Raw genomic sequence first — 54,934 nt, 5'->3', positions numbered from 1 at the left:
CAAAATAGCGCTCTCACTTTTCGCTAAAGATCATAACGATGAAAAAATCCCTGCTCTGTATGCTCCTCGTTTGCCTGTCTGGTTCCGCTCTCGCCGCCACCCCGGAGGAGGCGCTGATCGCGGAGGCGGTGAACCCCACCATGACCGCGTTGATGCACGACCAGTCGATCCCAGGCATGGCCGTTGCGGTCATCTATAAGGGACAGACCTATTTCTTCACGCAAGGGCTGGCGGATGTCGCCGGGAAAAAGCCCGTCACCCGGCAAACCCTGTTTGAGCTGGGCTCGGTGAGCAAAACCTTTACCGGGGTGCTCGGCGGCGATGCGGTGGCGCGCGGGGAGATTGCCCTCAACGATCCGGCCAGCAACTACTGGCCCGCGCTGTCAGGCAAGCAGTGGCAGGGCATCAGCCTCCTCCATCTGGCGACCTACACCGCAGGGGGACTCCCGCTCCAGGTGCCGGAGAACGTGACCGATGCCGCAGCGCTGCAAACGTACTATCAGACCTGGCAGCCAGCATGGACGCCGGGTTCTAAACGCCTCTACGCCAACGCCAGCATCGGCCTGTTCGGCGCCCTTGCGGTCAAGCCCTCAAAGATGAGTTTCGAGCAGGCGCTCACCCGCCGGGTGCTGGAACCGTTGAAGCTGAGCCACACCTGGGTAACCGTACCGGCAAGCGAACAGGCGAACTATGCCTGGGGCTACCGGGACGGTAAGGCGGTGCACGTCTCGCCTGGGATGCTTGATGCTGAAGCCTACGGGGTAAAAACCTCCATCGTGGATATGGCAGGCTGGCTACAGGCCAACCTGCAACCGGACAGCATTAAAGACGCCTCATTGAAGAAAGGGGTGGAGATTGCCCAGTCACGCTACTGGCAGGTAGGCGAGATGTATCAGGGGCTGGGCTGGGAGATGCTCAACTGGCCGGTCTCCTCCCGGACGCTGGAGCAGGAGGCGGATAATAAATATGCCCTGGCTGCCCACGATACCACGGCTATCGCGCCTCCACAGCCGCCGGTGCAAGCCTCATGGGTACATAAAACCGGCTCGACCGGCGGATTTGGCAGCTACATCGCCTTTATCCCGGAGAAGAACCTCGGCATTGTGATGCTGGCGAATAAAAGTTACCCCAACAGCGAGCGGGTCAAGGCTGCGTACCGCATTCTTGCAGCATTGCAGTAAGGTTTATGCCCTGAAAGGCCCGGCAAGCGTAGCGCTGCCGGGCCTGTAAAGTGGCAGAAACAAACTTCAACAGGTAAACGCCATCTCCTTTGCCAGCAGGAACGGACGCAGATAACCCACGGTATTCGACAGCGGGATCACCTCATCCGCCAGATTAATGTTTAACACCTCGCGAATGTATGCCCGGCGGCTGGCAATCCGCGCCCACAGTTCCGGGTACGCCGCCTGAATTTTCTCCTGCAAGGCCTGGTCCACCAGAGCGACGCTCTCCTCAGCGCTCACGCCGGTATAGCCGGGAACAGAGGGGATGATATCGAGTTGCAGGATCATGCCGCTTTTTAGCGTCTCGGCAGAGCCCGGGTAGATGGGGGAGGACATCCACTCCTCGTCGGCGCTAAGGTGCCCGGGATTAAGATGCCAGCCATACTGCGCTTTATTAAGCACCTGTTCGATATGGGCATACAGCTCGCCGCCCGGCATGCCGATTTTAATCTGCTCAAGCCAGCTGGCGATGGCGGCAAAATAGGGTTTCGCCACCCGATCCAGATAATCTTTCTGGCCGTCCGGCAGCTCGCTCTCGTCAGCAATCACAAACCCGGTCCGGCTGGACAGCCCACCCTTAAACCCGGTGGTCAGCGACAGCGGCTGCCCGCGCACCAGCTTTTTATAGGTGGGGTAGAAGTTTGCCTTCTCAAAGCGCTGCCCGGCGGCGGCAATGGTCACCACCGTCTGATACTGCCCCTCTGCCGCCAGCCGCGCCCCCAGCTCGGTTTCGCGGATCCCCGGCTCCACTGCGTTCATGGCGTTCAGGATGCAGGTCGAGGCCAGGTTCGCGCCATATTCATAATGCGCGATTTCATTCTCGTTGTTGGTGATGCGGGCGCCGTTTTCGCCGCCGATAAACAGGTGTGTGGCGTTCTCAAGCGTCGCATCGGTGCTGTTTTTCAGCGCCTCGACGATAAAATAAGGGAGATCGAAAAGCTGCCTGTTATCCGCCCCGGCTGCGGTAAACATCTTCCAGCCCACCACCCCGATTCGGTCATGCGCATGCAGACCCGCTTCGCGAAACAGCGACTCCAGCGAGGTTTCATTATCCATCGGCTGATTGGGCAGCGAGAAAAACGGGCAGTGTCTGAGGGTAACCGGAATGCGGGAATGGCGGGCCATCTTGAGATTTTCATTGCCGAGGATCGCCGTCGCCGCGCCGCTCTTTTCCAGAATCAGCAGACCCTCCTCAAAGCGCGGCACAAACCCGGTCAGATACTCAAAGTTGCTGCCGTGTTCTTTGTCGGCATAGATCACCAGGGCATCATAGCCCGCCTCGTTGATGCGGGCCAGCACCCTGTTTTTGCGCTCAAGCAGGGTGGCATCGGTAAGCAATACCGGAGCCACATCGGTGAAAGTACGCGGAGCAGGAATAGTCTGCAGCTGGATCATGATTTCTCTCGTCATCAGAAGGCGGGTCAGGCGCTTTTTTGCGCATGAACCCGCACGGTGGAGGCAGGCGCGTTCATCAGCTTATTTGCCGGACGCACCGGGCGACGCACCAGCTCCCCCTGGCAGTTAGGGCAGCGATGATTAAGGTGGGTGTCGGCGCAGGTCGCGCAGAAGGTGCACTCAAAGGAGCAGATCCGCGCGTCCAGATCATCAGGAGGCAGGTCACGATCGCACCATTCGCAGTTCGGGCGGAGTTCAAGCATGGTTCTTATCCTGTTGGGTTAGTGGCCTTTTTTTACTATGCCAGAGAGTAAAAAAAGCCGCGACAGCATAATAGTAACGTGACGCGGGGAGCGTTAACTCCCCTGTTGCACGCTTCTGAAATCGTCAGGGGTATCGATATCAACAATAATTTCCGGGCGATCGAGGGCCACGCACTGGTGTTTACCCTCCATCAGGGCCTGGCGCATGCTGCGGATAGCCGGACGGGAGATCGCCTGTTGCAGGCTGCCGCGATCAATCAAAACAGGGTGGCCGGGCGTACCGTGATAGTACGGCAGGATCGCCCCCCCGGTGCGTAATGCCCAAAGTTGGCGGTAAATCTCCCCGTCCAGGCAGGGCAGATCGCCGGGGGTAATAAAACAGTAATCCGTGCTCACCGCCCGGGCACCGGTTATCACCGAACTGACCAGTCCGTTTTCATAATCGGGATTATGAACCAGGGTGACATTTTCCCGGTGCTGATATCGCGCCTGTAGCTCCTGGGCGCGAAAACCGGTGACGAGAATAATGCGCGAGCAAAACTGCAGGGCGTTGTTGATACTGGCATCCAGAAGGGTTCCCTCGCGCCAGGGTAACATCATTTTCCACGTCCCCATGCGGGAGGAGAGTCCTGCGGCAGTAATAATACAGTCGACCGGCATTGTCTTATCCCTTTATCAACGTGAGAGAAGGTAAAGAGAAAATATACCGCAAATTTCGGGATTTAACGCGCTGACCGTCGCCTGCTAAAACGCCCCTCTGAGCCAGAGGGGCGATCCGCGCAATCCTCAGCGCGTCAGGTAGCGGGGGGCGGGTACGCCGGTGCGGGCGCTGGCAAACAGCGCCAGGCGCGCCTCTTCGTAGCGCGTCCACAGGGCTTCATCGTGCATCGGCGGGATAGTGATCAGCTCACCCTGGTCGAGCCCCGCCAGCGCCGCATCCACCATATTGTCGGTGGTCATCACCGACCCGGCGGGCAGATCGTCGGCGCTGATGCCGGACAGCTCCCAAATCTCCGTGGCCGTGGCTGCGGGCAATACCGCCTGGATACGCACCTGGCTGTCGGCAAACTCCTGCTGTAATCCGCGCGTAAAATTCAGCACCCAGGCTTTGGTGGCGCTGTAGAGCGCGCTGCCCGCCCGGGCATGGATCGACAGTACCGAGGCGATATTAATCAGGGTACCGCGGTTGTTTTGCGCCAGACGCGGCAGCAGGGCATAAGTGAGACGCATCAGCGCCGTGGTGTTGAGCATATTGATCGCCTGATGCTGCGCCACATCTCCCGCGAGGAACGGCGCCATCTGCGCAGTACCGGCATTGTTGATCAGGGTGTCGATAGCGGCGTTGTTGCGCAACATCTCTTCCACGGCGCGGATCCCGCTTTCATCGGTAAGATCCGCCGTCAGGGGGGTGACCTTTACCCCATAGCGCTGCCTGAGCTGTTCCGCCAGCGCCAGCAGACGCGCCTCCCGGCGGGCCACCAGCACCAGATCGTAACCGCGAGCGGCGAGACGGTCGGCGTAGACCGCGCCAATGCCGGAAGATGCGCCTGTAATTAAAGCTGTTGAACGTTGCGTAGTCATTGTCGTACCTCGTAATGGGAGATAGTGGTTTTAATATGAAACTAAATAAACTGTGCGCCATTTGGTTTTATTATGCAACCAAGTCAGCGAATTTTTTTGATCCCTGCGTTGGGCGGTGGAGATGCGCGTCCGCAAAAGTGCGGTTTTACAGTAAAGTAAATAGACAAACTCACGATCCCACCGTCGGTCCGGAACGGTCTCTCTCAGGAAGGGTATGAAAAAGCTGTTGCTGGTTCTCTTTGTCTTAACTGCATTTGCAGCGAACTCCATTCTTTGCCGCGTAGCCCTGAAGAACGGCCATGCCGATCCTGAAACCTTCAGCATGCTGAGATTACTGGGGGGAGCGGCAGTGCTGTTTGTCTGGCATCTGGCGCGGGGAAGGCTGCAAGAGATACGCTGGAAAATTATCGACGCCCTGCTGTTGTGCGCCTATGTCCTGTTTTTCTCGCTGGCGTATGTTCAGCTCAATACGGCGACAGGCGCATTGCTGCTGTTTGGCGCAGTCCAGGTCTGTATGATCGGCTGGAGCGTGGTAAAAGGCGAGAGACTGAGCGGCTATAAGGCCTGCGGGATACTCATTGCCGTAGGGGGCATTATTACATTACTGCTTCCTGGGGCGACCGCGCCTCCGCTTGCGGCGGCCATTACGATGGTAGCCTCTGGCTTCGCGTGGGGCGCCTATTCGCTGCGCGGCAAAAATATCCAGGCTGCGGCGGGAACAACGAGCGGTAATTTCATCCTCAGCCTGCCGGTTATTCTCCTCCTGAGCCTGGTACGACAGACGCCAGTCCATATTGACGCCAGCGGCATTATCCTGGCCCTGCTTTCCGGCGGGCTGGCATCTGGCGTTGCCTACGTGCTCTGGTATGCCCTGGTCACCACGCTCTCTTCAGCAACCGCCAGCACCCTGCAGCTGAGCGTTCCGTGTATCGCGGCGGCAGGCGGCGTGTTATTTCTTGGTGAGGTACCGGATCTGCGGATGTTGCTTTGCACGCTGGCGGTGCTGGCCGGAATAGCACTGGTTATCGCCGCTGATAACAAGAAGCGGCAGCAGCCGGAAAAAAACGGTTTCTGAACGGGAAGGAGGTCATCATTCTCCCGCTGTCATCTCGCTTCTACTGAGCAGGGATAAAAAATAAAACCTTTATATTCTTGTGTGTTTAATTGCATTATATAAGTGGGTAGATTGTTTTTTGTACAGATTCAATAAAATTTGCTCTAAATGAAATAAATGTACAGACTTTAGTTAATCATTTTTATAAGAAGGAAAATTTAACTTATTGATTTTAATGATTTATTGTATAAACGGTTTTGTTGCTGCAATAATAGGCAAGGAGCATATATTAATAGCACGTTAACTAAATTATAATTCTTTCATATCCGGCAGATAGGTGAGGTTAGTATGCGGTTTATTGTCATGTTCTTAAGCGTTGTGGTTGCCACCCATGCCTGGGCAGGTGAACTGCCCAAACCCGCCGGTAAAGCCCTTTTAACCCTGTCCGGTAATATACAAAATACAAACGAAGACGGGAAAGCCGTTTTCGATGTCGCCAGCCTTGAGAAACTCGGGATGGTCAGTTTCCAGACTACTTCACCCTGGTATAATGGGCGCACAACCTTTACGGGCGTGCCGCTGCAAAAGCTTATGGATTACGTTGGGGCAAAAGGCACCGTTGCTAAGGTCATTGCGCTCAATGACTACACCACCGTTATCCCGCTCAGTGATTTTAAAAAATACAACGTTATCCTTGCCTTGAAAGTCAACGGTGAATACATGCGTATCCGTGACAAAGGCCCGTTATTCATTGTGTATCCCTATGACAGTCTGCACGAACTGAATAATCAAATTTATTATTCACGATCGGCATGGCAGGTCAGCAAAATGAATATTGAGTAGGAGTTCAGAAGCGCAACATGAACAGGATACTGGCGGGCATCATTTTTTTCCTTTTTATCTCTACGGGATATATCTCTTTCCTTGTGCACGAGAGGCAACAAGAGTTACAAAAACTGACGCACTATACGGACTCATGGTCCGCAGCTCAGCTGGTATCAGAATTTTATCGATTCGAATCAACGCTCGGTCTTTACGCCAACGGTATTGACGCTTTGACGATTGACGACGTGCGCCTGCGTCTTGACATTATGCTCAGCCAGAGCGGTTTAATGAAAGAAGGTGATTTGGGGCGCTATATTGCCAGCAATAAAGCGCACCATGAACTGGCGGTAAATATAGAAAATATTCTCAAAGATCTGGACGCTAACCTTGAGAAAATGGACCGTCCAGCGCTCCAGACCTACCTGATTAAAATGCACCTGCTTGATGCCCCCTTAAGCCGCCTGTCATCCAGTGCGTTAGACAATGATATTAACTCGATCAATAAAGCTAATCTCAAAATACAAACGTTATATTATATTTATTCAGCGGCTTCTCTACTGTTAATCATTTTGAGTGCCATTCTTGGCGTGCTGATATTCTTCCAGAACAGAAATATTCTGACGGCGCATCTTCAGGTCAAAAGCCTTGCTGAAGAGCTGCAAAAATCTAAGGAGAAACTGCAAATCCAGAATACACAGCTGGAATATGACGTTTACCATGACTCGTTGACAGGCATGAATAACCGCCAGTTTTTCTGGGAAAATATAAAGAAAATCATTCAGGTGGCGGAAAAAAATAATGAATCTGTGACCGTCATGCTGTTTGATCTGGACCGCTTCAAGGAGATCAATGATACCTACGGTCATGATGTTGGCGATATGCTGCTGCGCCAGATCTCCGAACGCCTGATTGCCATGAGCCTGACGACCGATACCCTTTATCGCTTAGGCGGGGATGAGTTTGCCTTTCTCTCGAGCGGTTTGACAGAGAGTAGCGCCGTTTCGCGCGCGCAAAAAATATGTGCTTCTATCAACCAGCCGTACACCATTTATAACACCATCATTAATATCGCCACCTGTGTCGGCATTGTTATCTCGGACACGGAGCGCCGCTCCGACTTTCTCTATAAATTTGCCGATCTGGCCCTGTATGAAGCCAAAAAAGAGGGCCCCGGACAGATAAAAGTCTTCCGGCCGATCATGTTACAAAAGCTGCAGGAGAGCAGAACCCTTGAGCACGATCTGGCGATGGCCTTAGCGAATAAAGAATTCGTGGTTTATTATCAGCCCATTGTCGATTCGTTCAGCCGGGAAATTTACAGCTATGAAGCCCTTGTTCGCTGGGTGCATCCATTAAAGGGGCTTCTGTCGCCGGACAGCTTTATTCCCGTTGCGGAAAAGACAGGCATGATTAATGAGCTGGGAAGGTCGGTGCTTGAACTCGCCTGCCGGGAAGCGGCGACCTGGGCGGTTCCGGCAAAAATCTCGGTAAATGTTTCGCCTATCCAGCTCAGCAGCAAAGCCTTTGCCGGCATCGTGCTCTCCATTCTCGAAGAGACAGGGCTTGCGGCCGATCGTCTGGAGCTGGAGGTGACGGAATCCTCTCTCTTTACCGATAACGATACTCCGCTCAATACCCTCAACACGCTCAGAGCCCGTGGCGTGCAAATCTCCATTGATGATTTTGGTACGGGGTATTCTTCCCTTTCGCGGCTGAGCAAGCTCGCCTTCGATAAAATTAAAATCGATAAATCCTTTGTCCATTCGATCTCTGACCAGGACGATGCCCTGACCATCATCAAACTGATTACCGGGATGGCGAAGTCCCTTAATATGAAGGCGGTTGCCGAAGGGGTCGAAACGCAGGAACAGCTGGAAAGTCTCCAGGCGCTGGGTTGCGATCTCGCGCAGGGTTATCTGTTTGGTAAACCGCAGCCGGGAATCGATGGCAGGATCCGCAACGGATAAATCGCGTGGCCGGATGAAGGTGTGGTGAAAAAAGAAAAAAACATAAATGCCCGTCAGGGCATTTATGTTTTAAAAAGCGATTAATGGAAGAACAGTGCAATCAGGATAATGATTGGAATAGGTACGCCTAAAAAGAAGAGTAATAGTGAGCGCATTTTAAACCTCCTGCTTAATTAAGAATTATAAATCACGTTGACGACCACCGAAGGTCGCACACAGGCTGGCAACGAAAGCACCGGCCAGCAGCGCAATAAATGTCCAGAGCATCAGATAGCTTGTGGTTTTACGTGCGGCATCAGCAGCTTGCTGCGCTTTCTCCTTCGTTTCTTTTAATTTAGCCTGGGCTTTGTCATAGGTGGTTTGTACACGCTGCTCAGCTTCTTGCTGACTGATACCGGTCTTTTGTGCAATCAGCTGGGCGACATACTGACGATCTTCCGGCGGTAAGGTACCGGTGGAAATGCTGTTGGCAAAAATACCGGTCACTTCACTTACCTGCGCAGGCGTTAATGGCTCAGCAGGTGCGGCTGGCGTGGCGGGAGCAGGTGCAGCGGTTGGATCAACAGGATCGGTAGCACCGTTTGCCGGTGTGGCAGGGTTACTGGCCCTGAACATCGAATTTACAAAATAGTCCATGGATGAACCCGGCGCCTCAGACGAACTGTTCGCCATACCCGCCGCGCCAGCTGCTGTGGCCGTCGCAGCCCCGCCGGCAACGGTACCCACGACTTTAGCGCCGCCACCAATCAGGGCGCCCACGGTGCTTGTAAACAGCGCCGCAGAAACCAGTGCAGCGACAGCCCAGGTTAAAAACCCGTGGGCAGTATCGCGGAAGTAGACTTCATCGGTACGGGTATCGACCCATTTGGTACGCAGTCGCCCGGCTAAATAGCCGCCCATGCCAGACGCCACGATTTGCGTGAACGTCAGCCAGGCGATGGCGGCAATGCCCACCGTGCCGGCGTCGAGCCCGCGGTTTTCCCAGGGTGAAATCGTTGTCAGGCCCAGCCCGGTGCCCAGCATTAGCAAAATTAACGACAGGGATGCCGCTGCCGCTGCGCCGGCAAAGATGGCGCCCCATGATACGGCACTGCTGTTCGTCGTGGGCAGGGGCAGCCGCGAATCGGGATAGGTTGTGTTAACCGTGGCGTGTTCATGAATGTGAGTCATAGCTGTTGTCCTTTAATTAATCTTTGCGTTCGGAACCAGGAACTGATTGAAAAACAGGAAACATTATCAACGTGAACGTTTAAGCCCTTCAGGGACCGGATGATGTCATTTATAACGAGGAAGGCTGTAAAACTGACCGAAATAAAAAACAAAAATCAACGATCTAAGAATAGTTGATAATTTTGCGCCGGACGGCTTTTCAGCTTTAAAAATCCGTTACCGCTTCGGATAACGGATTTTATAATAAGTCTTGTCGTCGTCAGGCGCGTCAAAATAAAGGCAACAGAATTAGGCTACGCCGGTACCGCCGTCAGAGCACCAGACCTGACCGGAAGCATAGGAACACTCTTCAGATGCCAGCAGAACATACAGCGGTGCAATCTCCACGGGCTGACCCGGTCTGCCCAGCGGCGTATCTGCCCCGAACTGCTGCACCTTCTCCTGCGGCTGACCACCGCTTGACTGCAACGGCGTCCAGTAAGGGCCCGGCGCCACGGCATTCACGCGGATCCCTTTCGGCCCAAGCTGTTTTGCCAGTGATTTGGTAAACGCCACGTTACAGGCTTTGGTCTGGGCGTAATCGAGCAGGATTTCGCTGGGCTTAAAGGCCTGAACCGAAGAGGTATTGATAATCACCGCGCCTTCCGTCAGGTGACGCAGGGCGGCGCGGGTGATCCAGAAGGGGGCATAAACGTTGGTTTTGAAGGTCGCGTCGAAAGCGGCGGTGGTCAGATCTTCAATGGATTCGCAGAACTGCTGTCTACCCGCATTGTTGACTAGAATATCGAGCCCGCCGAGCTCCGTCACGGCGCGCTCAACCAGTGTCTCACAGAACGACTCCACCCGAATATCACCCGGGATCGCGACAGCTTTGCGTCCTTCCGCCTGAATCAGGGCAATAACGGCTGCCGCATCGGACTCCTCTTCCGGCAGATAGCCTATGGCCACGTCTGCCCCTTCACGGGCGTAGGCAATCGCCACCGCGCGACCAATCCCGGAATCGCCGCCGGTAATCAGCGCTTTTTTACCAGAAAGTCTGCCCGAGCCGGTATAACTCGTCTCGCCATGATCGGGGATTGGCTTCATCTCTGACGCCAGTCCGGGCATTTGCTGCGGCTGTTCCACAAACGGGGGTTGTGGGTAGTTTTTTGAAGTGGTGTTTCCTGATGTCATCCCGACCTCCTTTATCAATGAATTTAAAGCGTAGCCACTGTGACGGAACGCACCTTTCTGGAAGGGATAATTCAGATTATTCTTCTTCTGGATATATTTTTGATTTTATCTTCACTTTGTAAGGCTATTAAACACGCGCCCCCTTTTTTGGCTGCAAGCATGAGGGCGGATGAGATTATTTCTGCTGTCGTTTACGGGTAATACCGGAAATGAAGCGTCTGAGATGTTTTTTAGGTGAGCGCCTGCGTGTGGCGTTGATTTTTGCCGGATCGACGACGACCTTATTCGCTTCCGGGAGGATCGGCTTTTGGCTGCCCGAGCGATATTGCCAGAGGGCGCCTGAATCGCCATGAATAAACAACGCGCCTGAAAGGAGGAGGGGAAATAAGATCTTCTTCATCCTCTTTAGCCTCTCTCCTGAACGAGCATGTAAGCAGGGCAGAGTTTCCGGCGATCCTCTGCCCGCTGTGCTACGTTATTTCTCTATCATCTGGATAATCTGATCCCGGTTGATCGCATGTTCATTTCCCGCGATATCTTCATAAGTAATGAGGCCATTATCATCATCAACTTCGGGTTTGCCGTGAGTAATAATCATCTCACCATTTTTCTTCTGTAAAACATAATCGCTTGAACATCCGGCGACGGTGAGGCTCAATAGCACCAGGCTAATGACAGCCACAACTTTCTTCATTACAACTCCTTATTTACTCAAGCCTGTCACAGGCACAATGATGCCGCACGCTAGTTAAATTGCGTCAGAAGCAGTGCAGCATAAATCACGAACATGAAAAAGAGCGTACCGATAACGACGCGGCGTTCGAGAACCAAACTATTTTTTTCAGAACTCTTCTCTGGTTTATTTAACATGATTACCTCTTTTCGTTAGCCCACCATTACCCCTGAAACCCTTACCGGTAGGTTATATTTGTGGGTATGTTGTAAGAAGTTTTCTACTTGTGCAGCAGAGTCGTTCCATTCGTAGGCCTTATTAAGTAAGGCATATCTCCCGGTGCCAAAACGATGGTAGGGAAGTAATTCGATAAATTTGAACGCAGGGCGGTGCCAGGTCAGGGAATGTATCAGCATGAACAATTTTTCAGCCTGTTCGGGGCTATCGTTAAAGTCTGGAATAACGGGGATACGGATAACGATCTGTCGATCTCCCTGCAATAATCTTTCAAGGTTACGCAGGATGATCGTATTACTCACCCCGGTATAGCGTTTATGCTGCTCGTCATCGGCGCTTTTCAGGTCAAAGAGAATCAGATCGCAAACCGATGCGATCTGTTTAACGGCGCGCCACGGGGCGTATCCGGCGGTTTCAATTGCCGTGTGAATATCCTCTGCGCTAATTTTTTGCATGAGTTGTCTGGCAAACTCGGGCTGAGTGCACACTTCACCCCCGCTGAGGGTGATGCCGCCCCCGGATTGACGAAACCAGGTTTCATCCGCCATGACGCGGTTAAAAACGGCCTCTGAGGTCAGTTTTTCCCCTGTCACATTAAGTGCACCAGCCGGGCAGCACTCTTCGCATCGCCTGCAACCCTGACACTGACGCGAGCGATCAAGCGTGTGCACACCGTCCACCCAACGATGTACGCCGGCCGGGCAGTGCAGGGCACATTTTCCACAGTGAAGGCAGCGCTCAGCATGCCAGAAGATCTCGCAGCCAGGGTTGAGCCCTTCCGGGTTGGCGCACCAGCGGCAGCGCATCTGGCAGCCTTTCAGAAACACAACGCTGCGAATACCCGGTCCGTCATGCAGCGAAAACCGCTGAATATGTGTTATCCAGCCGGATGCCGGCTCAGAAGCGACGTTGAGTGGTTCGGCTGATGATCTCATCCTGCACCTCTTTACTTAATTCAACGAAAAAGGCGCTGTATCCTGCGACACGGATCATCAGGTTGCGGTACTCCGCCGGGTTTTGCTGCGCCTTCAGCAGCGTTTCATCATCCAGGTAGCTGAACTGCAACTGCGCGTTTCCCAGGATACTGGCTGTCCGCAGCAGATGGATAAGGCTGTTTTGCCCTTCCGGCGTTTCCAGCATGCCGTACATAAGCTTGATGTTATGGACCATGCCGATATCCATCTCTTCAACATTGATTCGGCTGACCGAGTTGATGATCGCGGTGGGGCCCAGATAATCCGTCTGCTGGGCAGGGCTTATTCCATCCGCCAGCGGCTTGCCCGCAAGGCGACCGGATGGAAGGGCGCCGGTTATTAGCCCGAACGGCGTATTGTTCGAGATGGAGAGCGTGCCGAATGCAAAAGGTGCATACAGCATCCGATACTGATGATGCTCCTTTTCCAGAAAGTGAACGCTTTCACGGGCCATCTCATCCACGTCGGCAATGTCGTTACCGTATTTCGGCACCCGCAGGCATGCAGTAAGGAGCGCCTCATAATCGACAAAATTATGGTCGAGCGCGTCAACAATCTGTTGCAGCGTGAAGCGGGAGGTTTCAAATACCAGCCTCCTGATGACCATCAGAGAGTTCACGAAGTCGGCAAGCCCCGTCCAGATAAGACCCGGCCCCGCATTCAGAAACGCGCCGCCCTGGGTGACATCCTTCGCGGTGGCCATACAACCCTCGATGAGGCTCGACATCAGCGGTTTTCTGGCATGATCCGCATGCAGTTTTTGTACGATGAGCGTGACCTGCGCGGCCTTTCTGACCATAGCGGATAACTGGGCCATAACCGCACGTTTGACATCTTCATAGCAGTGGAACTGCGACACCTCGCCGGTGCGGGGGCCTGTCTGCTTCCCGGCGCGCGAGCGGCCGTTATGCAGCGCCATCTCGATCGCTGCGGTGAAGGTGGTATAACCCACGGAGGTCCACTGGTACATTTTCCCCGCTTTCTGTGGCTCGACGCAGCCCATCAGACAGTAGTCCCGGCCATCTTCATAGCTGAACCCTTTATGCAGCATCATGCGAATATGCGCATCATCGAAATGGCACGCCGGAAACCCCATTCCGCCGCGCACCACATCCACCACCTTGCGCATAAAGGACTGCGGCGACTGATTGTGAATTCGCACGGCCAGGCCCGGTTGATAAATTTTTAATCGCGCGGAGCAGTCCATAATGAGCAGCGTGAGCGGATTGGTGGCATCGCCGCCTTCACGCTTCTGTCCGCCGACCACGAGGTTGATAAAGGGCTGATACCCGGCGAAGTACATTGCCGTCGATTCGCTGCAAATCCACAGGGTTTCCGCCATCTTAATCAGCCAGCAGCAAAGCAGCTCTTCAGCCTGGGCATGCGTTAAGGTCCCGTCCCTGAGATCGCGCTCCAGCAACGGCCAGAGATATTGATCGACGCGGCCAAGGGAGATACCGGTCTGATTCTCTTCCAGCATAAACAGCGAATGCACGAACCAGATAGCCTGCAGGGCATCGTAAAAATGTTGCGGAGGATGTTCAGGGACACGCTCGCAAATCGTGGCAATCTGCAGCAGTTCTTCCCGGCGAAGGGGGCGGGTCTCGGCCCCGGCCAGCTGGCGCAGATAACGCGCATAGCGCCGGGTGTAAGCCATCACGCCGTCACAGGCGTGCTGCACGGCGGTATAAAAATTAAACGCCTCGATGCCGTCGGAGGTGGCGGGATCGAGGGCGGCCAGGTGCGCGGCCGCCTCATCCCGTATTCCCTTTATCCCTTTGGTCAGCAGAATATTGTCGTAGCCCGGGCAAGCGTCACCGCCGCCGTTTTGGGTTTTAATCGTGACGTCGCATATCGCATCGTCATGACACCACTCCCACAGCCCGACGGTTTTTAGCTGCGTCTCCGCCATCTCATCCAGAGAGCGGCCTTGCCAGTAAGGAAATACCTCTTCCCGCAGGAGACGTTTCGTCTCGTCGTCAATCTGGTAAGGATCCTGGGCCCGGAAAGGGAGGTTATCCAGCTCGTCGGCCACCCAGCGCCAGTTTATTTCCGGCGAAACTTCACCCCCGCGCGCGCCGCCCGCAGGGTGGCTGACGATAAGCTCGTTTTCGGCGACATATAAAGGCGCGTTCTCGCAGGCATGACGAAACGCTAACGCCCTGAGCAGAATATTATCCATTCCCGGATTGGCCTGATAAACCCGGGTGACGCTGACAGCCCGATGGGCAGAAATAAAGGGCTTCGCCTGTAAAAAGGCGTCGCGCAGCCGTTCCACACGCGATGGAAGGGGTTTGCTATTCATACTGTCGATCCTTTAAAACGCAATCACGATGAGTCCGGCGACGATGCAGCCGATCCCCACCTTTTCCAGGGCGCTGCTGCGCAGTTGATAAAAGATGCTGCTCAGGAGTGAAATCATCACAATGCCGGTTCCTGACCAGGCCGCATAGGCGACAACCGGTGAAATCCAGCCCATCAGCATCGACAGGGCAAAAAAGGCTGTCGCGTAACAGATCAGGCAGAGAACCGTTATCAGCGTATTTTTGAATGTATTGGTTTGCGGCAGCATTAAGGTGGCAATCACTTCTATTGAGACGGAAATAAAAAGCCAGAAAAAGCCAAATAATATATTAACCATTTAAAACCACACTGTTATCTTTTTTGTTTGATAGCAAGATTGAGAATTAATGTGCCAATAATAACCATGCACACACCTATCCACGAATCCTGTGTCAGGGTGAAATCAAAGTAACGGGTTTGTATAAAGGTAATACTAATGATCCCGACCGCAGACCAGATAGCATAGGCCACACCTATATGAATCCTCCTCAGGGCGAGAGATAAAAAATAGTAGCTAACGCCATAACAGATAATGGCCAGTACGCCAGCGGAGATAATTTTAAAACTGTCAGAAAGCGATAATAATGTTGTCGCGACGATTTCAATGGATACGGCAGCAATAAGCGCAGTAACGCACCTGGTTAAAGTCATTGGATTATCCTTGGTTATAAGTCACCAATAGTGTTTGGTTCAGGTAACAGGATGCCGGGCAGAATTTAATCCGCTTATTCTATTCTCGGTGAATTAAATGAATACTTTTAAATAGCTCTGTTTAAATAATAAATATCCCCTCAAGGACCAGACAGGCCTCGCCCGTCAGCGTCACGCGGCCCGTATCGTTAATATGGCAGATCAACTCTCCTTTACGGCTGCCGCCCTGTTGTGCATGGAGCGTTTTTTTCGCCAGCTTATCGCTCCACAGCGGGGCCAGAAAGGTATGCGCCGAGCCGGTAACGGGATCTTCATTGACGCCCACCTGGGGCCCAAACCAGCGGGAGCGAAAATCAAACTGACGAGAAGGCGCCGTCACGACCACGCCGCGGGTGTTGAATTTCGCCAGGGCGGTGAAATCTGGCGTTAAGCCGTCGAGTTGCGCTTCGTCATCCATGACCACGATCAGATCGGAGGCCTGCCAGATTTCAGTCGCCCCGGCAACGATGCCAAGTGCTGACAAAAGCCCGTCCGGGGCCGCAATCCTGCGGGGGGTGACGAGGGGAAAATCCATCGTGAATTTTCCATTATCCGAGGTAACGGTCAGCTCACCGCTGCGGGTGGAAAAACGAACCGTCTTGCCCGACTCTTCATGGCGCAGAAGCACACTGGCTGCGGCAAGCGTCGCATGACCGCAAAGGTCGACTTCAACGGCAGGGGTAAACCAGCGAAGGGCGTAATCGTGGCCCTGCTTAACAACAAACGCCGTTTCGGAGAGATTATTCTCGCTGGCTATACGCTGTAACAGCGCATCCTCCGGCCACGCTTCCAGCAGACAAACCGCTGCGGGATTACCCGTAAACGGCCCCTGAGAGAAAGCATCCACCTGGTAAAAAGGAATGCGTTGCGGATAACTATTTTTCATTCATCACCTCAAGATCGTTATAAACCGTATAACGTGTCACACCCAGCGCCTGGGCCGCATGTTGCACGCCCCCCCTCATTTTAAAAATGCCTTTATCGCGCATCTCCGCAACGATTTTAAGGCGTTGCGTTTTCTGAATTTTCTTTCCGGTAACGGTATGTTTTTCAATAATTTCCTGAATTGATTGCTCAACAAGGCCACCCAGGTTGAGAGCGGCTGCATCCGTTTCGGCAGGCGCGGTGGCCATGATGATGTCGAGACTTTTGCGAATGTGTTCATACGGCGAGGTGTCGACATTAATGCAGAAAGCCATCAGCGGATGGCCGTCATCGCTGTAGTAGATGGTGGAGGCGCTGTTGAGGATCTTCTCCGAGGCGGTCACGGTTTTATAATCTTTAACCGTCAAGGACTTACGTCCCTCGTTTTTACCGAGCAACAGGGCAAATCCCTTATCTTTCTCGGGGCCAGATAACAGGTGGTCGCCTTTACGTCTGCCGCTGACATGCCCGTTAATGATTTTGACAATCGAGCATTCGGGCGTGGTGAGATTGTGTAAAACGGCTTCCTGATTGGCGGAGAGCGTACCCGCCAGCGCCTCCATGGCGGCTTCCAGTGGCCCGGAAATTAGCTCAATCTGTTCTGCATATTCTGACTTCATCATTTTTCCTTCGTCTGGGTCATTGTCAGGGCCACGAGTTTACCATTTGCCACCCGAACCTTCGCCTCTGTAGGGGAGAATGGGCTGGCAGTCTTAAATTATAGTCATAATGTTTAATTATCAACAAAAAGTTGATTTATGGTTTTTGCAGGGGTAAATTCACCGCCACTGATGGCGGGCTTCCTTCCCGGGAGCCTCTGAAAAGTGGGAACTAGTATGAAAATCATTGGACTGATAGCGTTAGCGGGTATCCTGACGGCGTGCAGTGTTATCCATCCCTTTGGTGATGCGACGGTGTATCAGGTCTATTCGGTCTCTTCTCACCCGGGGCTGGTGGGGCGCTACCACTGTATGCGGGATGCCTTGTCGGCAGAGGGCTATGGCGTTGAGGTGATTTATCCTGAGGCGGATAACCCTAACTTTTTTGATATCAGCAAAGCGCAGCAGCGGATCGCTCAGGTAGATATGTACCATGTGCGCGGGTCAGAAGAGATCAATATCACGCTCATTGCCGGGGCAAAAACAGATCTCCGTACCCTGGATGACATCATGCAACCCTGTGTAAGAGGGTAATAAGCTGAGGGAAACGCTAATAATGATGGGGCAATATGTTAGGATAAATAATCAGGCGCGAATAAGAGAGAGGGAGAGGCATGATAAGAAAAAACAGGATCGTTGTGGAATATTCATTATCAGCACTGGAACGTACTAAAGCGGGCAAGCTCATCAACGATCATAAAAAAGAACACCTCAAACCTTACGGTTCTCTTTTTCTCATTCATAAGGCTGCGGTCTCTGTTTTAGCGGTGGCGGCCTTATTTAATTTTATCACCCTGTTGCAGTTAAGCCTGCAAACTGCCCCCGACGGTGATTTTCTCGCCAGAGCAAAAATGTTCAGTATCGCGCTGCTCGTGCTGTTTGGCGTCGGGTTGGCGCTGTTCAAACTCTATGATGTAGTTATGAATAAGGTCATGCAAAAGCAGCAGCAGGCTGAGCAGGAAGACGAGGAGACTTTACAGAAAGTGAAGCTCAACCGCTTCTTTATTGAAAATATCACTAACACCGCCAGCGTTAAAATCTATTGGGAAAAAGTGAAGGAAAGCTACAGAAAAGGGGGTTTTATTTTTATCCATATGCGGAGTGATAATTGTGTGGTGATACCCGAGAGAGTATTTGCCTCAGCAAACGAAGCCGCGGACGTGTTTGACTTTATCAACGCGCAGATAGCGCAAAATAGATAATCGATGACAACCCAACAGCAGTTCAGCTTTGCCACCCGCCCGCTGGTGCCTTTTGCCCATGATTACACCCATGGTGAAACGGAGCCCTGGCACAGCCATACCTGCGCCCAGCTTCTGCATACCCTCAGCGGAGTGGTGCGGGTAGAGACCGGGCAGGGGATCTGGATTGTACCGCCGGGGCGAGGCGTCTGGCTGCCTGCCGGGACGCAGCACCGGCTGCTGATCACCGGTGACGTGGCGGCCCGGACGCTCTTTATCGATCCCTTCGCCCGGGCGGATTTACCCTCAGTCTGCCAGGTTGTGCAAATCTCCACCCTGCTGCGCGAGCTGATCGTCGCCTCGCTGCAACTGCCGGAAAGCTACGCCGCGGGCAGCCGGGCGGAGCGCATTTACGAGCTGATCCTCGATGAAATCAGGGGGATCGGCGTGCTGCCGTTTAACCTGCCGGAACCCCAGGCCCCCGCGCTGCTGGCCCTGTGCCGCCAGATCCAGGCCGAGCCGGGAACAAAATGGACGACGGCGCTGGCAGCAAAAACGCTCAATATTAGTGAACGCACCCTGCTGCGGCACTTTCGCCAGCAGACCGGGCTGGCCTTCAGCGAATGGTTGCGCCGGGCGCGGCTGATGGAGGCGCTGAACCGCCTCGCGCAGGGGCAATCGGTGCTACGGGTGGCGCTGGACCTCGGTTATGAGAGTCACAGCGCCTTTAGCGCCATGTTCCGCCGCACGCTCGGCGTGGCGCCGAGCGACTACTTCCCGCCCGAGGCGCTCTCCGGCAACGCATTCAGCAAAGCCTGAAGCGACGCCCGGGAAACATCGTTGTCGATGCCCGTTCCCCAGCGGCTGGCTCCCTGCTTAAAGCTGCAGCGGATATAGGCCGCCGAGCGGCTTTCGCTGCACCTGCCGAGGGTATGCTCGTGATAATCCTCAATGGCGAAGGCCAGATGAAAACTGGCTTTTATCGCGCTGGCGGCGGCAGAGAGCAGGCCGTTGCCGTTCCCCTCCAGGATCACAATCCCGTCGACGGTCTGGACGCGGGCCCACAGCAGCAGCCCGCCGTCGGCCTGGCTTTCGGTTCGGTAATCCAGCAGCTGCCGTGGGGCGTGCTGATGCGGCCCATACAGCTCGCGATAAAGCTGCCACAACGCACTTAGCGTCATCTCGGTACCTTCCCGATCGGTGTGCGCCTGAACGTGGCGGCTAAAGTCCTGTTGCAGGGCCCGGGGCAGCGCCAGGCCATGATTTTGCTCCAGCATCCACGCCGCGCCGCTTTTGCCGGACTGACTGTTAACGCGGATCACCGCCTCATAGCTACAGCCGATATCTTCCGGATCCACCGGGAGATAGGGCATCTCCCAGCGCGGGGAAAGGGACTGTTCCCGGGCGTGAAACCCTTTTTTAATGGCATCCTGATGCGAGCCAGAGAAGGCGGTAAAGGCCAGCTTACCGGCGTAAGGATGGCGGGGATGCACCGGCAGCTGGTTGCACTGTTCCACAAGTTCCACCACCTGCTTCATATCGCTGAAATCGAGCTGCGGCGAAATCCCCTGGCTGTAGAGATTCATCGCCAGGGTCACCAGACAGACGTTCCCGGTGCGCTCCCCGTTACCGAACAGGCAACCTTCCACCCGGTCGGCACCCGCCAGCAGGGCGAGCTCGGCGCTGGCAACGCCGCTGCCGCGATCGTTATGGGGATGGACGCTGATGCAGACCTCGCTCCGACGGGAGAAGTGGCGGCAGAAATACTCGATCTGATCGGCATAGACGTTGGGGGTGTTGACCTCCACCGTGGCAGGCAGGTTGACGATCATGGGCCGTTCGGCAGAGGGTTCCCAGACATCCGCCACCGCCTCGCAGATGTGCAGGGCAAACTCCGGTTCGGTAAAGCAGAAGGTTTCCGGCGAATACTCATAGGTCCAGCGCGTCTGCGGGTTGGTCTCGCACAGCGCACGTATCTGCCGCGTGGCGCTGACCGCCAGCTGGACAATCTCCTCCTGGCTCTGGCGAAAGACCAGCTGGCGGAACAGCGGCGCAGTGGCGTTATAGAGATGCACCGTGGCGCGTTTTGCCCCGTCGAGGGAAGCGAAGGTGCGCTCAATCAGATCGCTGCGGGCCTGGGTAAGCACCTGAATGGTGACATCATCCGGGATGCGCTGCTCCTCAATCAGCTGGCGGACAAACTGGAAGTCCGTTTCGGAGGCGGAGGGGAACGCCACCTCAATCTCCTTGAAGCCGCATTTGATCAACTGCTCCCAGAAGCGCAGCTTGCGGGGGATATCCATCGGTTCGGCCAGCGCCTGGTTGCCGTCGCGCAGGTCGGTTGAGAGCCAGCGCGGGGCGTGGGTCAGCCTCTTATCAGGCCACTGACGGTCGGGTAACGAAATGGGGGCATAGGCCACGTACTTTTGCGAAGGGTTGCGCAACATAGGGGTTCTCCAGGTGATGTTCTGTTTTTATCCTGGCGAAGAACGGAGCAGGGTACTGGCGCAAAACTGACAACCTGTGGCGAGGATCCGCCATTTATTTCACTCCGAGCAGAGCCTGCTCCATCAGTTGCGCCAGCAGGGCCTGCGCCCGTGGTTCTGCCTCGCTGCCGTGCTGTTCGAGGGTGATCCCCAGCCTGCCCGGCGTGGGCAGCACGCTTCCCGCCGCCCGCAGGCTGGCAGGCATCCCGATCCGGGTCCGCAGCGTCACGCCGAGCCCGGCCTGCACCGCCGCCCAGATCCCGCTCAGGCTGTGGCTGACAAAGACCACCCGCCAGGGGATGCCCGCCCGGTTCAGGCAGTCGATGGCGTGGGTGCGCATCAGGCAGGGGGTGTCGAACATCACCAGCGGCAGGGGCTCGCCCCGGGCAAGCAGGGAACGGATCTCCATCTCCGGAGGCTGGATCCACACCATCTGGCTCTGGCCGATCGACCGTCCCTTGCGTGGCTCGCTCTCGTTCTGCCACAGCAGCACCATATCCAGGGCGTGATCGTCAAAGGCATTGAGCAGCGCCCGGTTGCGATCCACTCTGGCAACGATCCGCACTCCCGGATGGTGGCGTCTGAATTCGCCCAGAATGCCCGGCATCAGCGACTCACCAAAATCCTCCTGCATGCCGATGCGGATCTCCGCCTGCAGCAGCTCGCCTTTCAGCGCAAACTGCACCTCGTCATTCAGCGCCAGCATGCGGCGGGCGTAGCTCATGACGATCTCTCCGTTGCGGGTCAGCGTCAGGCCACGGCCCTTTTTCATCACCAGCTCTGCACCGCACTGCTGCTCCAGCTTTTTGAGCTGGGCGCTCACCGCCGAGGTGGAGCGGCAGAGATGGGTGGCGGCCAGGGCAAAGCTGCCGCACTCAATGCCGGTGACAAAACTGCGCAGCGCATCGAGGTCGAGCGTCGGAGGGAGCTTGTTCATAAATGTCCTGAAATACGGGATGATGGTGCAAATATAATTTGATTTTCAGGATGAAACTATGGGGCCAGAATCGCCTTACTGTCAATGCGGAGAGAACATCATGGCCACATCCCTTACTTCTGAAACCCTGAGCCGCGTCGCGCCGAAACTGGCCGAGCTGAGCAAGGAGGTGCTGTTCAATGACATCTGGAAACGCGACGCGCTCTCCCCGCGGGATCGCAGCCTCATCACCCTGGGCGCGCTGACGGCGCTGGGGCGGGTACAGCAACTGCCCTGGCATATCGACTTTGCCCAGCAAAACGGCCTGACCCGGGAGGAAATTACCGAAGTGTTCACCCACTTGGCGTTCTACGCCGGCTGGCCTGCGGCGGTCTCCGCCCTCGGCTGCCTGGAAGAGGAGTAACCCGATGCCCTTTACACGTGTCTCCCTGCGGCCGGGGTACAGCGACGCGCAGATAGCGCAGATCTCCAACCTCCTCCAGCAGAGCCTGGAGGCAGAATTCGCGGTTCCGCCGGGGGACCGCTTCCAGATTTTTGAGGAGCTCCCGGCCACGCGGCACCTGTTCGATCGCCACTATAAAAGCGGCGGGCGCAGCGACAAATTTATTCAGTTTCATATTCTGGCGGGCAAGCCCCGCACCGCTGCGCAAAAGCAAAATCTCTGCCGCCGGCTGTGTGAAGAGCTGCACAGGACGCTGGCTATTCACCCGGATGACGTCATGGTGATGATCCAGTTCAATACCGCCGAAGAGTGGAGCTTTAGTCGGGGAAGGATGCTGTCTGAGGAGGGGTTATGATCGTTATGCAATATCGCTTCACGCTGCCAGCCGACTACGATATGACCATTATTGAACGGCGTATTGCGGAGCATGGCGCGAAGCTGAACGGCTTTCCCGGCCTGCTGTTTAAGGCATTCCTTGTTGCCAGACGCGATGCCGCTTTTAGCGTGGAAAACCGCTATGCGCCGCTCTACGTCTGGGAGAGTGCCGCCGGGATGACGCAGTTTTTACAGAGCCCCGGTTTTCGCAGGCTGACGCGGGATTTTGGCTGGCCGCAGATCGACACCTGGCTGGCGCTGCGCCTGCCGGCTGTGGCAGAGGTGAAAAGTGCCGCCTGGCTATCGATTGCCCGCGAGACGATCCCCGCGCACAGCGACCTGTCGGCACTGCAACTGCATGCCCCGCTTTGCGGGTGGGATGTCAGCCGCTGGCAACTGTTGCAGGTAAATTTTGGCGAGACGCCGCAGGAGGGGAAGGAGAATTATCGGGTTGCGTATGTGGCGAATAAAGTGATGCTTTGATGACTCGCGCATTCTGGTTCTTTAATTTATCTTATTACCTGCCCGGTTAACCGGGCACATCTTTATACATTGTAATAAGTCTTGAATATATAATAGCAGTGATGATTCATATTAAAAATATATTTATGAATATTTTCTGAGTTTGAAGGTAACGCCTGGGTTATCCCGAAATTAAAAGTCCACGTGATATACATTTTTGGCCTGGATATCATCTTTGGGGCATAAAATGTATTATCCGAATTCTGTCGACTGGCCAAAAACTGAAGAGGGCGGGCTAAGAAGGTTGAGACTGGGTGAGATCAATTTAGCCAGTACGCTTTACGGTTTCAGTATTCATTATCATAAAGTATGGATCCATCGTGAGAGTTACCTTCCGTTCAATCTGCAAAATCCCGGCCAGGCTATGGCTCCGAATGGGGAAATGTGGTTTCGTTCCGAAAAATATGAGGATGATTTTTCTATGCCAGTCAAGGAAGAAACGCCAGTCGCCCAACATCTTTTCCTGCACGAAATGATGCACGTCTGGCAGCATCAACGCGGTATGTGGGTACGGATGCGCGGCGCGTTTTCATGGATAGCGGATTATAGCTACAGTTTCGATAAGACAAATCTGCTTGATTATGGGCTTGAACAGCAAGCTTCTATTGTCAGCGATTACTGGTTATTGAAGCACTATGGATTTCAGAACAACGAACATTTGCATGACTACAAAGATTATGACCCCTCTGAACCCTTCCTGGCGTTGATGAGAAAATATGAAAAGGTGTTAGAGAGTTTCCCGGGATGAAAAATTTACTGTTGATTGCTTTGATTCTTATACTTACAGGTTGTCCCGGTAAAGGAAAAGAGGGCGCACAATATGGTGAAAGAAGAGCTATTCATATTGAGAGCAATCGCGTCTGCTTTACGCTGAATGAAAATGATGTGCTGGACAGTTATAGTTTGTCGCCCAACCACGATGCATTTAATAAGTTGCTTCGTAACTATTCCACACACTTGAAATACCCTGACACCTGCTTTAATGTGAATTTTGAAAAGGCTGTGGTATATGGGACACGCTATACGCTTAACCAAAAAATGTATTATTACACTTTCCTTATTGATAAGGATGGTCAGATCATAGATTTAGGCGACAGCGCTGTGTGTCCTTATCCGACTAATGCGTCTTAATTCTCATCCATGCGAGCAGAGAAGAATTGAAGGACTTATCAGGAATGACGAAAACCCTATTATTTATTCTGATTGTGTTTATGACCGGATGCGTCAGTAAAGATAACAAAGCCCCACGATATGGAAAAATGGGAAGTGTCTTTATCGATGGGGATCGTGTCTGCTTCACCATTAATAATAAGCAGGTGCTCAGTAACTATGAGTTTACAGCTGTAGGTAGAAAACTGAAAATATTACTAAGTGGTCGCTCAACGCATCTTTCCTATCCAGAAAGTTGTTTTATGGCCCCTTTGGAAAAGGGAGTGATCTACAGAGCAATTTATACGCTGGATAATGAAGACTATTATGATATCTTTATCAAAGATAATAACGGTCGCGTGATATATTTATGGACCTACACCGATTGCCCTTATATGAGTCTTGTTCCCTGGTAATGAACGATCCAGCCTATGTGGAATGCGGTGCCTACATCACCATCTTTATAACTTGATATATCAGGAGAGCGTAACCATGTCCTTACCCGCCTATCTGTTTCTTTATGATGAAAATGGAATGTTATTAAACGGCGGCAGTCTGGCGCTGGGTCGCGAAGGCGCGGTGGAGGTCATGAGCAGCAGCTATGGCGTCAGCCAGCCGGTCGATCCGCACACCGGAAGATTGGGCGGGACGCGGCAGCATGCCCCTTATGTTCTCCATAAGCAAGTCAACAAATTATCACCTTATCTCGCCAATTGTGTTTGTGAAGGTCGTCGGCTGCAAAAAGCCGAAATCAAATATTACGAAGTTAATGATGCTGGTTTCGAGCGGGAAATCTACCGGGTCACCATGGAAGGGGTGGTTATTATGTCGGTTAATGCTAACCATACCTATATTCCGGGGTCGAACAGTCATAATATGATTGAAACCCTCAGCTTACGTTATCAAAGTATCGAATGGTTTTACCTGGATGGCGTGATTAAATACACTGACGCCTGGTCTAAGCCCGTCACGCAGCAACAGGCCGGTTATTAAGCCTGGCTTTTTACTCTGTAATGAAGCATAAATATCGGCATGATTTCTACAAGAAGAAAGTATATAACTCAGGTTTTTGATATGCGTGGTAAGCCCATTATCATAAGCACGTCCGCTTTGGTTACAAGCGGACGTGGCGAAAGCAAGCCGGGGAATTTAACCAGAAAGGCGAATATCATTTCAATGATATATGCGCGACATAATAGCGTTAATGACACAAAATCGTGTTCTCTGGCAATAAAGTGTTTTACCTGACGTTTACATCGCCAATCGGTAAAGAGGTCTGGCGGATGTGGCGGTCAAGGAAGTCCCGAATATCAGACCCTATCTCTCTGGCGTGCGTTTCAAGGGCAAAGTGGCCCGTGTCGTAGAAGCGGATTTCCGCGTCTGGCAGATCGCGTTTCCAGGCTTCAGCGCCCGCCGCCATGAAAAAGGGATCGTGTTTACCCCACACGGCCAATAACGGGGGCTGATGCTGACGAAAATAGTGCTGAAACAGAGGATACATCTTCACGTTTGAGGCGTAATCCAGTAACAGGTCAAGCTGAATCTCGGCATTACCAGGCCGTAATACCTGCATTCCTTCAAGGGAATAACCATCGGGTGAAACCAGGCTTTGATCGGCAACACCTTCCAGATATTGCCATTTGATTGAAGCCGGGGTCGGAAACTCACGCAGCGCATGCCGGTTTTCAGGCGTGGGCTCGCGCCAGTATCTCTGAATGGGTTCCCAGGCCTCGCCCAGGCCCTCTTCGTAGGCATTGCCATTCTGGGAAATAAGCGCTGTCACACGCTCCGGATGGGCTAATGCCAGCCGCCATCCGACAGGGGCACCGTAGTCATGAACCATCAGCGCATAGCGGTTGAGATTAAGTGCTTCGGTAAACCGGTCAATGGTTTCCGCGAGCTGGTCAAAGGTATAAGCGTATTCACCGCGCGCTGGCGCCTCGGTAAAACCGAAGGCCGGCAAATCTGGCGCGATTAAGTGATAACGATCCGCCAGCTGGGCAAAAAGATCCCGAAACATAAATGATGAGCCTGCGAAGCCGTGAAGTAACAACAATACAGGCGATGCCGGATCGCCGGCCTCACGGTAGAAAACGTTAACATCACCTGCCTGTTTATAGCGGTAATGCACCGGCGTAGCGGGAGCAGATAAATCCGTAGTGGAAGAGATCATGATAAGCCTCATGTAACCTTTAAAGTGGTTATTTGAAGGTTACATGTAAATCTGGTAACCTGTCAAAATGATTTTATGAGTTACGGAGCGGTATGGAATTTAAACCACCTTCTTCTCAGCCCCTCTTCCTGGCTGACAACCTTGCGCTGGATTTTATTAACAGTGAATACGGGACAGGGGATGAACGGCACGACTGTTTTGAAGACGATACCCGCGTCATCGACTGGCTGGTGATAGCGGGGCTTGTGCCGAAAGGTACTAAGGCACCTGATGGGCTCGTGGCGGAAGCCCGGCAGCTGCGCGATGCCGCCAGGGCAGTCGTGCATGCCGCGATGAAGTCCGTTGCGGCTGACCTGACGGTGATTAACCACGTACTCCAGGCGGGGCGTCCTGAGACGACTCTGCAGTGGGACAAAGAGACGCAGCGATACCGGATTACTGTTCGGCCGGAGGTGCTCAGCCCCGCAGGCCTGCTCTGGCCTGTTGCGGATGCGTTGGTGAAACTCATCGCTGACGATAAGTTTGAATACGTGCGGCAATGTGAAGCGCATAACTGTATTTTGCTGTTTCATGATTTGAGTAAATCCCATCGCCGCCGCTGGTGCAGTATGGCGACGTGCGGCAATCGCATGAAGGTAGCGGCATTCCGGAACAGGAAAAATTCGTAGCGATTCTGGACGAAAAGAGAATTGACTGAGGAGAACGATCGTTCTACCATTACTCTATGAACAAAAATATGACTGACACACGAGAAAAAATCCTCGCGTCCGCTGAAGAACTCATTTACCAGAACGGCATCCATGCCACCGGTATGGACCTTCTGGTGAAGACCTCAGGTGTGGCCCGGAAAAGCATCTATCGCTATTTCGCGAACAAAGACGAAGTGGCGGCTGCCGCGCTGAACGCGCGGGATGTCCGCTGGATGGAGTGGTTCAGGAGCGAGTGCGACAAAGGGGACACGCCGCAGGAACGTATCCTGAATATGTTCACCGTGCTTAAAGGCTGGTTTGAGTCGGAAGGATATCGCGGGTGTGCATTCATCAATACCGCCGGGGAAGTGGGGGACAGTGCCGATCCCATCCGCCAGATTGCCAGGCTGCATAAACAGAAAATACTGGATTACGCTCTTGAGCTAACCGGGCAACTGAATATTGAGCACGCTTCAGCCCTGGCAAGGCAATTGCTGTTATTGATTGAAGGCGCTATAACCGTATCACGCGTCATGGGCGAATACAGCGCCGCCGATGATGCAAAAGATATTGCTCAATTGTTACTGAAACAGGTCTCGTAAAAGAGACCTGAACTCACAGGGAAACAGACACTGAAACAGAAATAATTCATCCTCATACCTTTCACACTTATATTCTGTTTTTATGAACAGAATATGAAATTTCATAAAATATCTCCTCCCTTGTCGGATATTAATTCCCGACGCTATTCCCTGCCGCCTTTTTTCTATTCTGACCGGGTGCGATTTTCGTACCTCAAAGGCCATAAAATTAAGATGCTATAATCATATCCTATTGTATGTAAAAGTATTTTGTCGGCTTGCTTGTAAGGGGACGGTAAAATAATTATATCGATAATGACATTTTTTATTTTTTTTAATCATTTTAAAGACTCGCGCTTGACGAGGTAGAACGATCGTTCTACCATGAATGCATGGACAACAAGAACCCTCTGGTAAATGGATATTGGCGCGACGGCATTTTGCAAAACCGCTATGAATGAAAAGGACGTTAAATAACAGGGGAATTAGTCTATATGTCTATATCGAAAAGGCGTTTTAACCCTCTCTGCCAATTTACAGGAGTCTTAACCATGTCTGATGCACAAATTCGTTCGCCACTGCCTCCGTTTACGCTTGAATCAGCCATTGAAAAAGTCAGGCTTGCTGAAGATGGCTGGAATAGCCGCGACGCTGAAAAAGTCGCGCTGGCCTATTCTCTGGATACCAAATGGCGTAATCGCGCAGAATTTGCGAATAATCGCGAAGAAGCCAAAGGCTTCCTTGAGCGCAAATGGAAAAAAGAACTTGAGTATCGCCTGATTAAAGAATTATGGGCATTTGGCGGCAACCGCATTGCCGTCCGTTACGCTTATGAATGGCGCGATGATTCCGGTAACTGGTTCCGCTCTTATGGAAATGAGAACTGGGAATTTGGCGAAGATGGCCTGATGCAGCGCCGTTTCGCCTGTATCAACGATATGCCTATCAAGGAAAGCGAACGTAAATTCCACTGGCCGCTGGGGCGTCGTCCTGACGATCATCCGGGGTTATCGGAACTGGGTCTTTAACGTCCCGATTGATTCCGCAATGCCCGACGACTCTCCTGTCGGGCATTTGTGTTGTTTCTCTCACGTTATTTCGTCTGCGGATACTTCGCCACCACCTCACCTGGCTCCAGCTCCCGCCCATCGCTCGCCACCATCGTGAGCTTGCGTAGCGGCTGGCGATCCCGCGCGTCCACCAGCACCGTACCGGTATCCCCCTCGGCAAACAGGTGTTCATTTCCCCACTGGGAGAGCGCCAGCAGCACGGTTTGCAGCTCGCGGCCTTTTGCGGTCAGCACATACTCCTGCCAGGCGCTGCCGTCGGAGGCGGGTTGCAGCGTCAGTATGCCTTCGTCCACCAGTAGCTTTAGCCGGGTCGCCAGCATGTTTTTGGCGATGCCGAGGCTTTTCTGAAACTCACCAAAACGCGTTATGCCGCTCAGGGCATCACGCACAATCAGCAGGGACCACCAGTCGCCGATAATATCCACCGAGCGGGCGACAGGGCAGGGGCTCTCTTCGAGGCGGGTACGTTTCACGGTCTCTCCTTATCAGCGGTAAGTTTAATTATAAAACCAATTACCCCGGCGCACAAAGCAAGCTGTCACTTTGCGGGCAGGCTCCAGGTAATTCGTCACAGATCTGTCACACTGTTAACGACAATAAACAGGTGAGGAATTAGGGATGAGAAAAGCACTAATCGCTGTCGCCGTGGCGGGCACCATCGGGCTCTCTGGCGGCGTTCAGGCGCAAACCGCGCCGGAAGGGTATCAGCTGGAACAGGTTCTGATCATGAGCCGTCATAACCTGCGTGCGCCGCTGGCCAATAACGGCAGCGTGCTGGAACAGTCGACCCCGGAAAAATGGCCAGAGTGGGATGTGCCCGGCGGGCAGCTCACCACCAAAGGTGGGGTGCTGGAAGTCTACATGGGGCACTACATGCGTGAATGGCTGGCAGAGCAGGGGCTGGTGACCGCCGGGGAGTGTCCGGCAGCGAACAGCGTCTATGCCTATGCCAACAGTCTGCAACGCACGGTGGCGACCGCGCAGTTCTTCATTACCGGCGCGTTCCCGGGGTGCGATGTGCCGGTGCACCATCAGGAAAAGATGGGCACCATGGACCCGACCTTTAATCCGGTGATCACCGACAACTCCCCGGAATTCCGCGAAAAAGCGCTACAGGCGATGAACAAAGAACGTCAGGGGATGCAGCTTGACGAGAGCTACAAACTGCTGGAGCAGATGACCGACTACAAACAGTCTCCGTCCTGCAAAGAGAAACAGGTCTGCTCCCTGACGGACGCGAAAGACACCTACAGCGCCGAGTACCAGAAAGAGCCTGGGGTATCCGGTCCGCTCAAGGTGGGTAACTCGCTGGTTGACGCCTTCACGTTGCAGTATTACGAAGGCTTCCCGCTGGATCAGGTGGCGTGGGGCGAGATCAAAACCGACCAGCAGTGGCGGGTGCTCTCTCAGCTAAAAAATGGCTATCAGGATTCGCTTTTTACCTCGGCAGAGGTGGCGCGTAACGTGGCGAAACCGCTGGTGAAATACATCGATAACGCGCTGGTCACCGACCGGACGAAAGCGCCGAAAATCACCGTGCTGGTGGGGCATGACTCTAACATTGCCTCCCTGCTGAAGGCGCTGGATTTTAAACCCTATCAGCTGCACGGCCAGTATGAGCGCACACCCATTGGGGGCAAGATCGTCTTCCAGCGCTGGCACGACAAAACCGGCAATCGCGATCTGATGAAAATTGAGTATGTCTATCAGAGTACCGAGCAGCTGCGTAATGCCCAGGTGCTGACGTTAGAAGCCCCGGCCCAGCGCGTTACCCTGGAGCTGAACGGCTGTCCGGTGGATGCGAATGGATTCTGCCCGGTGGAGAGCTTTAATAAGGTATTGAATACCGCGGCGCAGTAAGTTCAGCCCCTCTCCCTGAAGGGGAGAGGGGCTGAAATGTCGGGTGGCGCTTCGCTTACCCGACCTACAAAATTCAACTCTGGTTCCGAATCCCGTAGGCCTGATAAGCGTAGCGCCATCAGGCGTTTTTTGTCCGCACGATTATCAGACGTTTTTACGCTCAATGGTCTGCTCGCCCCAGAACAGCGAGTCTTTGTCGGTTTTTTGGAAGGCTAACATCAGAACTTCATCATTACCTTCTTCCCAGATTTTCTCTGCCAGTTTTTCGTCATATTTTGCGACTTCAAAAATCGCCTCAGCGATCTCCGGTGACGTATTACGTAAACGCGCAAATTCCCCGACGCGATGTGCTTTAGCTTCTTGAGTTGGCATAGTAATCCTCCTGTTGAGAGTTAACCTTTCAGTTTAGCAGCCAGGCCGGCGACATATTCACCCTGATAGCGGGCAATGTTCAGTTCTGCTTCCGAAGGCTGACGTGAACCGTCGCCCCCGGCAATTGTTGTTGCGCCATAGGGCGTACCGCCACGGAGCTGCGAGAGATCAAACAGTTCCGGGGTGCCGTAGCCGATGGGCACAATCACCATCCCATGGTGCGCAAGGGTGGTCCAGGTTGAGGTGATGGTCTGCTCTTGTCCGCCACCGGTGCCGGTGGAGCTGAACACGCTGGCGACTTTGCCGAGTAACGCATTTTTGGCCCACAGTCCCCCGGTCTGGTCGAGGAAGGTGCGCATCTGGCCAGCCATATTGCCGAAGCGCGTTGGGGTACCAAAGATGATTGCGTCATAATCGCCCAGCTCCTGCGGCGAAGCTACCGGCGCCTCCTGCGCTTTACCGCCCGCTTTGGCAAAAGCTTCTGCCTGCATGGTTTCCGGTACGCGTTTGATCACCACCTCAACCCCCTCGATTTTCCTGGCGCCTTCCGCAACTGCATGAGCCATGGTTTCGATGTGTCCGTACATGGAATAGTAGAGCACCAGAATTTTCGTCATTTCGCTTCACTCCTCGCATGATTTTTTCGGTCAGCGGCATGCTGCCGTTATTTAAAGATATGACGTGACAGCGAGACTGCAAATCTGGACACCATTTATTTGATTTTAAACAACAAAGGATGGCGGGCTTTCTCCGTAGCAAAATGAAACATTTTCAGCAGAGCAAATTTTCGGAATGATAAGAAAGGCTTATGGTTTCGTTTCGGCAGGCTTCATACAAAAGGCTGATATCGTATTGCAGGATATTACGATTCGCTGGCTGAATGCGCCTGCTCCACTAAGCTTAAGTTCATGCGGCGCAGTTAAAGACTCTTTTTTAGCGTCGTCAGGTGGAAGAATTCGCTTTCGCTGAATGCAGAATTAAATCTTATGTTTTTAACTCTGGAGGTCCGACATGGCAAACCATCGTGGTGGGTCAGGTAATTTTGCAGAAGACCGTGAAAGAGCATCAGAAGCAGGACGTAAAGGTGGCCAGCAGAGCGGGGGTAATTTCAAAAATGACCCTCAGCGCGCATCCGAAGCTGGCAAAAAAGGGGGCAAAAATAGCCATGGCGGCAACAAGAGCAGTTAAGTTGTAGCCGTCTGAAGTAGGGGTCTTTTGACCTCTGGCACCCCCGCCGCCGGGATCCCCGGCGGTTTTTTTATGCCTGTTATTGAAGTGTTATCAAATTCCTTTCACACTAGCGGATTCACTTTTTGTGCTGGTGCCCCATGTCTCTCTCCCGTTATGCCTTTTCGATCAAACCGCAGGAAGCGATCCTGATCCTTATCACCATGTTCTGGGGTGGGACCTTTCTTGCCGTACAGTACGCCGTCACGCAGAGCGGCCCTTTCTTCTTTGTCGGCCTGCGTTTTGCCACGGCTGCGTTGGCGGTGGCACTCATTTCGCTCAAAACCCTGCGCGGCCTGACCCTGACCGAACTGAAAGCGGGGCTGGCGATCGGGGTGGCGATCGCGATGGGCTACAGCCTGCAAACCTGGGGATTACAAACTATTCCCAGCAGTAAATCGGCGTTTATTACCGCCATGTATGTCCCGCTGGTGCCGCTGTTGCAGTGGCTCTGCCTGCGCCGCATGCCGGGAATGATGTCCTGCATCGGCATAGTGCTGGCTTTTATCGGGCTGATCCTGCTGGCAGGGCCGGAAGATAACCTGCTGGCGCTCGGGCCTGGAGAGATGATCACCCTGGTGGGCGCGGTGGCGATTGCCGCCGAGATCATCCTCATCAGCGCCTGGGCCGGAAAGGTGGACGTCAAGCGCGTCACCGTCGTGCAGCTGGCGACCGCCTCGCTGGTGGCGTTTCTGACCATGATCCCGGCCGGGGAACCGGTTCCGCCGATGTCTGCAGGGCTGTGGATGGTGGCCCTTGGGCTGGGGATTTTCAGCGCCATTATTCAGGTGACCATGAATTGGGCCCAGCGCAGCGTCTCGCCCACCCGGGCGACGGTAATTTATACCGGGGAGCCGGTGTGGGCGGGAATCTTTGGCCGTCTGGCCGGGGAGCGCCTGCCGCTGCTCGCCCTGCTGGGGGGCGCCTTTATCATCGCGGGCGTGCTGGTGAGTGAGCTGAAGCTGAAAAGAAAAAAGAAGGCGCTGCCGGACGACAGCGCCACGCTGGATCAATCCTGAGTCGCCACTGTGCCCTGCGTCACCCCCGCCATCCGGCGGCTGAGCAGGGCGTTAAGGGCAATCGCGCCAAAGGTGGCCGTGCCGATCCCGCCCAGGGTGAAGCCGCCGAGCGAAAGGGCAAAATCCCCCGCGCCCAGCACCAGCGTTACGGCGACCATAATCAGGTTGCCATTCTGGCTGAGATCAACATGGTTCTGCACCCAGATCCGCGCCCCGGCCACCGCAATCAGGCCAAACACCACAATCGACGCACCGCCAATCACCGGCCCCGGGATGGTGTGGATTAAGGCACCGAATTTAGGTGAAAAGCCGAGCAGCACGGCAATCACCGCTGCCGCCACGAACACCAGCGTTGAGTAGACCTTGGTGACCGCCATCACGCCGATGTTCTCGGCATAGGTGGTCACGCCGCTGCCGCCCACCGAACCTGACAGCATGGTCGCCAGCCCGTCTCCCACAAATGCCCTCCCCATATAGGGGTCCATATTGCGTCCGGTCATGCCGGCCACCGCTTTCAAATGGCCGAGGTTTTCCGCCACCAGGATCACCGCCACCGGGGCGATCAGCATTATCGCCTGACCGTTAAAGGTGGGCGAGGTGAGCTGCGGAAGACCAAACCACGCCGCCTGGGCGACCTGGGTAAAATCCACCGGCTTGCCAAGACCAAACACGCTGGTCAGCAGGGCGTAGAGCAGGCAGGCGAAGATCAGCCCCACCAGGATCAGCAGCCGCTGGATCATCCCCCGGGTAAATACCGCCACCAGGCCGATGCAGAGCACCGTCATTACCGCCATCCAGCTGTCAAAGGCGGAGCCGGAAACCCCTTTGACGGCGATGGGTGCCAGGTTGAGGCCAATCGCCATCACCACTGCTCCGGTGACCACCGGTGGCATCAGCCGTTCGATCCAGCGGGTGCCCAGCTTCATCACCACCAGACCCACCGCGGTGTAGAGTGCCCCGCAGGCGATGATCCCGCCCAGCGCCACGCTCAGCTGAGGGTTTACCCCCTGGCCGGAAAAGCCGGTGGCGGCAATCACCACCCCGACAAAGGCGGCGCTGGAGCCGAGATAGCTTGGCACCCGTCCGCCGGTGATGAAAAAGAAGAGCAGGGTGCCAATGCCCGACATCAGAATCGACAGGTTAGGATCCAGCCCCATCAGAATGGGCATCAGCACCGTGGCGCCAAACATCGCCACCGCATGCTGCACCCCCATCACCGCGGTTTGCGCCAGCGGGAGACGTTCATCCGGCGCGACCACGCCGCTATCAGAGGAGGTCGATTTCAACTGCCAGTGAGGAAAACCGAATAGTGCCATCAGCTGCTCCTTAAGGAGGATTAACAGGCGGGTCGCATCAGCGCGTGGTAGCCGCGGTCAAACCACACCAGGCCCTGGGGCACCGGGTGGCGGGTTATTGCAACGATCTCGCAAAACAGAATGTCGTGGGTGCCGACGCTCACCACCTGGCTAATGCGGCAGTCGAACGAGGCCAGCGCCTCGTCGAGACGTGGGCAGCCGGTGGCACCCGTCTGCCAGCCTGCTGCGGCAAAGCGGTCGGCCATCGGGGTTTTGCCGCCAAACAGATTCGAGAGGGACTCCTGCCCGGCGCTCAGGGTGTTGACGCACAGGGTGCGGTTGTCGTTAAACACCGGCCACACCGAGGCGCTACGATTCAGGCACACCAGCAGCGTTGGCGGCGAGTCGGTCACGCTGCACACCGCGCTGGCGGTAAAGCCCGCCTGTCCGGCCGGGCCGTCGGTGGTGATGATATTGACCGCCGCGCCCAGACAGGCCATGGCATCACGAAACGTTTGTTTATCGATATTCATGGTGGCTCCTTATGCCAGCCCGCAGGCGTCTTCAAAACTCAGGCGGGGCAGTCGTCCGTAGAGTTTGCGGGTATCGCCGTAGCCGATGTTGATCAGCAGATTGCTTTTCAGATTGCTGCCGGTGAAGAAGGCCGCGTCCACCTTTTCGCGGTCAAAGCCGGACATCGGCCCGGTGTCCAGCCCCAGCGCCCGGCAGGCGACAATCAGATAGGCCGCCTGCATCGTGCTGTTGCGAAAGGCGGTCTCCTCGGCGAGCTGCGGGCTGGCGGTAAACCAGCTCCGGGCATCGCCGTGGGGGAACAGCTCCGGCAGTCGCTCGTAAAACTGGCTGTCCCAGGCAACGATAACCGTCACCGGGGCGGTGAGGGTCTTTTGCAGGTTGCCGCTGGAGAGGGCCGGGCGCAGCTTCTCTTTGCCTTCCGGGGTGCGGATAAAGACCATCCGCGCCGGAGAGCAGTTGGCGGAGGTGGGCCCCCATTTCATCAGGTCATAGATTTCGCGCAGCGTCTCGTCGCTGACCGGACGATCCAGCCAGCCGTTATGGGTCCGCGCCTCGGTAAACAGCGCATGCTGCGCCGTCGGGGTGATGGCTTCACTCATGGCAACTCCTTCAGTAAACGTTCGTGGCGGTGCAGCAGGCTGGCGAGCCCGTTTTGCAGCAGGGCGTTAAACGCCTCCGGCTCGGTCACGTTGCAGGCGTGCCCGCCCCGGGGCATCACGGTAAGCAGGCTGCCGGGCAGGGCGGCATGCAGCTCTGCCGAACAGACCGAGGGCACCAGCAGATCGTCGGCGGCGCAAAGTATCTGCACCGGGCAGTGAATGCGCGCCGTCTGGCGGCTGAAATCGGCCCGCTTCAGGGCATTGAGCCTGCGCAGCAGGGTGCTTTTGCCCTGGAAGTGGGCCAGGGCCAGCGCCTCTTCGGCCTCCATGCGCGGCTGGCGGGCCGCCATCCAGTCGGCGGGATAGAGAAAGAGCGGCTGGGCTTCCACCCACGCCTGCGCCCCTCCGGCATGCAGCAGCCGCTCGCGGATCTGGAAGCAGCGGCGGGTATGCGGATTCAGCGTCAGCCAGCCGTTAACGCATATCAGGGCACCGATCGCCTGCGGGTGATCCACTGCCAGCTGCAGGCCGATTAGCGCCCCCAGGGCATGGCCCACCACGCTGAACCGCGCGATCCCTGCGAGAGAGAGCGCCTGCCACAGCTCGTCGGCCATCGCTGCCAGGGTGTAATCTTCCGGCAACTCGCCGGGGTTATTGCCGGTGCCGCGCTGGTCGTAGCAGACCACCTGATACCCTTGCTCAAGGTCGGCGAGCTGGGGCAGCCAGTAGCTGCCGCTGCCCCCCAGTCCGGCGATCAGCACCACAACCGGCGCGTCCGCAAAGGGCGGCGGTGAAATGGAAAGATTCATGGCAACCTCACCGGCCAATGTGGGCGATAGTGGCGATCTCCACCAGCGCCTCGGGTTTCACCAGCCCGCACTGAATGCAGAAGCGCGCCGGTTTATCGCCGGGGAAAAATTCAGCGTAGATCTCGTTAATCGCGGCGTAGTTTTTCCAGTCGGTAATAAAGATGCTGTTGAAGGTCACATCCGCCATCGTCCCGCCTGCCGTTTCGATAACGCGCTGGATGGTCTGCAGCACGTGGCGGGTTTGCGCCTTTGGGTCATCGGGAAACACCACGTTGTTATCCGCGTCGAACGGCAGGGTGCCCGAGACGTAAACCACCCCGTCCGCCAGGGTGCCGGGGACGAAGGGGGCAATCGGCGTGCTGGTCCCCTGGGGGATAATCACAGATTTCGGCATAACGTAGCTCCTCAGGCGATACGGGCATAAGCGGCAGGGGAAAGGGCGTCGCAGAAGGTGGCGACGTCAGTAACCCAGCCAAAAAAGGTTTCGATGTTGAACAGCGCAGCCTGCTGGGCAAATGCAGGCCCTGCCTGGTGGGTGGCGTCTTCCAGCACCACGCCAAAGTACTCCAGGAAGAAGCCGTCGCGCAGGGTGGACTCCACGCAGACGTTGGTGGCGATGCCGGTAAAGATCAGGTGGCGGATGCCGCGGCTGCGCAAAATGCTGTCCAGCGGGGTGTTGAAAAAGCCGCTGTAGCGCGGTTTCGGCAGCACGATGTCCCCCGGCTCCGGCACCAGGTCATTCACCAGCTGGTAATCCCAGCCGCCTTTCGCCAGCAGCTTGCCGTGCAGCTCCGGGCGCTGGCGCATGGTTTTCAGCGCATTCGATTTGTGGAAGTTGGGCGAGCCAGGGCCCCCCGCCTCCACATACTCTTCATCCCAGCCGTTCTGGAACCAGATAATCAGCATCCCGGCCTTGCGGGCGGCGGCCACCGCGGTGCGGATATTCTCGATCACCGGCCGGGTGGCGGAGACGTCAAACCCGGCGAGGTCGAGATAGCCGCCAGGGCTGGCGTAGGCGTTCTGCATATCCACCACGATCAGCGCGCTCTGCTGGGCGTCAAAGGTGATGGCTTCCGGGCGTGCGGGCAGAGTGGTCATCACGCGACCTCCTTTGTCATAACCGGAATATGGGCGCGGCACTGCATCAGCGGCTGGATGCGCTCGCCAAACGTTTCAATCCCGGCAATAAAGTCATCAAAGGTCAGCAGCACCCCTTCGGCACCCGGCACGCTGGCTACCTCATCAAGCATCCGCGCCACGCTGGCATAAGAGCCGACCAGGGTGCCCATGTTGATATTCACCGCCGAGGTCGGGTCGGCCATCTGCCGCACGTTGGTGTCGGCCCCGGAGCGGGTGTCCTTCTGGCTCTGCTCGCTGAGCCAGCTCAGGGCCTCGTCGTCGGCCCCGGCTTTGTAGTGCTCCCACTTCGCCCGCGCCGCCTCGTCGGTCTCGTCGGCAATGACCATAAACAGCACATAGGAGCCGACATCGCGCCCGGTTTTTTCAGCGGCCTGTTTCATGCGCGCAGCGGTAGGGGCAAAGGCCGTTGGGGTGTTAACCCCTTTGCCGAAGCAGAAGTTGAAGTCGGCATATTTCGCCGAGAAGTCCATCCCGGCATCGCTCTGCCCGGCGCAGATCACCTTCATCGGCACCGACGGCTGGGGGCTGACGCGGCAGTCGTTCATGGTGAAGAACTCACCTTTGAAGTCGCTCTTGCCGGTGCCCCACAGATCCCGCAGGACCTGCACATACTCGGTGAGGTAGTCATAGCGCTTCGAAAAATAGTCATCTCCCGGCCAGAGCCCCATCTGCTCATACTCCGGCTTCTGCCAGCCGGTGACGAGGTTAACGCCAAAGCGTCCGCCGGAGATGGTGTCGATGGTGGAGGCCATCCGCGCCACGATGGCCGGAGGCAGGGTCAGGGTGGCGGCGGTAGCGTAGATCTGGATGCGGGAGGTGACCGCCGCCAGCCCCGCCATCAGGGTGAAGGACTCCAGGTTGTGATCCCAGAATTCGGTTTTCCCGCCGAAGCCGCGCAGCTTAATCATCGACAGGGCAAAATCGAAGTGATAGTGCTCTGCCTTCTGCACGATGGCTTTGTTCAGCTCAAAAGTCGGCATGTACTGCGGCGCGTGGGTAGAGATCAACCAGCCGTTATTGCCAATGGGAACGAATACGCCAATTTTCATCACGAACCTCTCTTCATCTCAGCTTGGGGGTGAAAGTCAGACGTGGCGCTGCATCCTGCATCTCCTGTTCAGCCGCGTAGTCTCGGTTTTGCAAAGGGAGTGCCAGTTTTGAAATCTGTAATGTTATTAGTGTGTTAAGAAATGGTTGATGAATTGCTGGTGATAAAAGTGGACTGTCTGGTCAAAATAGTTGCACACAAAGCAGGCAGTCGTGCGCGGTGGCGGTGCAGATTGTCGTGGTAAGGCAGGGGTTTTGCTATGCTGGGGGCTGATCAACACGGAGTGAGCAAATGGCACAAGGCGCAGTGAAGACAGGCGGTAAACGTTCGCAGGCGGTGAGCGCGAAAAAACAGGCGATCCTTGCGGCGGCGCTGGAGACCTTCTCGCAGTTTGGCATCCACGGCACCCGGCTGGAGCAGGTGGCGGAGCTGGCGGGGGTGTCAAAAACCAATCTGCTCTACTACTTTCCCTCGAAAGAGGCGCTGTACGTCTCCGTTCTGCAACAGATCCTCGATATCTGGCTGGCCCCGCTGAAGGCGTTTCGTGAGGAGCTCACCCCGCTGGTGGCGATCCAGCAGTATATTCGCCTGAAGCTGGAGGTCTCCCGGGACTATCCCCAGGCGTCGCGACTGTTCTGTCTGGAGATGTTGCAGGGGGCACCGCTGCTGAAAACGGTGCTGAGCGGGGATATGAAATCGCTGGTGGATGAGAAGTCCGCGATCATTGCCGGGTGGGTCGCCACCGGCAGACTGGCCCCGGTCGATCCACACCATCTAATCTTTATGATCTGGGCCGCCACCCAGCACTACGCCGACTTTTCCGCCCAGGTGGAGGCGGTGACGGGCAAGACGCTCAAGGATGACGACTTTTTCCACAGCACGGTGGAGAACGTGGAGCGGATGATTATCGAAGGGATCCGGGTGCGTTAATTCCCCGGGGGCAGCGGGCAGCTTAAATCGCCCTCTTCACACTGCATCAGCGTGGCCAGATAGGCTTCCCGTTCGTTGGTTTTATCCGCCAGACACTGGTTCACAATCATTGGCTGAATAGAGCCGCCTTGAGTGCCGGAGCCGATAAAGGCGCAGTCAGCATCGCGCAGGGCGATCCACGCCTGTTGCGCCTTTTTCAGCAGCTCACGCTGGGGGGCGTCGGCGCGCTTGATGGCTGCCTGATACGTCTGGTTCAGGGTTTTATCCGCGGCCTGATACTGCTGCGCGGTGCAGCTGTTCATCTCCGCCTGGGTGCTGGCGTTGGCGCACTCATCCGCCAGCGCGCTGGTGCTCAGCAGTAACGCGGCACCGGCGATAAAAGCTCGTTTCATCTTTCCCTCCCTATAAAAAAGCCGGATGCGCTGTGCTTATCCGGCCTACAAAAACAGAATGTCACCTCTGTAGCCCCGGTAAGCGTAGCGCCACCGGGGAGAGATTGCACGCTTAACCGATGGTCATCAGGCTGGCGTTACCCCCTGCTGCGGCGGTGTTCACGCTGAGCGAACGCTCCACGTACAGACGCTCCAGCTGCAGGTTGGTTTCACCCCGGGCGAAGCCCTGCACGGAGACAATCGCCCCGCTGCGGGCCGCAACCTGCTCGCACAGCTCGCGCAGCTGGTCGGAATCACCGTGATAGATCACCGCGTCGAACGGCTGGCTGGTCAGCACATCAGCTTTGGCGAAACGAATCCGTTCCGTCACCGCCTTCGGCAGCTGCTTCGCCAGGTCACGGTGCAGGCTATCTTCCGGCCAGAGCACTTCACACCCGGTCGCCATCGCCGCCGCCAGCTGGATCAGCGCATCCTGCTCGTTATCCGCCACGCACAGCACACGCTCGCGCGGCATCAGCGTCCAGGTGTTGCGCTCGCCCGTTGGCCCTGGCAATACGCGCTGGGTACCGGCCTGAGCCAGCTCGCCATACTCCTGACACAGCTCGCGCAGTTCAGGACGTTTTTCCGCCCACGCTTTTAATGCTTCCAGCGGCTGGGTCAGCACCGTTTTCACCTGGGTGTCTACCGCGTACTGCGCATCCTGACGCGCCAGGGTGACGCCCAGCGCATTGGCCGGACGGTTAGCCAGCAGGCGATAGAGGTACATTGGACCACCGGCTTTCGGACCGGTGCCCGACAGCCCTTCGCCGCCGAACGGCTGCACGCCGACCACGGCGCCGACCATGTTGCGGTTCACGTAGAGGTTGCCGACGTTGGCGCTGCCGGTCACCTGGGCGATGGTTTCATCGATGCGGGTATGCACTCCCAGGGTCAGACCGTAGCCGGAGGCGTTGATCTGCGCGATCAGCTGGTCGAGGTTGTTACGGTTGTAACGCACCACGTGCAGCACCGGGCCAAACACCTCTTTCTTCAGTTCATCGAAGCTCGCCAGTTCAATCAGGGTTGGCGCCACAAAGGTGCCGCTGGTCCACTCGCGGGCATCTTCGCTGTTCTCACGCACCGCCTGGTAGACCGGACGGCCTTTCGCACGCATCGCCTGGATGTGGTTTTCGATGTTGGCTTTCGCTTCGGCGTCGATCACCGGGCCAATGTCGGTGGTCAGACGGCCCGGGTTGCCCATCCGGCACTCCGCCATCGCGCCACGCAGCATTTTCAGGGTGTGATCGGCCACTTCGTCCTGCACGCAGAGTACGCGCAGGGCAGAGCAGCGCTGTCCGGCACTGTCGAAGGCCGAAGCCACCACATCCACCACCACCTGCTCGGTAAGGGCGGAGGAGTCGACGATCATCGCGTTCATACCGCCAGTTTCCGCAATCAGCGGCGTTGGACGGCCCTGGGCATCCAGACGGGTTGCGATGTTGCGCTGCAACAGGGAGGCCACTTCGGTGGAGCCGGTGAACATTACGCCGCGCACGCGGTTGTCGGCGGTGAGTTTGGCACCCACGGTCTCGCCGCGGCCCGGCAGCAGCTGCACGACGCCCGCAGGGACACCCGCTTCCAGCAGGATATTGATCCCATGAGCGGCAATCAGCGGGGTCTGTTCCGCCGGTTTGGCCAGCACGCTGTTACCCGCGGCAAGGGCGGCGGCAATCTGGCCGGTGAAGATCGCCAGCGGGAAGTTCCACGGGCTGATACAGACCACCGGCCCCAGTGGGCGATGGGTTTCGTTGTCGAAATCGTCACGCACCTGACCGGCATAGTAGTGCAGGAAGTCAACGGCCTCGCGCACTTCGGCGATGGCGTTGCTGAAGGTTTTACCCGCCTCACGCACCAGAATGCCAATCAGCTGCTGCATCTGATCTTCCATCAGCACCGCAGCGCGCTCCAGAATGGCTGCACGCTCCTGCGGCGGGGTGGCGAACCAGATCGGCGCATTGTTCACCGCGCTGTCGAGAGCCAGATCCACTTCCTCTTCGGTCGCTTCGCGGACAAAGCCGACAATGTCTTTCGGTTCGGCCGGGTTGATCACCGGCTGCATTTCGCCATTGCTGACCGGCTGCTCCAGGATCGGTTTCGCCTGCCATTTTTGCAGGGCGCTGTTGAGCAGCGACGAGGAGAGCGATGCCAGACGGTGTTCGTTCGCCAGATCGAGGCCCGCGGAGTTGATGCGGCCATTGCCGTACAGCTCACGCGGCAGGGCAATCTTCGGATGGGGCAGACCAACCTGACCCTCCTGGGCGGCCAGCTTTTCCACCGCCTGTACCGGGTCCGCCACCAGCTCATCCAGCGGCAGGGTGGCATCGGCGATGCGGTTAACGAAGGAGGTGTTGGCCCCGTTCTCCAGCAGACGACGCACCAGGTACGCCAGCAGCGTTTCGTGAGTACCGACCGGGGCGTAGATACGGCACGGACGATTCAGTTTACCCTCGGACACTTTACCGGTGACCTGCTCGTACAGCGGTTCACCCATGCCGTGCAGGCACTGGAACTCGTACTGGCCCGGATAATAGTTCTGACCGGCCAGCTGGTAGATGGCCGCCAGGGTGTGGGCGTTGTGGGTGGCGAACTGCGGATAGATCAGGTTCGGCACGCCGAGCAGCTTTTTGGCACAGGCGAGGTAGGAGACGTCGGTGTAGACCTTGCGGGTATAGACCGGATAACCCTCCAGACCCTCCATCTGCGCGCGTTTGATCTCGCTGTCCCAGTAGGCGCCCTTCACCAGACGGATCATCAGGCGGCGACGGCTGCGGGTGGCGAGATCAATCAGGTAATCAATGACGAACGGGCAGCGTTTCTGGTAGGCCTGAATGACAAAGCCAATCCCGTTCCAGCCCGCCAGCTCCGGCTCGAAGCAGAGTTTTTCCAGCAGATCGAGGGAGATCTCCAGGCGGTCGGCCTCTTCGGCGTCGATGTTGATCCCGATGTCATACTGGCGCGCCAGCAGGGTCAGGGATTTCAGGCGTGGATAGAGCTCTTCCATCACCCGGTCGTACTGGGCGCGGCTGTAGCGCGGGTGCAGGGCGGAGAGCTTGATGGAGATCCCCGGGCCTTCATAAATGCCGCGACCGTTGGAGGCTTTACCGATGGCGTGGATCGCCTGCTGGTAAGAGACCAGATAGGCCTGCGCGTCGGCGGCGGTCAGCGCCGCTTCGCCCAGCATGTCATAGGAGTAGCGGAAGCCCTTATCTTCCAGCTTGCGGGCGTTAGCCAGCGCTTCGGCGATGGTTTCGCCGGTGACGAACTGCTCGCCCATCAGGCGCATCGCCATGTCCACGCCTTTACGGATCAGCGGTTCACCGCTCTTGCCGATAATGCGGTTCAGAGAGCGGGAGAGGCTCGCTTCGTTGTGGGTGGAGACCAGACGGCCAGTAAACAGCAGGCCCCAGGTGGCGGCGTTAACGAAGAGCGACGGGCTGCGGCCAATGTGCGAATGCCAGTTACCGTTGCTGATCTTGTCGCGGATCAGCGCGTCACGGGTCGCTTTGTCCGGGATACGCAGCAGCGCTTCCGCCAGGCACATTAACGCCACGCCCTCCTGGGAGGAGAGGGAGAACTCCTGCAGCAGGCTCTGCACCATGCCGGCGCGCCCGGAGGCCGTTTTCTGGTTACGCAGTTTTTCGGCAAGCTGATACGCCAGGCTGTGGGCCTGGGAGGCGACTGGCTCCGGCAGACGCGCCTGTTCCAGCAGCATCGGCACGGCGTCGGTCTCGGCGCGACGGTAAGCGGCGGTAATGGCCGCGCGGCTCACCGACTGGGGCAGGATCTGCTCGGCAAATTCAAGGAACGGCTGGTGGACCTCTTCGATCGCCTCGGCGCTATCGTCGCTCTCGTTGGCGGCACCGGCCAGCAGGGCAGGCAGCTCTGGCAGGGCGTCGTCGCTCTCCAGTTTTTCCAGATAGTTAAAGATCGCCTGCTTGATTAACCAGTGTGGCGTGCGGTCAATTCGGGTCGCAGCCGATTTAATCCGTTCGCGGGTCGCATCATCCAGCTTAACCCCCATGGTGGTCATGCCCATGCCAAAAACTCCTGTGATTCAGTAGCGCTAGTGTAGTTAACGTGAAATATCCACTATGTTGCAACTTTGTGCAACCACGTTAAATGTGACCCGGTTTGCAAGCTGGAAAATGAATGGAATGTTACGTGATAGTTAACCGCAAAAAAGTTGTGGATTTTAGCGATCAACCCTGGTTTCATGCGGCGCTTAACACTTTTTGCAGGTGCAACCTCAAAAAACGTGAGCGAGTGCAACCTCCAGGAATCTGGTGTGAAACCGGGGATGAAATTCATGTAAATGCAGTGTTAAATCATTTGTGTCATGGAGGCGCATACGGCAGGATACGCGCGGCCAACATAAACACACATCATCACCCTCTCGTTCCGGGGGTGTAATAAAGACGGTCAAAAAGGCTGTCGAACATCTTTGCGGAGTATTTAAATGGCAATTAGCACACCGATGCTGGTGACATTTCTTATCTATATTTTTGGCATGATCCTGATAGGGTTCCTTGCGTGGCGTTCTACCAAGAACTTTGACGACTACATCCTCGGCGGGCGAAGCCTTGGGCCGTTCGTGACGGCGCTCTCTGCGGGCGCGTCGGATATGAGCGGCTGGCTGCTGATGGGGCTGCCGGGCGCCATCTTTATCTCCGGTATTTCAGAAAGCTGGATCGCCATCGGTCTGACGCTGGGGGCATGGATTAACTGGAAGCTGGTGGCCGGGCGTCTGCGCGTGCACACCGAAGCTAACAACAACGCCCTGACCCTGCCGGACTACTTCACCGGCCGTTTCGAAGATAACAGCCGCATCCTGCGTATTATCTCCGCGTTAGTTATTCTGCTGTTCTTCACCATCTACTGTGCCTCCGGCATCGTGGCAGGCGCGCGCCTGTTCGAAAGCACCTTCGGCATGAGCTATGAAACCGCACTGTGGGCGGGCGCGGCGGCGACCATCCTCTACACCTTCGTAGGCGGGTTCCTGGCCGTCAGCTGGACCGATACCGTGCAGGCCAGCCTGATGATTTTTGCCCTGATCCTGACCCCAGTGATTGTGATCCTGTCGGTAGGCGGCCTGGGTGACTCCCTGGCGGTGATTCAGCAGAAGAGCATCGAAAACGTCGATATGTTGAAAGGGCTGAACTTTGTTGCCATCGTGTCGCTGATGGGCTGGGGGCTGGGTTACTTCGGTCAGCCGCACATCCTGGCGCGCTTTATGGCGGCGGATTCGCACCACACCATCGTCCATGCCCGTCGTATCAGTATGGCGTGGATGATCCTCTGCCTGGGCGGCGCCTGTGCGGTGGGCTTCTTCGGTATCGCCTACTTCAACAACAACCCGTCGCTGGCAGGTGCAGTAAACCAGAACGCCGAGCGTGTGTTTATCGAGCTGGCGCAGGTGCTGTTTAACCCGTGGATCGCCGGTATTCTGCTCTCCGCTATTCTGGCGGCGGTGATGTCCACCCTGAGCTGCCAGCTGCTGGTCTGCTCCAGTGCCATCACGGAAGATCTCTACAAAGCCTTCCTGCGTAAGGGCGCCAGCCAGAAAGAGCTGGTGTGGGTCGGTCGCTTTATGGTGCTGGTGGTGGCGCTGGTCGCCATCGCGCTGGCGTCAAACCCGGAAAACCGCGTGCTGGGTCTGGTGAGCTACGCCTGGGCGGGCTTTGGTGCCGCCTTTGGTCCGGTGGTGCTGTTCTCCGTGATGTGGTCCCGCATGACTCGCAATGGCGCCCTGGCGGGGATGATCATCGGTGCGGCTACCGTTATCGTCTGGAAGCAGTTCGCCTGGCTGGGCCTGTATGAAATCATTCCGGGCTTTATCTTCGGCAGCATCGGGATCGTGGTCTTCAGCCTGATGGGTAAAGCGCCCTCTACTTCAATGCAGAAACGCTTTGCGGAAGCCGACGCCCAGTACCACACCACCGCGCCGACGAAGTTGCAGGCGCAGTAAGTGACAGACACGCTATAAGCCGGGCTTGCCCGGCTTTTTTTATTGCTAATTTCCGTGATTTACGCTGATATCGCAGGGCAAATTACAATGAGGATAGCGAAGAATGAGACTTAAAAACGGGCTTGTGGCAGGCGCGATTTTACTGCTGGCAGGCTGTAATGCCCCCTCACACAGCACCGCGGACAACACCTGCAAAGCCGATAACCAGCTGCAGCAAACCACCCTCTATTTCGGCCTGAACCGTCCGGCAGGGGAGGCGATCACCGGCCAGGAGTGGCAGCAGTTTGTGGACCAGGACGTGACGCCGCGTTTTCGTGATGGCTTAACGGTATTTGATGCCCGCGGGCAGTGGCTGGGTAACGACGGAAAAGTGGCGCGTGAGTCGAGCAAGGCGCTGATGCTGATCCACGGTAAAGATGCGCAAAGTGAGAGCAATATTGAGGCGCTGCGCGGGATCTATAAAACGCGCTTCGCCCAGGAGTCGGTGATGCGCGTTGATCAGCCGGTGTGCGTGCAGTTCTGATAAGACCGGGTGTGGCCTGTTTGCCGGGTGGCGCTAGCGCTTACCCGGCCTACTTATCCTGTAAGCCCGCGCAAGCGCAGCGCCGCCGGGCAACAAACTACAACACTAATCCCGCAAAGCTCGCCGACAACAGACTCACCAGCGTCGCGCCATACACCAGACGCAGACCGAAGCGTGACACCACGTTGCCCTGCTTCTCATTCAGCCCCTTAATCGCCCCGGCGACAATGCCAATAGAGGCAAAGTTAGCGAAGGAGACCAGGAACACCGACAGAATGCCCAGCCCGCGTGGGGTCATCTCTGCGGCAATTTTTTGCAGCTCGATCATCGCCACGAACTCGTTCGCCACCAGTTTAGTCGCCATAATGCCGCCCGCGTGCAGGGCATCGCTCAGCGGAATACCCACCAGCCAGGCCAGGGGATAGAAGACATAGCCCAGAATCTGCTGGAAGCTCAAGCCAAACAGGCTGGAGAAGAGGGCGTTGACGGCGCTGATCAGGGCAATAAAGCCAATCAGCATCGCCAGAATTATCATCGCCACTTTGAAGCCAGCCAGAATATATTCCCCCAGCATCTCAAAGAAACTCTGGGACTCATGCATCTTCTCCAGCTTAATTTCCGGCTCCGCTTCCGGGCGGGTCGGGTTAATCACCGTGAGGATGATAAAGGTGCTGAACATATTCAGGATCAGCGCCGCGACCACATATTTTGCTTCCAGCATCGTCATATAGGCGCCGACGATGGAGAGCGACACGGTGGACATGGCGGTGGCCGCCATGGTGAACAGACGACGCGAGGAGAGATCGCCCAGCACCCCTTTGTAAGCAATAAAGTTTTCCGACTGGCCCAGCGTCAGGGAGCTGATGGCGTTAAACGACTCCAGCTTGCCCATGCCGTTCACTTTCGACAGCAGGGTGCCGACTATGCGAATTATCACCGGCAGAATACGCCAGTGTTGCAGAATGCCGATCAGTGCGGAAATAAAAATAATCGGACACAACACTCCAAGGAAAATAAATGCCAGCCCTTTTTCTCCCATCCCGCCAAAGACAAAGTTGGTCCCTTCGGCGGCATATTTCAGTAACGATTCAAAGAAGCCCGAGACATACTGAATAACAAACAGGCCGCTTTCGGCATGGAGGAAAAAGAACGCCAGCGCAATCTCAATGACAATGAGTTGAATGACGTAGCGAATACGGACGTTGCGGCGGTCGAAGCTCACCAGCCAGGCCAGCGCAAGGATAACCACCAGCGCCAGCAAGAAGTGCAGGAATTGATACATAGTTGATTTTCAGCAGATTAATGAGGCGCATATTTAGCCACAGCCTGCTGTGAGCGTAAATGGGCATTTACGTTATAACTTATTCACCTTTTAGTCACTTATGTGACTATTTTCCCGGTACGGGTTTACATCCTGTCATCAAAATGCAGCATATTTCGCTTGTATTTCTTATTGCCGTAATGATAATCACTATCACAAGAATTTACCTTTCTTTGCATCAGTTGACGGCGAAAAACATTTAAGGTGTCGCATGTTTGTTCCATTCCTCATTATGTTACGTGAAGGGCTCGAAGCAGCCTTAATTGTCAGTCTTATCGCCAGCTATCTGAAACGTACCCAGCGGGGCCGCTGGATCGGCGTGATGTGGATTGGCGTCTTCCTTGCTGCCGCCCTCTGCCTGGGCCTGGGCATTGCCATCAACGAAACCACCGGTGAATTCCCGCAAAAAGAGCAGGAGCTGTTTGAAGGGATCGTGGCCCTTATTGCGGTGGTGATCCTCACCTGGATGGTCTTCTGGATGCGTAAAGTGTCCCGTAACGTCAAAGTCCAGCTGGAGCAGGCGGTAGACAGCGCGCTGGCGAAGGGCAAGAGTCACGGCTGGGCACTGATCATGATGGTCTTTTTCGCCGTGGCGCGTGAAGGGCTGGAGTCGGTCTTCTTCCTGCTGGCCGCCTTCCAGCAGGATGTTGGGATCTGGCCGCCACTGGGCGCGGTGCTGGGCCTGGCGACCGCGGTGGTGCTCGGTTTCCTGCTCTACTGGGGCGGCATTCGTCTCAATCTGGGCGCCTTCTTCAAATGGACCAGCCTGTTTATTCTGCTGGTGGCCGCCGGACTGGCCGCGGGAGCGATCCGCGCCTTCCATGAGGCGGGCCTGTGGAACCACTTCCAGGAGGTGGCGTTCGATCTCAGTAACGTCCTCTCTACCCATTCGCTGACCGGCACCCTGCTGGAGGGGATCTTTGGCTATCAGGAGACGCCGAGCGTCAGCGAAGTGGCGGTGTACTTTATCTATCTTATTCCGGCGCTGGCGCTGTTCTTTATGCCATCGCGCCCCAGCGCTCAGCCGTCGCGTACTGCGCCCTGAAGTGCTCATTGTAGTTACAACATACTTTTAAAAGGGAAAAGTCATGGCAATCCACTTTCGTCGCAGTGCATTACAGGCTAGCGTGGCAGCGCTGATCGTTTCTGCATTCGCCGCACAGGCCGCGGATGTTCCACAGGTAAAAGTTACCGTCAATGATAAACAGTGTGAGCCGATGACCATCACGGTCAACAGCGGTAAAACCCAGTTCATCATTCAGAACCACAGCCAGAAAGCGCTGGAGTGGGAGATCCTGAAAGGGGTGATGGTGGTGGAAGAGCGGGAAAACATCGCGCCGGGCTTTAGCCAGAAGATGACCGCCAACCTTGAGCCGGGCGAATACGACATGACCTGCGGCCTGCTGACCAACCCGAAAGGCAAGCTGATCGTGAAAGGTGCCGCCACCGCCGATGCCGCCAAAGGCGACGCGCTGTTGAGCCTCGGCGATGCCATTACCGCCTATAAAGCGTACGTCACTCAAGAGACCGCGGATCTGGTCGCGGGTACCAAAGCCTTTACCGACGCGGTGAAAGCGGGCGATATGGAAAAAGCGAAATCCCTCTATGCGCCGACCCGTCAGCACTACGAGCGTATCGAGCCGATTGCCGAGCTCTTCTCGGATCTCGATGGCAGCATCGACGCCCGTGAAGACGATTACGAGCAGAAAGCCGCCGATCCGAAATTCACCGGTTTCCACCGCCTGGAGAAAGCGCTGTTTGGCGACAACTCCACCAAAGGGATGGAGCAGTACGCGGAGCAGCTGAACAGCGACGTGCTGGAGCTGCAAAAACGCATCAGTGAGCTGGCCTTCCCGCCCTCAAAAGTGGTGGGTGGCGCGGCAGGGCTGATTGAAGAAGTGGCCGCCAGCAAGATCAGCGGGGAAGAAGATCGCTACAGCCATACCGACCTGTGGGACTTCCAGGCCAACGTCGAAGGCGCGCAGAAGATCGTTGACCTGCTGCGTCCTCAGCTGCAAAAAGATAACAGCGCCCTGCTGGAAAAAGTGGATGCCAACTTTAAGAAAGTGAATATCATTCTGGCGAAGTACCGCACCAAAGAGGGCTTTGAGACTTACGACAAGCTGACCGATGCCGACCGTAATGCCCTGAAAGGGCCGATTACCACCCTGGCGGAAGATCTGGCGCAGCTGCGTGGCGTACTGGGTCTGGACTAAGTTGATGAACAAGCATGACGAGTACGACGTGGCTGAACCTTCACGACGTCGGTTGTTAAAAGGGGTAGGGGCGCTTGGCGGCGCCCTTGCTCTGGCGGGTGGCTGTCCGGTGGCGCATGCGGCAAAACCGCAGAGTGCGCCGGGCACGCTCTCCCCGGATGCGCGAATGGAGACGCAGCCGTTTCACGGCCTGCATCAGGCCGGGATCTTAACCCCGCAGCAGGCTTCGATGATGCTGGTGGCTTTTGACGTGCTCGCCAGCGATAAAAGCGAGCTGGAGCGCCTGTTCCGTCTGCTGACCCAGCGCATTACTTTTCTGACCACCGGCGGCCCGGCGCCTGAGACGCCGAACCCGCGTCTGCCGCCGATGGATTCCGGTATTCTGGGGAGCTATATCGCCCCGGATAACCTCACCATGACGGTGTCGCTGGGGGCGTCGCTGTTTGATGACCGCTTTGGTCTGGCGGCGCAGAAACCGAAATCGTTGCAGAAGATGGTGCGCTTCCCGAATGACTCCCTGGATGCGGCGTTGTGCCATGGCGATCTGCTGATCCAGATCTGCGCCAATACCCAGGACACGGTGATCCACGCCCTGCGGGATCTCATCAAGCACACCCCGGATCTGTTAAGCGTACGCTGGAAGCGGGAAGGGTTTATCTCTGACCACGCCGCGCGCAGCAAAGGCAAAGAGACCCCGGTGAACCTGCTCGGCTTTAAGGATGGCACCGCCAACCCCAACAGCCAGGATGGGCCATTAATGGATCGGGTGGTGTGGGTGACCGCCGATCAGGGCGAACCGGCCTGGGCGGTGGGCGGCAGCTATCAGGCTGTACGCATTATTCAGTTCCGCGTGGAGTTCTGGGACCGGACGCCGCTGAAAGAACAGCAGACCATTTTTGGCCGCGACAAGCAGAGCGGTGCGCCGCTGGGCATGAAGAACGAGCACGACGTGCCGGATTACGCCAGCGACCCGGAGGGCAATGTTATCGCCCTCGACAGTCATATCCGCCTCGCCAACCCGCGCACTCAGGAGACCGAGCAAAACCTGATGATGCGCCGGGGCTACAGCTACTCGCTGGGGGTGACCAATTCCGGTCAGCTGGATATGGGGCTGCTGTTTGTCTGTTTCCAGCACGATCTGGAGAAGGGCTTTTTGACCGTGCAGAAACGCCTGAACGGCGAGGCGCTGGAAGAGTACGTCAAACCCATTGGCGGAGGCTACTTCTTTGCGCTGCCTGGCGTACAGGATAAAAACGGCTGGCTTGCTCAGGGGCTGCTTGAGGCCTGAATACCGTCCCGCTTACCCCTTAAGCGGGACAGTTTTTTTCTCGTCCCGCTATCTCTTTGTTATAATTCTGTAATATCCCCATAGCAGACTAAGTATCGCTGTCAGGCGAATCTTAAAAGTTGCATTCAGGTAAAAATAATGTTGCATTCATGCTAAATCCTGATGTACTTAAATTAAGAAAGCGGTAAACCTTACAGTGAACATGAATCACTCTGGAGATCGCGAATGGTTGGGTCCTCAACTGGACATGGTAAACGCAACAACCGCAGCACACGGCGCGGAGGCCCACACTCCGGCAGCGATCTCTTCACCGAAAAATTCTCCCCCTCCACAGCAAATCCTGATTTTTCCGACCTGACGAATGGTGAGCATAGCGATTCGGCCGGGTCATTTAACCAAGCAAGCTATGGCTTAGAAGGAAGCCAACCCTCAGATGTTTGTTCGCCTAATCGCACCGACTCTGGTGCGAGTGATGAATACCAACAACTCAAGGTGCTATCCATGGGAAGACAAAAAGCAGTGATCAAAGCTCGTCGTGAAGCAAAACGTGTGCTGAGACGGGATTCACGTAGCCATAAACAGCGTGAAGAAGAGTCGGTCACCTCGCTTGTGCAGATGAGTGGTGTTGAAGCAATTGGCATGGCGCGGGACTGCCGTGATACAACTCCAATTGCGGCACGCAACGACGCTCAGGCGCAGTACCTGAATGCTATTGAGAATAAGTCGCTTATTTTCGCCACCGGTGAAGCCGGGTGTGGGAAAACGTGGATAAGTGCAGCCAAAGCGGCAGAGGCTCTGATTCACAAAGATGTCGACAAGATCATTGTCACCCGGCCGGTGTTGCAGGCCGATGAAGATCTCGGCTTCTTGCCCGGTGATATTTCGGAGAAATTTGCGCCGTATTTCCGGCCCGTTTATGACGTGCTGGTGAAGCGTCTGGGGGCCTCTTTTATGCAGTACTGCCTGCGTCCCGAAATCGGTAAGGTTGAAATTGCGCCGTTCGCCTATATGCGCGGACGTACATTTGAAAATGCAGTTGTGATTCTCGACGAGGCTCAGAACGTAACTGCTGCGCAAATGAAGATGTTCTTAACGCGCCTCGGGGAGAACGTGACGGTTATCGTCAATGGCGATATCACCCAGTGCGACCTGCCGGCGGGGGTTCCGTCCGGGCTGAGCGACGCGCTGGCACGTTTTGAGGAAGATGAGATGGTGGGCATTGTGCGTTTCAATAAAGACGATTGCGTGCGCTCGGCGCTGTGCCAGCGGACGCTGCAGGTCTATTCCCGGTAATGGTATAACCTTCTCGTTTTACTTTCTTCTGCAATCCCTTCCCGGCGCAATGCCGGGAAGCTGCGTCTGTCAAAACACTTCTGTGGGGTTGTCTATTTAAAGATCACATTATGATGATGTCATACTTATTTCGTATAGAAAATGCCGGGTATTACGCAACGTTTTGCTGTATCTATAAGTCTTAACGTTAATTCAAATGGGCTTTTTAATAAAAAATGCAGAAGTGTGATATTAAATCATAATACCCACAAAATATGTATGAAAATCATGAGCAGGCTAATTATAAATAATCAATTAAACGTGAATGTTGTCACAATTCATTACTGCCACGCGAATATTAAGTTGGTCTCTTTCGGGCTATTATCTATGTTTCGTAGTAATCCAAACACAATTCTATAAAGAAACTTCCAGGGAATCCGTTTTCTCTGGACCATCACGCTGAGGGCCATACATGAACGAACTGGTTGGTGCAATTAATGGTGTTATCTGGAGCCCGGCGTTAATATTTTTATGCCTGGGTGTCGGCCTCTATTTCTCACTGCGTAGTCGCTTTCTGCAATTACGCCATGTTAAACATATGGTCGCGCTGATGTTTCAGGGGCGCGCCACCGATGCAGGGGTGTCGTCGTTTCAGGCACTGACGATGACGCTGGCAGGACGTGTGGGGACCGGGAATATTGCCGGCGTAGCGACCGCCATTACCTTTGGTGGTCCTGGCGCGCTGTTCTGGATGTGGATGGTAGCCTTTTTGGGTGCCAGCTCTGCTTTTGTTGAATCCACGCTGGGTCAGGTTTATAAAGAGAAAATTAACGGTGAATATCGTGGCGGTCCTGCCTTTTATATTGAAAAAGGGCTGGGCGTAAAATGGTATGCATGGTTATTTGCTGTAGTGACTATTTTCTCCTGCGGCTTATTACTTCCAGGCGTACAGGCAAACTCTATTGGTGCCAGCCTGGATATTGCCTTCGGACTTAATCCGAATGTTACCGCCGCAATATTGGCCATACTGTTAAGCTTCATTATTTTCGGTGGTGTAAAAAGGATCGCCAGCTTTAGCAGCATGGTCGTTCCTTTTATGGCGCTCGGTTATATTATTGTGGCCTGCGTTATTATCGCCATTAATATTGAACAGCTTCCTTCCGTTATTCTGTTGATCTGGAAAAGTGCATTTGGCCTCGAAGCGGGCTTTGGCGCCGTTCTGGGGCAGGCGATCATGTGGGGCGTTAAGCGCGGGGTTTATTCCAACGAAGCGGCGCAGGGTACAGGGCCACATGCTTCATCAGCGGCCGAAGTCAGTCATCCGGCGAAACAGGGGCTGGTTCAGGCTTTCTCAGTCTATATCGACACGCTGTTCGTCTGCTCCGCTACCGGTTTTATGCTGTTGATCACCGGCTTGTATAATGTTCAGGGCGTTGATGGCGCGGCAATCTACACCGGCATCGCAGGCGTGGCAGCAGGCCCTGGCTATGTGCAGACCGCGATGGAAAGTATGATGCCTGGTTTTGGTAACTACTTTGTCGCCATTGCGCTGTTCTTCTTTGCCTTCACCACTATTATTGCCTACTACTATATTGCTGAAACAAATATTGCCTTTATCAACCGCAAAATTAACCGCCCATGGCTGACGTTCTTGCTGAAAATATTCCTGTTAACCTCCACGGTATATGGCACCGTGCGTACTGCGGAGCTGGCATGGGGTCTGGGCGATATTGGGGTCGGGTTGATGGCGTGGCTTAACATTATTGCAATTGTTCTTTTACATAAAAAAGCATTTGCCAGCCTTAAAGATTATGAAACGCAGAAAGCGCAAGGTATCGATCCACAATTTGACCCGATCCGGCTTGGGATTAAAAATGCCGATCACTGGGTTAAGGAACGTAAAGATGAAAAAGGTGTGAACCCGGATCAGACATCTTCTCTGCCGGGAGGCCGTACAATAAGCTGATGGCGCGAAAAAAGCCCGTACGAAAGTACGGGCTTTTTTTTAATAGCGTTGTGAGGGGGGATTGACTCGCTGTCGCCAGTTGTCGAACCCCGGTCGGGGGTTCTCATCCCCCTACAGGCATGCAACATGCGAAAAAAAAAAGCCCGCATTTTCATGCGAGCTCTTCTTTACATATGGCGGTGAGGGGGGGTTTGACTCACTGCGCCCGCCCTACGGGCAGCCCACCCACTGCGTTCGCGGTCTGTCCAACTGGCTGCGCCAGTTGTCGAACCCCGGTCGGGGTATCGCTACCCCCCCCACCGGCACGCAAACACCGAAAAACAAGACCACAGCAGCGTGTGCGCTTCTCTATTCAAATTCCGG

Annotated in this window: 58 protein-coding genes; 28 read left to right on the top strand and 30 right to left on the bottom strand. The window is 55.5% G+C overall.

All coding sequences use genetic code 11. The features are described 5' to 3' along the window. The first annotated feature begins 38 nt into the window (after nt 1-38). Complete coding sequence (gene ampC, locus B3X29_RS03950; RefSeq protein ID WP_159339183.1) at nt 39-1,181, top strand: class C beta-lactamase; 1,143 nt, start codon at nt 39-41, stop codon at nt 1,179-1,181. Nucleotides 1,182-1,247: 66 nt separating this feature from the next. Here ampC and B3X29_RS03945 read toward each other — a convergent pair whose 3' ends face one another. From B3X29_RS03945 to B3X29_RS03930, 4 genes are all read right to left on the bottom strand, one after another. Beyond that, complete coding sequence (locus tag B3X29_RS03945) at nt 1,248-2,618, bottom strand: M24 family metallopeptidase (protein WP_236560449.1); 1,371 nt, start codon at nt 2,616-2,618, stop codon at nt 1,248-1,250. 26 nt (nt 2,619-2,644) lie between these two features. After that, nucleotides 2,645-2,881 (bottom strand): DUF1272 domain-containing protein, encoded by a 237-nt coding sequence (locus B3X29_RS03940; RefSeq protein ID WP_103178985.1) that lies wholly within the window; start codon nt 2,879-2,881, stop codon nt 2,645-2,647. Between the two features lie 93 nt (nt 2,882-2,974). Beyond that, entirely contained in the window at nt 2,975-3,541 is a 567-nt protein-coding gene (locus tag B3X29_RS03935; protein ID WP_103178986.1) for an NTP transferase domain-containing protein, read from the bottom strand. 126 nt (nt 3,542-3,667) lie between these two features. Beyond that, the gene (locus B3X29_RS03930; RefSeq protein WP_290503986.1) at nt 3,668-4,462 is read right to left on the bottom strand and encodes an SDR family NAD(P)-dependent oxidoreductase; all 795 of its coding nucleotides are present in this window, start codon (nt 4,460-4,462) and stop codon (nt 3,668-3,670) included. A 214-nt stretch (nt 4,463-4,676) separates the two neighbouring features. Between B3X29_RS03930 and B3X29_RS03925 the strand changes: the two genes are divergently transcribed. The 3 genes from B3X29_RS03925 to B3X29_RS03915 all read left to right on the top strand — a co-directional run bounded on the left by B3X29_RS03925 (nt 4,677) and on the right by B3X29_RS03915 (nt 8,308). After that, nucleotides 4,677-5,537 carry a DMT family transporter gene (locus B3X29_RS03925; RefSeq protein WP_159339180.1) on the top strand — a complete coding sequence of 287 codons (861 nt, stop codon included), beginning with the start codon at nt 4,677-4,679 and terminating at the stop codon, nt 5,535-5,537. A gap of 327 nt (nt 5,538-5,864) precedes the next feature. Beyond that, nucleotides 5,865-6,359: a molybdopterin-dependent oxidoreductase gene (locus tag B3X29_RS03920; RefSeq protein ID WP_103178989.1), complete on the top strand. Its 495-nt coding sequence runs from the start codon at nt 5,865-5,867 to the stop codon at nt 6,357-6,359. 17 nt (nt 6,360-6,376) lie between these two features. Next, entirely contained in the window at nt 6,377-8,308 is a 1,932-nt protein-coding gene (locus B3X29_RS03915) for a putative bifunctional diguanylate cyclase/phosphodiesterase (RefSeq protein ID WP_159339179.1), read from the top strand. Nucleotides 8,309-8,488: 180 nt separating this feature from the next. On the opposite strand, the gene B3X29_RS03910 is transcribed toward B3X29_RS03915, so the two are convergent. The 10 genes from B3X29_RS03910 to B3X29_RS03865 form a co-directional block, all read right to left on the bottom strand. Further along, on the bottom strand, nt 8,489-9,478 hold the full coding sequence (locus B3X29_RS03910; RefSeq protein ID WP_159339178.1) for a hypothetical protein: 990 nt from the start codon (nt 9,476-9,478) through the stop codon (nt 8,489-8,491). Nucleotides 9,479-9,766: 288 nt separating this feature from the next. Beyond that, entirely contained in the window at nt 9,767-10,651 is an 885-nt protein-coding gene (locus B3X29_RS03905) for an SDR family oxidoreductase (RefSeq protein ID WP_103178992.1), read from the bottom strand. A 175-nt stretch (nt 10,652-10,826) separates the two neighbouring features. Then, nucleotides 10,827-11,051, bottom strand: coding sequence for a hypothetical protein (locus B3X29_RS03900; protein WP_159339177.1), 225 nt, complete (start codon nt 11,049-11,051; stop codon nt 10,827-10,829). Between the two features lie 75 nt (nt 11,052-11,126). Continuing rightward, nucleotides 11,127-11,345 (bottom strand): YgdI/YgdR family lipoprotein, encoded by a 219-nt coding sequence (locus B3X29_RS03895; protein ID WP_103178994.1) that lies wholly within the window; start codon nt 11,343-11,345, stop codon nt 11,127-11,129. A 191-nt stretch (nt 11,346-11,536) separates the two neighbouring features. Continuing rightward, nucleotides 11,537-12,496, bottom strand: coding sequence for a glycyl-radical enzyme activating protein (locus B3X29_RS03890; protein WP_159339176.1), 960 nt, complete (start codon nt 12,494-12,496; stop codon nt 11,537-11,539). Beyond that, complete coding sequence (gene cutC, locus B3X29_RS03885; protein ID WP_290503978.1) at nt 12,459-14,840, bottom strand: choline trimethylamine-lyase; 2,382 nt, start codon at nt 14,838-14,840, stop codon at nt 12,459-12,461. Before cutC ends, B3X29_RS03890 begins: the two co-directional genes overlap by 38 nt. A gap of 12 nt (nt 14,841-14,852) precedes the next feature. Then, entirely contained in the window at nt 14,853-15,176 is a 324-nt protein-coding gene (locus B3X29_RS03880; RefSeq protein WP_156654247.1) for a DMT family transporter, read from the bottom strand. Nucleotides 15,177-15,190: 14 nt separating this feature from the next. Then, complete coding sequence (locus B3X29_RS03875) at nt 15,191-15,529, bottom strand: DMT family transporter (RefSeq protein WP_103178998.1); 339 nt, start codon at nt 15,527-15,529, stop codon at nt 15,191-15,193. 121 nt (nt 15,530-15,650) lie between these two features. Further along, nucleotides 15,651-16,454, bottom strand: coding sequence for a PhzF family phenazine biosynthesis protein (locus tag B3X29_RS03870; RefSeq protein WP_156654248.1), 804 nt, complete (start codon nt 16,452-16,454; stop codon nt 15,651-15,653). Then, nucleotides 16,444-17,112 (bottom strand): helix-turn-helix transcriptional regulator, encoded by a 669-nt coding sequence (locus B3X29_RS03865; RefSeq protein ID WP_290503975.1) that lies wholly within the window; start codon nt 17,110-17,112, stop codon nt 16,444-16,446. Before B3X29_RS03865 ends, B3X29_RS03870 begins: the two co-directional genes overlap by 11 nt. Before the next feature lie 216 nt (nt 17,113-17,328). Here B3X29_RS03865 and B3X29_RS03860 point away from each other — a divergent pair, with 216 nt between their 5' ends. The 3 genes from B3X29_RS03860 to B3X29_RS03850 all read left to right on the top strand — a co-directional run bounded on the left by B3X29_RS03860 (nt 17,329) and on the right by B3X29_RS03850 (nt 19,151). Then, nucleotides 17,329-17,685, top strand: coding sequence for a hypothetical protein (locus B3X29_RS03860; protein WP_159339173.1), 357 nt, complete (start codon nt 17,329-17,331; stop codon nt 17,683-17,685). Nucleotides 17,686-17,789: 104 nt separating this feature from the next. Continuing rightward, nucleotides 17,790-18,353, top strand: coding sequence for a YcxB family protein (locus B3X29_RS03855; RefSeq protein WP_231736603.1), 564 nt, complete (start codon nt 17,790-17,792; stop codon nt 18,351-18,353). 3 nt (nt 18,354-18,356) lie between these two features. Beyond that, on the top strand, nt 18,357-19,151 hold the full coding sequence (locus B3X29_RS03850) for an AraC family transcriptional regulator (RefSeq protein WP_103823641.1): 795 nt from the start codon (nt 18,357-18,359) through the stop codon (nt 19,149-19,151). Here the strand turns inward: B3X29_RS03850 and leuA are convergent. Both leuA and B3X29_RS03840 read right to left on the bottom strand, forming a co-directional pair. Next, nucleotides 19,103-20,779 (bottom strand): 2-isopropylmalate synthase, encoded by a 1,677-nt coding sequence (gene leuA / locus B3X29_RS03845; protein WP_103179003.1) that lies wholly within the window; start codon nt 20,777-20,779, stop codon nt 19,103-19,105. The two genes, B3X29_RS03850 and leuA, sit on opposite strands and share 49 nt — an antisense overlap. 94 nt (nt 20,780-20,873) lie before the next feature. After that, nucleotides 20,874-21,755 (bottom strand): LysR substrate-binding domain-containing protein, encoded by an 882-nt coding sequence (locus B3X29_RS03840; protein WP_103179004.1) that lies wholly within the window; start codon nt 21,753-21,755, stop codon nt 20,874-20,876. Nucleotides 21,756-21,855: 100 nt separating this feature from the next. Here B3X29_RS03840 and B3X29_RS03835 point away from each other — a divergent pair, with 100 nt between their 5' ends. The 7 genes from B3X29_RS03835 to B3X29_RS03805 all read left to right on the top strand — a co-directional run bounded on the left by B3X29_RS03835 (nt 21,856) and on the right by B3X29_RS03805 (nt 25,236). Further along, a complete protein-coding gene (locus B3X29_RS03835; protein WP_103179005.1) occupies nt 21,856-22,158 on the top strand; it encodes a carboxymuconolactone decarboxylase family protein in 303 nt (100 codons plus the stop codon). A 4-nt stretch (nt 22,159-22,162) separates the two neighbouring features. Then, the gene (locus B3X29_RS03830; RefSeq protein WP_159339172.1) at nt 22,163-22,552 is read left to right on the top strand and encodes a tautomerase family protein; all 390 of its coding nucleotides are present in this window, start codon (nt 22,163-22,165) and stop codon (nt 22,550-22,552) included. Beyond that, the gene (locus tag B3X29_RS03825) at nt 22,549-23,055 is read left to right on the top strand and encodes a DUF4865 family protein (RefSeq protein ID WP_290503970.1); all 507 of its coding nucleotides are present in this window, start codon (nt 22,549-22,551) and stop codon (nt 23,053-23,055) included. The genes B3X29_RS03830 and B3X29_RS03825 overlap by 4 nt, the downstream gene beginning before the upstream one ends. A 226-nt stretch (nt 23,056-23,281) precedes the next feature. Continuing rightward, nucleotides 23,282-23,842, top strand: coding sequence for a type IV secretion protein Rhs (locus B3X29_RS03820; protein WP_159339330.1), 561 nt, complete (start codon nt 23,282-23,284; stop codon nt 23,840-23,842). Further along, nucleotides 23,839-24,225 carry a putative T6SS immunity periplasmic lipoprotein gene (locus B3X29_RS03815; protein ID WP_159339170.1) on the top strand — a complete coding sequence of 129 codons (387 nt, stop codon included), beginning with the start codon at nt 23,839-23,841 and terminating at the stop codon, nt 24,223-24,225. The genes B3X29_RS03820 and B3X29_RS03815 overlap by 4 nt, the downstream gene beginning before the upstream one ends. A 44-nt stretch (nt 24,226-24,269) precedes the next feature. Next, a complete protein-coding gene (locus tag B3X29_RS03810) occupies nt 24,270-24,659 on the top strand; it encodes a hypothetical protein (RefSeq protein WP_159339169.1) in 390 nt (129 codons plus the stop codon). 76 nt (nt 24,660-24,735) lie between these two features. After that, nucleotides 24,736-25,236: an Hcp family type VI secretion system effector gene (locus tag B3X29_RS03805; RefSeq protein ID WP_159339168.1), complete on the top strand. Its 501-nt coding sequence runs from the start codon at nt 24,736-24,738 to the stop codon at nt 25,234-25,236. A gap of 247 nt (nt 25,237-25,483) precedes the next feature. Here B3X29_RS03805 and B3X29_RS03800 read toward each other — a convergent pair whose 3' ends face one another. Beyond that, nucleotides 25,484-26,416, bottom strand: a complete 933-nt coding sequence (locus B3X29_RS03800) for an alpha/beta fold hydrolase (protein ID WP_159339167.1) — start codon at nt 26,414-26,416, stop codon at nt 25,484-25,486. A gap of 92 nt (nt 26,417-26,508) precedes the next feature. On the opposite strand from B3X29_RS03800, the gene B3X29_RS03795 reads away from it, so the two are divergent. From B3X29_RS03795 to B3X29_RS03785, 3 genes are all read left to right on the top strand, one after another. Further along, nucleotides 26,509-27,084 (top strand): CGNR zinc finger domain-containing protein, encoded by a 576-nt coding sequence (locus B3X29_RS03795; protein WP_103179010.1) that lies wholly within the window; start codon nt 26,509-26,511, stop codon nt 27,082-27,084. Between the two features lie 56 nt (nt 27,085-27,140). Continuing rightward, nucleotides 27,141-27,707 (top strand): TetR/AcrR family transcriptional regulator, encoded by a 567-nt coding sequence (locus B3X29_RS03790; protein ID WP_159339166.1) that lies wholly within the window; start codon nt 27,141-27,143, stop codon nt 27,705-27,707. 530 nt (nt 27,708-28,237) lie between these two features. Then, nucleotides 28,238-28,714: a DUF1348 family protein gene (locus B3X29_RS03785; RefSeq protein WP_159339165.1), complete on the top strand. Its 477-nt coding sequence runs from the start codon at nt 28,238-28,240 to the stop codon at nt 28,712-28,714. Nucleotides 28,715-28,779: 65 nt separating this feature from the next. Here the strand turns inward: B3X29_RS03785 and B3X29_RS03780 are convergent, their stop codons facing one another. Continuing rightward, nucleotides 28,780-29,229 carry a winged helix-turn-helix transcriptional regulator gene (locus tag B3X29_RS03780; RefSeq protein WP_159339164.1) on the bottom strand — a complete coding sequence of 150 codons (450 nt, stop codon included), beginning with the start codon at nt 29,227-29,229 and terminating at the stop codon, nt 28,780-28,782. Nucleotides 29,230-29,374: 145 nt separating this feature from the next. On the opposite strand from B3X29_RS03780, the gene agp reads away from it, so the two are divergent. Then, nucleotides 29,375-30,616 (top strand): bifunctional glucose-1-phosphatase/inositol phosphatase, encoded by a 1,242-nt coding sequence (agp, locus tag B3X29_RS03775; RefSeq protein ID WP_156654254.1) that lies wholly within the window; start codon nt 29,375-29,377, stop codon nt 30,614-30,616. Nucleotides 30,617-30,760: 144 nt separating this feature from the next. On the opposite strand, the gene B3X29_RS03770 is transcribed toward agp, so the two are convergent. Both B3X29_RS03770 and wrbA read right to left on the bottom strand, forming a co-directional pair. Further along, complete coding sequence (locus B3X29_RS03770; protein ID WP_103179015.1) at nt 30,761-30,988, bottom strand: YccJ family protein; 228 nt, start codon at nt 30,986-30,988, stop codon at nt 30,761-30,763. Nucleotides 30,989-31,008: 20 nt separating this feature from the next. Next, entirely contained in the window at nt 31,009-31,605 is a 597-nt protein-coding gene (gene wrbA / locus B3X29_RS03765; protein WP_103179016.1) for an NAD(P)H:quinone oxidoreductase, read from the bottom strand. Nucleotides 31,606-31,999: 394 nt separating this feature from the next. On the opposite strand from wrbA, the gene B3X29_RS03760 reads away from it, so the two are divergent. Together B3X29_RS03760 and B3X29_RS03755 are read left to right on the top strand one after the other, a co-directional pair. Then, nucleotides 32,000-32,176, top strand: a complete 177-nt coding sequence (locus B3X29_RS03760) for a general stress protein (RefSeq protein WP_032617468.1) — start codon at nt 32,000-32,002, stop codon at nt 32,174-32,176. Between the two features lie 140 nt (nt 32,177-32,316). Beyond that, nucleotides 32,317-33,234 (top strand): DMT family transporter, encoded by a 918-nt coding sequence (locus tag B3X29_RS03755; RefSeq protein ID WP_103179017.1) that lies wholly within the window; start codon nt 32,317-32,319, stop codon nt 33,232-33,234. On the opposite strand, the gene rutG is transcribed toward B3X29_RS03755, so the two are convergent. Genes rutG through rutA form a run of 7 tightly spaced genes read right to left on the bottom strand, consistent with a single transcriptional unit; the run spans nt 33,225 to nt 38,660 of the window. Next, nucleotides 33,225-34,550 carry a pyrimidine utilization transport protein G gene (rutG, locus tag B3X29_RS03750; RefSeq protein ID WP_156654255.1) on the bottom strand — a complete coding sequence of 442 codons (1,326 nt, stop codon included), beginning with the start codon at nt 34,548-34,550 and terminating at the stop codon, nt 33,225-33,227. The genes B3X29_RS03755 and rutG overlap by 10 nt on opposite strands. A 20-nt stretch (nt 34,551-34,570) precedes the next feature. Next, entirely contained in the window at nt 34,571-35,062 is a 492-nt protein-coding gene (rutF, locus tag B3X29_RS03745) for an NADH-dependent FMN reductase RutF (protein ID WP_103823656.1), read from the bottom strand. 9 nt (nt 35,063-35,071) lie between these two features. After that, a complete protein-coding gene (locus B3X29_RS03740; protein WP_103179020.1) occupies nt 35,072-35,662 on the bottom strand; it encodes a malonic semialdehyde reductase in 591 nt (196 codons plus the stop codon). Then, nucleotides 35,659-36,471 carry a pyrimidine utilization protein D gene (gene rutD / locus B3X29_RS03735; RefSeq protein WP_103179021.1) on the bottom strand — a complete coding sequence of 271 codons (813 nt, stop codon included), beginning with the start codon at nt 36,469-36,471 and terminating at the stop codon, nt 35,659-35,661. The genes B3X29_RS03740 and rutD overlap by 4 nt, the downstream gene beginning before the upstream one ends. A 7-nt stretch (nt 36,472-36,478) precedes the next feature. Next, nucleotides 36,479-36,865 (bottom strand): pyrimidine utilization protein C, encoded by a 387-nt coding sequence (gene rutC, locus B3X29_RS03730; protein WP_103823659.1) that lies wholly within the window; start codon nt 36,863-36,865, stop codon nt 36,479-36,481. Between the two features lie 11 nt (nt 36,866-36,876). Beyond that, a complete protein-coding gene (rutB, locus tag B3X29_RS03725; protein ID WP_156654258.1) occupies nt 36,877-37,569 on the bottom strand; it encodes a pyrimidine utilization protein B in 693 nt (230 codons plus the stop codon). Continuing rightward, the gene (gene rutA, locus B3X29_RS03720) at nt 37,569-38,660 is read right to left on the bottom strand and encodes a pyrimidine utilization protein A (RefSeq protein ID WP_103179024.1); all 1,092 of its coding nucleotides are present in this window, start codon (nt 38,658-38,660) and stop codon (nt 37,569-37,571) included. The genes rutB and rutA overlap by 1 nt, the downstream gene beginning before the upstream one ends. 290 nt (nt 38,661-38,950) lie before the next feature. On the opposite strand from rutA, the gene rutR reads away from it, so the two are divergent. Continuing rightward, nucleotides 38,951-39,589, top strand: coding sequence for an HTH-type transcriptional regulator RutR (gene rutR / locus B3X29_RS03715; RefSeq protein WP_103179025.1), 639 nt, complete (start codon nt 38,951-38,953; stop codon nt 39,587-39,589). Here rutR and B3X29_RS03710 read toward each other — a convergent pair. Then, nucleotides 39,586-39,981, bottom strand: a complete 396-nt coding sequence (locus B3X29_RS03710) for a lysozyme inhibitor LprI family protein (RefSeq protein ID WP_103179026.1) — start codon at nt 39,979-39,981, stop codon at nt 39,586-39,588. The genes rutR and B3X29_RS03710 overlap by 4 nt on opposite strands. Nucleotides 39,982-40,093: 112 nt before the next feature. Next, complete coding sequence (gene putA / locus B3X29_RS03705; RefSeq protein WP_290503950.1) at nt 40,094-44,056, bottom strand: trifunctional transcriptional regulator/proline dehydrogenase/L-glutamate gamma-semialdehyde dehydrogenase; 3,963 nt, start codon at nt 44,054-44,056, stop codon at nt 40,094-40,096. Nucleotides 44,057-44,476: 420 nt separating this feature from the next. Here putA and putP point away from each other — a divergent pair, with 420 nt between their 5' ends. After that, the gene (gene putP / locus B3X29_RS03700) at nt 44,477-45,985 is read left to right on the top strand and encodes a sodium/proline symporter PutP (RefSeq protein WP_159339162.1); all 1,509 of its coding nucleotides are present in this window, start codon (nt 44,477-44,479) and stop codon (nt 45,983-45,985) included. A gap of 103 nt (nt 45,986-46,088) precedes the next feature. Continuing rightward, nucleotides 46,089-46,508: a DUF3574 domain-containing protein gene (locus B3X29_RS03695; protein WP_159339161.1), complete on the top strand. Its 420-nt coding sequence runs from the start codon at nt 46,089-46,091 to the stop codon at nt 46,506-46,508. Between the two features lie 97 nt (nt 46,509-46,605). Here the strand turns inward: B3X29_RS03695 and B3X29_RS03690 are convergent, their stop codons facing one another. Continuing rightward, nucleotides 46,606-47,790, bottom strand: coding sequence for a NupC/NupG family nucleoside CNT transporter (locus B3X29_RS03690; protein WP_159339160.1), 1,185 nt, complete (start codon nt 47,788-47,790; stop codon nt 46,606-46,608). Nucleotides 47,791-48,040: 250 nt separating this feature from the next. Between B3X29_RS03690 and efeU the strand changes: the two genes are divergently transcribed. The 5 genes from efeU to B3X29_RS03665 all read left to right on the top strand — a co-directional run bounded on the left by efeU (nt 48,041) and on the right by B3X29_RS03665 (nt 54,571). Then, a complete protein-coding gene (efeU, locus tag B3X29_RS03685) occupies nt 48,041-48,874 on the top strand; it encodes an iron uptake transporter permease EfeU (RefSeq protein ID WP_103179032.1) in 834 nt (277 codons plus the stop codon). Nucleotides 48,875-48,917: 43 nt separating this feature from the next. After that, nucleotides 48,918-50,045 (top strand): iron uptake system protein EfeO, encoded by a 1,128-nt coding sequence (gene efeO / locus B3X29_RS03680; protein ID WP_159339159.1) that lies wholly within the window; start codon nt 48,918-48,920, stop codon nt 50,043-50,045. Nucleotides 50,046-50,049: 4 nt separating this feature from the next. Further along, entirely contained in the window at nt 50,050-51,333 is a 1,284-nt protein-coding gene (gene efeB / locus B3X29_RS03675; protein WP_103823669.1) for an iron uptake transporter deferrochelatase/peroxidase subunit, read from the top strand. 501 nt (nt 51,334-51,834) lie between these two features. Beyond that, on the top strand, nt 51,835-52,626 hold the full coding sequence (gene phoH / locus B3X29_RS03670; RefSeq protein WP_168192048.1) for a phosphate starvation-inducible protein PhoH: 792 nt from the start codon (nt 51,835-51,837) through the stop codon (nt 52,624-52,626). Nucleotides 52,627-53,077: 451 nt separating this feature from the next. Further along, nucleotides 53,078-54,571, top strand: a complete 1,494-nt coding sequence (locus B3X29_RS03665; protein ID WP_156654265.1) for an alanine/glycine:cation symporter family protein — start codon at nt 53,078-53,080, stop codon at nt 54,569-54,571. Nucleotides 54,572-54,934: the final 363 nt, after the last annotated feature.

Origin of the sequence: Leclercia sp. UBA5076, from assembly GCF_002416465.1 — a bacterium.
Taxonomy (GTDB): domain Bacteria; phylum Pseudomonadota; class Gammaproteobacteria; order Enterobacterales; family Enterobacteriaceae; genus Enterobacter.
The sequence above is the reverse complement of the archived record's forward strand: the minus strand, read 5'-3'. Positions and strand labels throughout refer to the sequence as shown.

What these genes read in the sequence shown, in the direction of transcription:
- B3X29_RS03920 (WP_103178989.1), top strand. Translation starts at nt 5,865, where the DNA reads ATGCGGTTTATTGTCATGTTCTTAAGCGTTGTGGTTGCCACCCATGCC.
- B3X29_RS03760 (WP_032617468.1), top strand. Translation starts at nt 32,000, where the DNA reads ATGGCAAACCATCGTGGTGGGTCAGGTAATTTTGCAGAAGACCGTGAA.
- B3X29_RS03690 (WP_159339160.1), bottom strand. Translation starts at nt 47,790, where the DNA reads ATGTATCAATTCCTGCACTTCTTGCTGGCGCTGGTGGTTATCCTTGCG.
- B3X29_RS03880 (WP_156654247.1), bottom strand. Translation starts at nt 15,176, where the DNA reads ATGGTTAATATATTATTTGGCTTTTTCTGGCTTTTTATTTCCGTCTCA.
- wrbA (WP_103179016.1), bottom strand. Translation starts at nt 31,605, where the DNA reads ATGACGAAAATTCTGGTGCTCTACTATTCCATGTACGGACACATCGAA.
- B3X29_RS03790 (WP_159339166.1), top strand. Translation starts at nt 27,141, where the DNA reads ATGAACAAAAATATGACTGACACACGAGAAAAAATCCTCGCGTCCGCT.
- efeU (WP_103179032.1), top strand. Translation starts at nt 48,041, where the DNA reads ATGTTTGTTCCATTCCTCATTATGTTACGTGAAGGGCTCGAAGCAGCC.
- B3X29_RS03785 (WP_159339165.1), top strand. Translation starts at nt 28,238, where the DNA reads ATGTCTGATGCACAAATTCGTTCGCCACTGCCTCCGTTTACGCTTGAA.
- putP (WP_159339162.1), top strand. Translation starts at nt 44,477, where the DNA reads ATGGCAATTAGCACACCGATGCTGGTGACATTTCTTATCTATATTTTT.
- B3X29_RS03740 (WP_103179020.1), bottom strand. Translation starts at nt 35,662, where the DNA reads ATGAGTGAAGCCATCACCCCGACGGCGCAGCATGCGCTGTTTACCGAG.
- leuA (WP_103179003.1), bottom strand. Translation starts at nt 20,779, where the DNA reads ATGTTGCGCAACCCTTCGCAAAAGTACGTGGCCTATGCCCCCATTTCG.
- B3X29_RS03835 (WP_103179005.1), top strand. Translation starts at nt 21,856, where the DNA reads ATGGCCACATCCCTTACTTCTGAAACCCTGAGCCGCGTCGCGCCGAAA.
- B3X29_RS03865 (WP_290503975.1), bottom strand. Translation starts at nt 17,112, where the DNA reads ATGAAGTCAGAATATGCAGAACAGATTGAGCTAATTTCCGGGCCACTG.
- B3X29_RS03830 (WP_159339172.1), top strand. Translation starts at nt 22,163, where the DNA reads ATGCCCTTTACACGTGTCTCCCTGCGGCCGGGGTACAGCGACGCGCAG.
- B3X29_RS03925 (WP_159339180.1), top strand. Translation starts at nt 4,677, where the DNA reads ATGAAAAAGCTGTTGCTGGTTCTCTTTGTCTTAACTGCATTTGCAGCG.
- B3X29_RS03860 (WP_159339173.1), top strand. Translation starts at nt 17,329, where the DNA reads ATGAAAATCATTGGACTGATAGCGTTAGCGGGTATCCTGACGGCGTGC.
- B3X29_RS03805 (WP_159339168.1), top strand. Translation starts at nt 24,736, where the DNA reads ATGTCCTTACCCGCCTATCTGTTTCTTTATGATGAAAATGGAATGTTA.
- rutA (WP_103179024.1), bottom strand. Translation starts at nt 38,660, where the DNA reads ATGAAAATTGGCGTATTCGTTCCCATTGGCAATAACGGCTGGTTGATC.
- B3X29_RS03820 (WP_159339330.1), top strand. Translation starts at nt 23,282, where the DNA reads ATGTATTATCCGAATTCTGTCGACTGGCCAAAAACTGAAGAGGGCGGG.
- B3X29_RS03840 (WP_103179004.1), bottom strand. Translation starts at nt 21,755, where the DNA reads ATGAACAAGCTCCCTCCGACGCTCGACCTCGATGCGCTGCGCAGTTTT.
- B3X29_RS03695 (WP_159339161.1), top strand. Translation starts at nt 46,089, where the DNA reads ATGAGACTTAAAAACGGGCTTGTGGCAGGCGCGATTTTACTGCTGGCA.
- B3X29_RS03870 (WP_156654248.1), bottom strand. Translation starts at nt 16,454, where the DNA reads ATGAAAAATAGTTATCCGCAACGCATTCCTTTTTACCAGGTGGATGCT.
- B3X29_RS03810 (WP_159339169.1), top strand. Translation starts at nt 24,270, where the DNA reads ATGACGAAAACCCTATTATTTATTCTGATTGTGTTTATGACCGGATGC.
- efeB (WP_103823669.1), top strand. Translation starts at nt 50,050, where the DNA reads ATGAACAAGCATGACGAGTACGACGTGGCTGAACCTTCACGACGTCGG.
- ampC (WP_159339183.1), top strand. Translation starts at nt 39, where the DNA reads ATGAAAAAATCCCTGCTCTGTATGCTCCTCGTTTGCCTGTCTGGTTCC.
- B3X29_RS03755 (WP_103179017.1), top strand. Translation starts at nt 32,317, where the DNA reads ATGTCTCTCTCCCGTTATGCCTTTTCGATCAAACCGCAGGAAGCGATC.
- B3X29_RS03710 (WP_103179026.1), bottom strand. Translation starts at nt 39,981, where the DNA reads ATGAAACGAGCTTTTATCGCCGGTGCCGCGTTACTGCTGAGCACCAGC.
- rutD (WP_103179021.1), bottom strand. Translation starts at nt 36,471, where the DNA reads ATGAATCTTTCCATTTCACCGCCGCCCTTTGCGGACGCGCCGGTTGTG.
- rutF (WP_103823656.1), bottom strand. Translation starts at nt 35,062, where the DNA reads ATGAATATCGATAAACAAACGTTTCGTGATGCCATGGCCTGTCTGGGC.
- B3X29_RS03940 (WP_103178985.1), bottom strand. Translation starts at nt 2,881, where the DNA reads ATGCTTGAACTCCGCCCGAACTGCGAATGGTGCGATCGTGACCTGCCT.
- B3X29_RS03795 (WP_103179010.1), top strand. Translation starts at nt 26,509, where the DNA reads ATGGAATTTAAACCACCTTCTTCTCAGCCCCTCTTCCTGGCTGACAAC.
- agp (WP_156654254.1), top strand. Translation starts at nt 29,375, where the DNA reads ATGAGAAAAGCACTAATCGCTGTCGCCGTGGCGGGCACCATCGGGCTC.
- B3X29_RS03915 (WP_159339179.1), top strand. Translation starts at nt 6,377, where the DNA reads ATGAACAGGATACTGGCGGGCATCATTTTTTTCCTTTTTATCTCTACG.
- rutG (WP_156654255.1), bottom strand. Translation starts at nt 34,550, where the DNA reads ATGGCACTATTCGGTTTTCCTCACTGGCAGTTGAAATCGACCTCCTCT.
- B3X29_RS03800 (WP_159339167.1), bottom strand. Translation starts at nt 26,416, where the DNA reads ATGATCTCTTCCACTACGGATTTATCTGCTCCCGCTACGCCGGTGCAT.
- cutC (WP_290503978.1), bottom strand. Translation starts at nt 14,840, where the DNA reads ATGAATAGCAAACCCCTTCCATCGCGTGTGGAACGGCTGCGCGACGCC.
- B3X29_RS03665 (WP_156654265.1), top strand. Translation starts at nt 53,078, where the DNA reads ATGAACGAACTGGTTGGTGCAATTAATGGTGTTATCTGGAGCCCGGCG.
- B3X29_RS03895 (WP_103178994.1), bottom strand. Translation starts at nt 11,345, where the DNA reads ATGAAGAAAGTTGTGGCTGTCATTAGCCTGGTGCTATTGAGCCTCACC.
- B3X29_RS03825 (WP_290503970.1), top strand. Translation starts at nt 22,549, where the DNA reads ATGATCGTTATGCAATATCGCTTCACGCTGCCAGCCGACTACGATATG.
- B3X29_RS03945 (WP_236560449.1), bottom strand. Translation starts at nt 2,618, where the DNA reads ATGATCCAGCTGCAGACTATTCCTGCTCCGCGTACTTTCACCGATGTG.
- B3X29_RS03910 (WP_159339178.1), bottom strand. Translation starts at nt 9,478, where the DNA reads ATGACTCACATTCATGAACACGCCACGGTTAACACAACCTATCCCGAT.
- phoH (WP_168192048.1), top strand. Translation starts at nt 51,835, where the DNA reads ATGGGAAGACAAAAAGCAGTGATCAAAGCTCGTCGTGAAGCAAAACGT.
- efeO (WP_159339159.1), top strand. Translation starts at nt 48,918, where the DNA reads ATGGCAATCCACTTTCGTCGCAGTGCATTACAGGCTAGCGTGGCAGCG.
- putA (WP_290503950.1), bottom strand. Translation starts at nt 44,056, where the DNA reads ATGGGCATGACCACCATGGGGGTTAAGCTGGATGATGCGACCCGCGAA.
- B3X29_RS03900 (WP_159339177.1), bottom strand. Translation starts at nt 11,051, where the DNA reads ATGAAGAAGATCTTATTTCCCCTCCTCCTTTCAGGCGCGTTGTTTATT.
- B3X29_RS03770 (WP_103179015.1), bottom strand. Translation starts at nt 30,988, where the DNA reads ATGCCAACTCAAGAAGCTAAAGCACATCGCGTCGGGGAATTTGCGCGT.
- B3X29_RS03815 (WP_159339170.1), top strand. Translation starts at nt 23,839, where the DNA reads ATGAAAAATTTACTGTTGATTGCTTTGATTCTTATACTTACAGGTTGT.
- B3X29_RS03890 (WP_159339176.1), bottom strand. Translation starts at nt 12,496, where the DNA reads ATGAGATCATCAGCCGAACCACTCAACGTCGCTTCTGAGCCGGCATCC.
- rutR (WP_103179025.1), top strand. Translation starts at nt 38,951, where the DNA reads ATGGCACAAGGCGCAGTGAAGACAGGCGGTAAACGTTCGCAGGCGGTG.
- B3X29_RS03875 (WP_103178998.1), bottom strand. Translation starts at nt 15,529, where the DNA reads ATGACTTTAACCAGGTGCGTTACTGCGCTTATTGCTGCCGTATCCATT.
- B3X29_RS03935 (WP_103178986.1), bottom strand. Translation starts at nt 3,541, where the DNA reads ATGCCGGTCGACTGTATTATTACTGCCGCAGGACTCTCCTCCCGCATG.
- rutC (WP_103823659.1), bottom strand. Translation starts at nt 36,865, where the DNA reads ATGCCGAAATCTGTGATTATCCCCCAGGGGACCAGCACGCCGATTGCC.
- B3X29_RS03905 (WP_103178992.1), bottom strand. Translation starts at nt 10,651, where the DNA reads ATGACATCAGGAAACACCACTTCAAAAAACTACCCACAACCCCCGTTT.
- B3X29_RS03850 (WP_103823641.1), top strand. Translation starts at nt 18,357, where the DNA reads ATGACAACCCAACAGCAGTTCAGCTTTGCCACCCGCCCGCTGGTGCCT.
- B3X29_RS03930 (WP_290503986.1), bottom strand. Translation starts at nt 4,462, where the DNA reads ATGACTACGCAACGTTCAACAGCTTTAATTACAGGCGCATCTTCCGGC.
- rutB (WP_156654258.1), bottom strand. Translation starts at nt 37,569, where the DNA reads ATGACCACTCTGCCCGCACGCCCGGAAGCCATCACCTTTGACGCCCAG.